Consider the following 57119-nt stretch of genomic DNA (forward strand, 5'->3'; position numbering starts at 1 on the left):
ATGGCGCAGTCCACACCGGACCTGGAAAAGGCCTGGGGTGAGGTCGTCGCAGAACTGCTCGCAGAATCCAATCGCGCAACCTCCGCCGTGCCGACTTTCAATCATCAGCAACGCGCCTATCTTCAGCTCGTGCGCCCTGCGGTGATGATCGACACCTACACGGTCCTTTCCGCCCCCCACGAACACGCCAAAGAGGTCATCGAGAAGGAACTGGGCGAGTACATCACCGCCGCCATCTCCCGACGCACCGGGCATCCCTGCGTGCTCGCGGTGACGGTCGAGGCCCCCCAGCCGGAACCCGAGCCGACACCGACGCCGCCGACCGCTCAGCCGCCCGCACGGCAGTACACGCCTCCGACGCCACCCACCGCCCCGCCGCAGCGACCTCAGCAGACCTCTCTCATGGACGAGAGTTCGTGGTCGCTGTCGCACACCCCCGACGCCGCCGCCCGGCCGACGGCCGCCCCGAGGTCACCCGCCCACCCGATGGATCTCGACGAACTGGCGGCGCAGTACGCCAGCCAGCAGGCAGCCCAGCAGCCGGAATGGCCGGAGCAGGCCCCGGATCCGGAGCACCACCCGCAGCGCCTCCCCCGCGAAAAGCCGGCTCACGATCCGAACCGCGAGACCAGCCTCAATCCGCGCTACACGTTCGAGAATTTCGTCATCGGATCCTCGAACCGTTTCGCCAACGGCGCCGCCGTCGCCGTGGCCGAGAACCCGGCCCGCGCCTACAACCCCCTGTTCATCTGGGGCGGATCGGGCCTGGGCAAGACACACCTCCTGCACGCGACCGGCAATTACGCGAAGGTGCTGCAGCCGGGTCTGCGGGTCAAGTACGTCTCCTCCGAGGAATTCACCAACGATTACATCAACTCGGTGCGTGATGACCGGCAGGAGTCGTTCAAGCGGCGCTACCGAAACCTGGACATCCTCATGGTCGACGACATCCAGTTCCTGCAGGGTAAGGAGGGCACGCAGGAGGAGTTCTTCCACACCTTCAACGCCCTGCAGCAGGCGGACAAGCAGATCATCCTGTCCTCCGACCGCCCGCCGAAGCAGCTGACCACGCTGGAGGATCGCCTCCGCACCCGTTTCGAGGGCGGACTGATCACCGACGTCCAGCCGCCGGATCTCGAGACCCGCATCGCCATCCTGGAAAAGAAGGCCGCCGCCGACGGGACCCATGTCGACCGACCGGTGCTCGAACTCATTGCCTCGCGGTTCGAGTCCTCGATCCGTGAGCTGGAGGGCGCCCTCATCCGCGTGTCCGCATACTCATCCCTGACCAGGGAGCCGATCACGATGGAGATCGCCGAGGTCGCCCTGCGCGACATCCTCCCGGATGACACGGTCGAAATCACCGCGGCCTCGATTAAGGAGGTGGCCAGCGAGTACTTCGACATCTCCATGGACGCCCTCATCGGCACGACCAAGACCCGCTCCGTGGCGCACGCCCGGCAGCTGGCGATGTACCTGTGCCGGGAGCTGACCGATTTATCGCTGCCGAAGATCGGCCAGGAGTTCGGCGGCAAGGACCATACGACGGTGATGTACGCGGACCGGAAGATTCGCAAGGAGATCACGGAAAACCGTGACACCTACGATGAGATTCAGTCCCTGACCCAGCTGATCAAGAACCGTCGCTGACGGCGGGTCACCGACGGCGTTCCCGCCCTCCTGCAACGGAGGGCGGGGACGCCGTCCGGCTTTTCCCGGCCCGCCACACGAAACCCGGGGCGGCGCAGGACTGGGGAGCCCCGGGTTATCCACAGAGTGATCCCCAGCTGTGTAATTACAAACATGTAATTCAATGATGTCCATCACGTCCAAGACATCACCGGCCCGCGCAAAAAGCTGTGGATAACTGCATAATCGCTGTGTATAGGGGGTCCCCAGAAAGTGGAGGAATTGTGGATGGATCCGGCGCTCCCGTAGTTATCCACATTTCCCGGAAGTTATCCACAAGGATCCCACAATCCGGATCACAGACCGACTCGCCGAGTCGACCACGGGAAAGCGCCCTCCATCCACAGGTTCCACAGGACCTACTGTTATTACCAACTTTCTTTCAAAATCCTTTCAAGAGAAAGGGGGCGTGTGGACAAACCCGGCCTCGTCCGGCCCGGGAGCTCCGAATGACAAGAACTCGAAGACGACGGAGCGAGTCGAGTCGGCGAAACGCTTAAGGTAGGTTTTGTAACTATCAAGAAACGCGCGGGTTTCCCGCGCGCTGCAGTTATGCCCCAAGATCGAGGAGTTCACACCCCATGGACCAGCAAGCGTCGAACAACAACGTGTCGTTCCGCGTCGCCAAGGACGACTTCTCCGACGCCGTGGCCTGGGTTGCGCGAAACCTGCCGACCAAGGCGGTCCAGCCGGTCATGCGTGCGATGGTGATCACCGCCGATGAACAGGGCCTGGAACTGGCGGGTTTCGACTACGAAATCTCCACCAAGGTTCGGATTCCGGCCGAGATCGAGTTCGAGGGCACCATCGCCGTCGCGGGCAAGCTGATCTCCGAGATCGTCGGTTCCCTGCCCAACAAGCCGGTCGAGGTCAAGGTCACCGGCACCAAGGTTCTGCTCCAGTGCGGTTCCTCCCGTTTCGAGCTGCCGCTCATCCCCCTCGACGATTACCCGCAGTTCCCGCAGCTGCCGGAGGTCACCGGCACGATCAGCCCCTCGCTGTTCGTGGAGTCGATCACCCAGGTCGCGGCGGCCGCGGGCAAGGATGACACGCTGCCGATGCTCACCGGCATCCACATGGAAATCAACGGGGACAACGTGGTGCTGACCGCCACGGATCGCTTCCGTCTGGCGATGCGCACCCTGGAGTGGGATCCGGCGTCGGAGGGCATCCAGGCCAAGCTGCTCATCCCGGCGAAATCACTGGTCGACAACGCCCGCACCCTGGACACCCACCTCGAGGAGCCGGTGGAGATCAACGTCGGCACCGGCGACCAGGTGGGCGGCGAAGGCCTGTTCGGCCTGCATTCCGGTTCCCGGGAGACCACGACACGCATGCTCGACGCGGAATTCCCGAACGTGCAGCCACTGCTGCCGAAGACGCACACCTCAATGGCGTCCGTCGAGATCGCTCCGCTGCAGGAGGCCCTGCGCCGCGTCAGCCTAGTCACCGAGCGCAACGCACAGATCCGCCTCGAGTTCTCGCACGGCCAGGTCATTCTTTCCGCGGGCGGCACGGAGGATTCGGGCCACGCCGAGGAGACCCTGCCGGCGTCCTTCACGGGGCGGGACAATCTCATCATCGCCTTCAACCCGGGTTACCTGAAGGACGGTCTTGCGGTCGTCGGCACGGACCGCGCGGTCTTCGGATTCACCGAGCCCTCGCGTCCGGCCATTCTCATCCCGGAGCCGGAGAATCTGCCGGAGGCGGACGCCGAGGGCAACTTCCCGACGCCGGACACCGACTTCACCTACCTGCTCATGCCGGTGCGCCTGCCGGGTTAAACAGGATTCTTGTCAGCCATGTAGATCAGGAGGTGAGTCGTGTACATCCGTCAGCTGGATCTGCGTGACTTCCGCTCCTGGCCGGAGCTGAGCCTCGAACTGGAGCCCGGGGTCACGCTGTTCATCGGGCGTAACGGCTACGGGAAAACCAACGTCGTCGAGGCGATCGGGTATTCGGCCCACCTGTCCTCGCACCGCGTCAGCCACGACGCGCCGCTGGTGCGGGCGGACACCGCGAATGCCCGGGTCAGCGTCACCACCGTCAACGCGGGCCGGGAGCTGACGACCCATCTGCTGATCAAGCCGCACGCCGCCAACCAGGCCCAGATCAACCGTACGAAGCTGAAGTCTCCGCGTGAGATTCTCGGTGTGCTGCGCACCGTGCTGTTCGCTCCGGAGGATCTCGCGCTGGTCAAGGGCGAGCCCGCGCATCGCCGCCGCTACCTCGATGATCTCATCGCCACCCGCACGCCCCGGCTGGCCGGGGTGAAGGCGGATTACGACAAGGTGCTCAAACAGCGCAACGCCCTGCTCAAGAACGCGGCGGGCACCCTGCGCCGCGGGTACGAGGATTCCGACGGGGCCTCCGCGCTGTCGACGCTCGACGTGTGGGACGCTCAGCTCGCCGGCCTCGGCGCGCAGCTCACGGTCGCCCGGCTCACTCTCCTCGATGAGCTCGGCCCGCGGATCACCGAGGCTTATCACCGCATCGCCCCGGAGTCCCGCCGGGCGGCGGTGGCCTACACCTCGAGGCTTGACGACGCCGCGCGCTCCCTCGTCGGCGAGGAACCGATCCGCGATGTGGCGGTCTACGAGTCGCTGATGCTCGCTGAGCTGGGCCGGCTCCGTCCGCGCGAGGTGGAGGCGGCCCGTTCGCTGGTCGGCCCGCACCGTGACGATCTGACGCTGACGCTCGGTGATCAGCCGGCCAAGGGCTTTGCCTCGCACGGCGAGAGCTGGTCCTTCGCCCTGGCCCTGCGGCTGGGCGAGTTCTTCCTGTTGCAGGCGGAGGGCACGGATCCGGTGCTCATGCTCGACGACGTCTTCGCGGAGCTGGACGCCAAGCGGCGTCACCAGCTGGTGGAGATCGCCGCGGACGTGGAGCAGGTCATCGTCACCGCGGCAGTCGACGACGATCTTCCCGCCAATCTCGCCGAGCGTCTCACGCGACGTGTCGAGGTGGGCGTGGTGGAAACCGAGCAGGGCAGGGTCTCGAGGGTGAGCCATGAGTGAGACGCCGGAAAACGCCGACCCCCGGGACCCCGCGGAGCTGTCCGGTGATCTGGTGGACGCCATGTTCGCGAAAGTGCGGGCGACCGCCAAGCGACGCAACGGCCGGGTTCCTGACCTGCACAACAAGGGCAACGCGGTCGTGCCCCGCCGCTCCCGGCCGAAGCCGCGGCCGGCCACGCAGGACCCGGACTCAGGCACAGGCACAGGCACAGACGCCACCGTGATTCCGGGTGTGCGGCAGCTGCATGAGCTGGACAAACGGGATCAGCGCAGCGTCGGCAAGCGGGTGTACGGCGCCACGGGGCCCGACGGGCGGCGGGCACGGCGACCCTACGACGTGCCGCGTTTCGGCGCGATCGTGAGCCGGGAGATCGAGCAGCGTGGCTGGGCCGAGGACATGGCCCGCGGCTGGGTGATGAATCACTGGGAGGAGCTGGTCGGCGAGAAAATCGCGCAGCACACCAAGGTGGAGATGATCAAGGACCAGAAAGTGTTCATCACCTGTGATTCGACCGCGTGGGCGACGAATCTCAAATACATGCAAATGACGATTCTGCAGTCGATCGCGGAGCGGATCGGGCCCAACCAGATTGTGGGGCTGAGAATCTTCGGGCCGAAGCCGCCGAGCTGGAAGAAGGGCAAACTCCATGTCAAGGGCCGGGGTCCCAGGGACACGTACGGCTAACGCTCGGCTGACGGAAAGCGGAAAACCGCGACCTGGGAAAATGCCGTATACGGTCGAAAAAGGGGCCTGTGGCGCGCCGAAGCGTCGAATGGGTAGGTGAACCCTTCCGGTGTAGACTGGGGCGGTCTAATTCGTTTATTTGCACAAGATCCCGAGGGAGTGCTGTCCACAGTGGCAAACCAACCCCAATACGATGCCTCATCGATCACCATCCTTGAGGGCCTGGAGGCGGTGCGAAAGCGCCCCGGCATGTACATCGGCTCCACCGGACCGCGCGGTCTGCACCACCTGGTGTGGGAGGTCGTCGACAACTCCGTCGACGAGGCCATGGCCGGCTACGCCGACAAGGTGGAGGTCACCCTCCATGACGACGGTTCCGTCGAGGTCGTCGACAACGGCCGCGGCATCCCGGTGTCCATGCACGCCTCCGGCGCGCCGACCATTCAGGTCGTCATGACCCAGCTGCACGCCGGCGGCAAGTTCGACTCGGATTCTTACGCGGTCTCCGGCGGTCTCCACGGCGTCGGCATTTCCGTGGTGAACGCGCTGTCGACGAAGGTCGAGGCGCACGTCAAGCGTGACGGCAAGCACTGGTACCAGAACTTCGCGGCCTCGATCCCGGATGAGCTGATCGAAGGCGACAACGCCCGTGGCTCCGGTACCGCGATCCGGTTCTGGCCGGACGCCGAGATTTTCGAGACGACCGAATTCAACTGGGACACCATCACCAAGCGTCTGCAGGAGATGGCGTTCCTGAACAAGGGCCTGACCATCAAGGTCAAGGACCAGCGTGTCGTTTCCGAGCAGGAGCTGCAGCTGGAGGCGCTGGCGGAGAGCGGCGACGAGGCCGCGGCCGTCGGCGGTGACTCCTTCGACGATGACGCCATCGAGGCGCCGTCCGAGGAGCAGGCCCCGGCGAAGAAGGTCACCAAGCGCAACCGCGAGGTCACCTTCCACTACCCGGACGGTCTCGTCGACTACGTCAAGCACCTCAACAAGGGCAAGTCCGAGGTTCACCCGTCGATCATCGGGCTCGAGGCTAAGGGCGAGGGTCTGGAGGTGGAGATCGCGATGCAGTGGAACACCTCGTTCAAGGAGTCCGTCCACACTTTCGCCAACACCATCAACACCCACGAGGGCGGCACCCACGAGGAGGGCTTCCGTTCCGCGTTGACCGGGCTGATGAACCGCTACGCCAAGGACAACAAGCTCCTGAAGGAAAAGGATCCCAAGCTCACCGGTGAGGACTGCCGCGAGGGCCTGGCCGCGGTCATTTCGGTGCGTGTCCAGGAGCCGCAGTTCGAGGGCCAGACGAAGACCAAGCTCGGCAACACCGAGGTCAGGGGCTTCGTGCAGAAGGCCGTCTACGAGCACCTCACCTTCTGGTTCGACGCCAACCCGGCGGAGGCCAAGGCTGTGGTCAACAAGGCGGTCGCCTCCTCCCAGGCGCGGGTCGCCGCGCGTAAGGCCCGGGATCTGGTGCGTCGCAAGTCCGCCACCGACATGGGCGGTCTGCCCGGCAAGCTCGCCGACTGCCGCACCAAGGATCCCAAGATGGCCGAGCTCTTCGTGGTGGAGGGCGACTCCGCCGGTGGCTCCGCCAAGCAGGGGCGCGACTCGATGTACCAGGCGATTCTCCCGATTCGAGGCAAGATCCTCAACGTGGAGAAGGCCCGCATGGACAAGGTGCTCAAGAACGCCGAGGTCCAGGCGATCATCACCGCGCTGGGCACCGGCATCCATGAGGAATTCGACATCTCGAAGCTGCGGTACCACAAGTTCGTCCTGATGGCCGACGCCGACGTCGACGGTCAGCACATCGCGACGCTGCTGCTGACGCTGGTGTTCCGTTTCATGCCGCAGCTCATCGAGGAGGGTCACGTCTACCTGGCCAACCCGCCGCTCTACAAGCTCAAGTGGGCCAAGGGCGAGCCCGGTTACGCCTACTCCGATCAGGAGCGCGATCAGCTGCTCCAGGACGGCCTCAACGCCGGCCGCAAGATCAACACCGACGACGGCATCCAGCGCTACAAGGGTCTGGGCGAGATGAACCCGAACGAGCTGTGGGAGACCACCCTCGATCCGGAGACCCGCATCCTGCGCCAGGTCCAGCTCCACGACGCCCAGCGCGCCGATGAGCTCTTCACCATCCTCATGGGTGACGACGTCGCGTCGCGGCGCTCCTTCATCACCCGTAAGGCCAAGGACGTCCGCTTCCTGGACGTGTAGCCCCCGCGCCGCCCGCCGACAATGCTTGGTCGACCAAGCATTGTCGGCGGGCGTAACGTTGTCATTCATGACCGCGCCCCGTCTCATCGTCCCGGACGCCTCCCTCCACGCGTCCTGGGTGGAGTCCTTCGCCGAATGGCCGGATCCGCAGGATCACCACGGCGACGGGCTGCTGCTGGCCGGGGATCTTGACCTGCGCGTCCGGGCGGATTTCTCTGAGTGGGTCCGCCGCCTCATTGAGGATGAGGTCAGGCCGCGTCCGGGGCTCGTCACCGCCACCAACCGCTGGCTTGTCGACGCCTCCGGCTACCTCGGCTCCGGCCAGCTGCGCCACCACCTCGGTACCGATTACCTGCGTGACCGGGGCGGGCACATCGGCTACAGCGTGCGCCCCTCGGCCCGGGGCAACGGCTACGCCCACGTCATTCTCCAGGGCATGCTCCACGAGGGGAGGATCCGCGGCCTGGGTCGGGTGATGGTGTCCTGCCTGGCGGATAACGCCGCCTCGGCGGCCACGATCCGCCGGGCCGGGGGAGTGCTCTGTGATGAGGACGACCAGCCGGGTCTGCTGCGCTTCTGGATCTCGCTGAACTAGCGTCCCGACGCCCGGACTCATACTAAAGTAGGAGGCATGAGTCTGGAGAGAACTCCCGTCGCGTCCGCTGCCATCGCGGGTCTCCTCGCCCTCGGGTTGCCGGTCGCAGCCGGTGCCCAGCAGGCCATCGAGGGCGGTGACAGCCTCCGGGGCGCGGTAGAGCTCGACGCTGGCTCGATGCACGATCCCGAGGTTTACACGGTGCGCCTGCACAATGAGGACCCGATCTTCTTCGACGTCGACATTCCCGAGGGACAGCGGGTCCACGTCGGTTTCCTCATCGATCCGGCAGGTGCGCCGGAGGAGGCCAACGTCATCAGCGACCTCCTGGACACCCAGGGCAACATTTCGTCTTATGTCGAACTCGACGCGGTCAATGACGACACCTCCCAGGGGCTTCGCACCGGGTACCTGCGCAGCGAAATCATGGATCCCGCCAACCGTTCCTGGGGGCGCGACACCGTGCTGCGCGTGCGCGGGACCGGGAGCGATTACCCGGTGCAGATGTCCGTCAGCCTCATTCCCGACCCGGTCGACGGGGGAGGGCTCGCCGAGGTCGACCGCCCGCCACTGCGCTACGCCGAGGACCTGCGTCCGGTGGGGGAGACCGAACCTGTCGTGGCTGCCCCGGGCGCCAGCCTCAGCTCTGCCGGGGACGTGGGCGAAGGAACCACCGTGCAAACCGCCGACCCCGGCAGCACCCGGTATTTCCGGGTGCCGGTCGGCTGGCTGCAGGCGCTCGACGCGAGCGTCCGGATCACCACGCCGGGTGACGGAGTGCTCTCCTGGAAGATGTTCAACTCCGCGCATGAGCCGATGACGCTGGTGGGTGACTGGGAATTCTCCGCTGATCGCACGGATCCGGCGACTTTCGGTCAGCGTGCCCCGCTGCATCACAAGAATGCGGCTGCGAAGAACAAGACCCGCAACACCGGTTTTCTCGGGGACCATGTTTTTCTGGCAGTGACCAACACCTCCTCCGGGGAGGTCGGCTACGTGCTCTCCCTGACGCGGCGCGGGGAGGCCGTGGAGCCGGGCCCCGTCTTTGACGCGCAGGCCGCCGCGGAGCAGGCCCGGTCGGTGGAGGCGGTCGACTACCGCCAGAACCGTGCGCCCGGGTACGAGCAGGGCTGGTGGGCCAACCCGTTGTGGTGGGCGGTGGGGGCGATTCTTGTCGCCGTGATTGTATCTTCGGGGGTAATAATTCGCCGAAGCTGACTTCCGGGCCCCCGGGCCGTGCGATCTGTGCGATAATTTCAGACGTGCGTCTAACGACTAAGGCTATCAATGTCGCGTGAGAATTCCGTGAAATCAATCAGCATCGTTATTCCATGCTTCAACGACGCTGTTTTACTCGAGCGCGCATTGGCCTCCCTGACGCGGCAGAGCGTTCCCGCAGACGAGGTGCTCGTGGTCGACAACAACTCCACGGACAATTCCGTGGAGGTGGCCCGTTCTTTTCCGGGGGTTCAGGTGATCACGGAACCCCGGCAGGGCATCACCCACGCGACCCGGGCGGGCTTCGACGCCGCCACCGGTGAGCTCATCTTCCGCACCGACGCCGACGTGGTCGCCCCGCCGGATTTCCTCGCCCGGCTTCTCGACGCCTGGGACGCCGCCGAGCGGTCCGAAACGGCCGGGGGACGCCGGGTGGTGGCCGTGACCGGGTCCGCCGAGTTCGAGATCGACGGCCTTCCCGGCCGCCTCGCCACGGCCGCCTACCTCGGGGCGTACCGGGCCAGCGTCGGCTCGGCGCTGGGGCATCACCCCTTCTACGGCACCAATCTCAGCCTCCGCTCCGAGTGGTGGCGCGACGTCCGCACGAGGGTCGACTTCGACGACACGCGGGTGCACGACGACATGCACCTGTCTTTCCAGGTCAGTCCAGCTGAGACGGTGTGGTATCAGCGGGATCTGGTGGTTCGCATGGATCCCCGCGCGTTGCGGGGAACCCGCCAGATTCTGCGGCGATTCAGCCGCGGCATGCACACGATGGCCGTCAATTTCCGCACTCAACCGCCGCCTCGCCGTCTGACAGAACGGGGCGTCATCCACCTTCCGAAGAGAGGCCCCCGGTGAAGCAGCTCGACTATCTCGACGACAGGGTCGCTGAATCGATGGCCTACCTGTCCCATTACTTCGACCACGCCATGGAGCGGGCCACCTCGCCGTACCTGGCCACGGCCATCTCCGCCCTCCGCGACGTCGCCCTGGGCGGCAAGCATCTGCGGGCGCGTCTGGTCCACATCGCGGCCGGTGAGGCGACCGGCCCGGAAAACCAGGCGGCGGTCATCTTCGGGGCCGCCGTCGACATGCTCCACGCGTCTTTTCTCATTCACGACGACATCATCGACGAGGATCCGCTGCGCCGCGGTATCCCGGCGGTCCACCATGCGGTCACGGAGAAGACGGGCAGCGCCAGGGTGGGTAACGCTATGGGGATCCTCACCGGCGACCTGGGTCTGATGGTGACCTACCAGCTTCTCTCGGCCTCGCCGCTCGACGACTCCCTCGTACGGCGGGCAACCGGAATGGTGGCGGGCTACGCGGCGCAGACGGTGTCCGGGGAGCTTCTCGACGTCTCCCACCTGGTCAACGAGAACATCGACATCGACAGCGTGAGACTTTCCAACCATCTGAAGACCAGCCTCTACTCCTTCACTGCGCCACTGCATCTGGGATCCGTAGCGGCCCGCCGGGACAATCCGGACACGCTGTCGGCGATGTCGGCGGTCGCCGATCCGCTGGGCCGGGCTTACCAGGCAGCCGACGACATCGCGGGGGCCGTGGCACCGGTCGAGGTCACCGGAAAAATCCAGGGCGGTGACCTGGTCGCCGGCCGAAAGACTCTGCTGACGATGCGGCTGTGCGACCTGTCGCTGGAGGAAGCGGTTGAGCAGGTCACCGCCGAGGGAGACGCCTGGCTGGCTCAGGCACGCGGCGCGGTCGCTTCGCCGCACCTTCCCGAGGTCACCCGGGCGGGACTCCATGACACGATCGACCGAGTCGAGAGGATGCTCCATGCCCACCGTTGATGACCCCTCCTTTCTCAGCCGTTACGACCGCATGGCCGACCGGGCGGCCGCCGGCGTCATCTCCACGTACTCGACCAGCTTCGGCTTGTCGACGAATCTGCTGGCGCCGGGCATGCGGCGCGATATCCGCAACCTCTACGCGATGGTGCGCATCGCCGACGAGATCGTGGACGGCACCGCCGCCGTGGCGGGCGTTGCGGGCGTCGGCACGCTTCTCGACGCCTACGAGGCTCAGGTCCGGGCAGCGCCCCTGACCCGTTTCCACACCGACCCCGTCCTGCACGCCTACGCGAATTCCGCTCGCCGGTGCCACTTCAGGGACGAGCACGTCGAGGCCTTCTTCCGCTCCATGCGGCGCGATCTCGAGCAGTCGACCTATGACGCGGACGCCCTCGAGGACTACATCTACGGCTCCGCCGAGGTCATCGGCCTGCTCTGCCTGTCGGTGTTTCTGTCGGGCCGCGAGGTGGGCGAGACCGCCTACGGGGAGCTGGAGGACGGGGCACGCAGTCTGGGCGCCGCCTTCCAGAAAATCAACTTCCTGCGCGATTTCGCCGAGGACACCGGCACCCTCGGCCGCGCCTACTTCCCGGGCACCGAGGAGGAACTCGACGACCGCACCAAGGACGCCATCATCGCGGACGTCCGGCAGGACCTGGAATCCGCCGCCCGTGTGATCCCTGCGCTGCCCCTCTCCGCGCGCACCGGCGTGCTCGCCGCCGCCAGCCTCTTCGCTGAACTCACGAAACGGCTCGACGCGATCTCCGCCGTCGAGCTGACCCGGCGCCGGGTCAGCGTGCCCGCCCCCCGCAAGACCATCCTCATCGCTCGCGCCGTCGCCACGGCACCGCGCCTGAAAGGCTCCCGATCATGAATAACCCATCCACCGCAATCGTCATCGGCGCCGGCGTCGCCGGGCTGGCCACCGCCGGCCTGCTGGCCCGCCGCGGAATGGAGGTGACGGTCGTGGAGCGCCGGGAGGCCGTGGGAGGCCGCGCCGGTGAGCTGGCCGTCGACGGCTTCCGCTTCGAGACCGGCCCTTCCTGGTACCTCATGCCCGAGGCCTTCGACCACTTCTACGAGCTCATGGGCACCAGCACCGAGGCGGAGCTGGATCTGCAGCTGCTCGACCCCGGTTACCGCGTTTTCCCGGAGGGGCGGGAACCGGTCGACGTTCCTTACGGCGTGGATGCGGCCGCGGAACTGTTCGAGTCCATCGAACCCGGCGCCGGTGCCGCGCTGCGTGAGTACCTGGCCAGCGCCGACGAGGTCTACGGGCTGGCGCTCGACTACTTCCTGTACACGACGTTCTCCTCGCTGTCCTCGTTCACCAACAGGGACGTGCTCACCCGGGCCCGTGAGTTCCTGCGTCTGTTGGTCGAACCGTTAGGACCGTATGTCGGCAGGCGTTTCGACGACACCCGGCTGCGCCAGATCCTCGAGTATCCGGCGGTGTTCCTCTCCTCGCGCCCCTCGAAGGCGCCGAGCATGTACCACCTGATGAGCCACACGGATCTGACCCTCGGGGTGCGCTACCCGCAGGGCGGCTTCACCTCGATCATCGATTCCCTGGCCCGTCTGGCCCGTGAGCACGGCGTCGAGATCATGCTCGACACCGAGGTCACCGCCATCATGACCGGCGGGAAGAAAGCCGCCGCGACCGGCGTGCGGGTCCTGCGCGAGGGCCGGGTTTCCGAGCTGCCCGCGGACATCGTCGTGGCCGCCGGCGATCTCCACCACACCGAGACCTCCCTGCTTCCCGAGAAGCTGCGCACCTATGACGAGAAGTACTTCGCCAAGCGCGACCCGGGGCTGGGCACCGTCCTGGCCCTGCTTGGCGTCGAGGGTGAGCTTCCGGAACTGCTCCACCACAACCTGATGTTCTCGGAGGAGTGGGAGGACGACTTCAACGTCGTCTACGACGGGCCGCAGGCCACCCGTCCGCTCGGCTCCTCGCGCTCGATCTACGTGTGCAAGCCCTCCGCCACCGACGACTCCGTGGCGCCGGCCGGACACGAGAACCTCTTCGTCCTCATCCCGGTGCCGGCCGATGAAGCGCTCGGGCACGGTGACGCCTACCAGGCGTCGGCAAGCCCGCAGGTCAAGGCCATCGTCGACGCCGCCGTCGAGCAGATCGGCGAGTGGGCGGGGGTCGGGGACCTGGCCGACCGCGTCGTCGTGAAGCGGACGCTGGGACCGGCGGATTTCGCCGACCGCTACCACGCCTGGTCCGGCGGCTCGATCGGCCCGGCCCACACCCTCGCCCAGTCGGCTTTCTTCCGCGGGAAGAACGCCTCCGCCAAGGTCGACGGGCTCTACTACGCCGGCGGCACCACCGCTCCCGGCGTCGGCGTGCCGATGTGTCTGATCTCGGCCGAGAACGTCCTCAAGCGTCTGGACGGGGACGCCAGCCCGGGACCCCTGAGGAGTGTTCGTGGGTAGCCTCTACCTGATTGTGCTGCTTGGCACCATCGGCTGCATGGTGCTCTGCGATTGGCGCTGGAATCTGGCGTTCTTCGCGGACTGGCGGCGTGCGACGGTGCTCAGCGTGGTGCTGGTCGTGGCCTTCATGCTGTGGGACGTGCTGGGGATCATCACCGGCACCTTCTACCGCGGGGAGGCCACCTACATGACCGGAATTCTGCTGGGTCCGGAGATGCCCCTCGAGGAGCCGATCTTCCTGTTCTTCCTCTGCTACCTCCTGATCAACCTGACCGCCGGCGCACGCAGGGTGGTTGAGCGATGACCTATCTCCTCATCAGTCTGCCGTTTCTGCTCGTGTCGGTGATTGTCTGGCTGGCCCGGTTCCGGAAGTATCCCCGCCAGGGCGCCGTGACGCTGATCGTGCTCGGCGTCGTGGGTGTGCTGACCATAATCTTCGACAATCTCATGATTCTCTTCGGCAACTTCGCCTACGGGGACGACCAGAACCTCGGCATCTTCATCGGGGTAATGCCAATCGAGGACCTGACTTACCCGCTGTTCGCTTCTTTGATCATCACGTCATTCTGGCCCGGAAAGGATCGAACATGAATCTAGTCAAGGTCGTTCTCGCCTCTTCCCGCCCCATCAGCTGGGTGAACACGGCGTTTCCTTTCGCTGCCGCGTATCTCCTCGCGGGCGGAGGATTCGGCTGGCTTCTGGTCGTCGGCACCATCTTCTTCCTCATCCCCTACAACATCGCGATCTACGGGATCAACGACGTCTTCGACTACGAGTCGGACATCCGTAACCCTCGGAAGGGCGGCGTCGAGGGATCGGTGCTGCACCCGAAGTGGCACAAGCCTGTCCTGTGGGCCTCGGCGGTGACGACGATTCCCTTCCTGGCGGTGCTTCTCTGGGCGGGCACCGCCGAGTCTTCGCTATGGCTCCTACTTGCGATGTTCACGGTCGTCGCTTATTCGCTGAAGGGCCTGCGGTTCAAGGAAAAGCCGGTACTCGACTCCCTCACCTCGTCGGCGCATTTCACGCTCCCGGCGGTCGTGGGCGCCACCATCACCGGGGGACAGGTGGACTGGCGTTTCTGGCTGGCTATTGCGGCGTTCTTCCTCTGGGGCCTGGCGTCCCACGCGCTCGGGGCGGTCCAGGACATCGGCCCCGACCGGGAGGGTGGGTTGACGTCCGTCGCCACTGAGCTCGGCGCCCGCGCGACTACCCGAGCCTGCGTCATCATCTACCTGATCGCGGCTGCGCTGCTATTCCTTCTGCCGTCGCCGGCGTGGATTATCGCGGTGGCCGGAATCGGGTATGCGCTCAACGCGGCCCGTTTCTGGAACGTCACTGACGCCACCGCCAGCGCCACCCGCAGGGCGTGGGGTGTGTTCCTCTGGCTGAACTACTTGGTCGGCGCGATCGTCACCGTCGTGCTCATCTGGGCCATCAGCTGAGTCAGGACATGTGCCGCTGCAGGATACGTGCAAGCTCCGGCACATGAGGGGACATGATCTTGCCTGCGCGACCCCGCAGTGACTGATAGACCTTCTGCAGCGCCGGGACGTTGATCGTCTCGGCGTGCTTGTCCGCGACGCGGAGGATGGCGTCGCTGACTTCGCCGGCCTTCGGATTCAGGTACTGCCCGAAGTCCTCCTGCCCGGATGCGAGGAACTGTTCCCAGTAGGGCTGCATCTCCCCGAGCATCTCCGGAAGCATGCGGTTGATTCCCGAAGGGACGATGCTCGCCTTGACCTTCTTGGCGGCGCCGACACCCCCCTTGAGAGCCATCCCGGTGATGCCTGACTGTTCCGACACCGTGTGCTCGACGAAGGCGGCGAGATCGGCGACGACGGCGGAGCGGCTTTCGCCGACGAGGAGCTGGGAGAGATCAGTCATGGGAAGAGGCCTTTCGACGCTGGTGGTTACGCGTCGACTCTACCGTCGAACCCGGATTCGGGGAGAGGACAACTGTCCTGGACGCCACACCACCGAGTGGTGCGGCGTCCAGGACAGTCCGACGGGTGTTGCGGTTCTTCCGCCATAGCTACGGCTGCATTTCGTCCCAGCGGTCACTACAACCACAACGTTCTCAAACGTAACAGAAGCGAATGTCGCTGGCCAACCGATTGTCGACATCGGCCATCCGCCGGGCGGGTGCGAGGCGGAGGGGACGTGCAAACTAGGCGGAGAGGCTCTCCAGGTTGAAGCTCACCCCGGAAGAGCCGACCAGCTGGGAGGAGCCGATTCCGGTCGCGATCTCCTCAACGAGGTCGGACAGTGGCTGAACATTGTCAATGACCAGCTTGGTCACTGCCGCGATGACTCCAACACCGATGGTCGAGTCGAGTGCGGAGGAGCCGGTGGAAACGCTGTGCAGGGGCGCCGGCTGGTGGATGTACTGGGCGTTAGCGACAGCCGGGGCGGCCAGGGAGGCGGTGGCGACGGCCGCAACCGCGGCGACGGTGAGCTTCTTCATGGTGGGGGTCCTCTCAGGTGGCGGGAACGTGATGCCGTCGACCCTATCGAACTCCCCCGCCACTCTGGTCACTCTGGTTGCGCTCACGACTCAGGCGGTCGCCCAGCGGCGATAGACTCCTGCGGCGATCTCGGAAAAAGCGATATTGCGATCCGTCAGTGGTTCGAGCTTCACGATCGCCTCCCGGAGAGCGGATGAGGCTGAACCGACGCTGTCGTAGACGGGAACGCCCGACACCCGGGCACCCGGCACTGCCGCGCAGGCGACCAGCGCGCCGAAAGAGCGCACCCGCACCCTGGCGATGGGAGTGAACTCATCCGCAATGGCGAGAAGTTGTTCCGGAGACAGGTTTTTCATGATCTCGACCGACGGATACGTGCTTCGACTGCGGCGAAACCGGCGACTTCGTCGCGGGCCAGGGCGGCGATTTCGGCGTCGTCAAGCATGCGGGCGGCCGCCGTGACGATGGCGCGTACCACCGCCTCGTGTTTCGACGAGCCCTGCGCGGCCGCGAGCATGCTCAGCGCGCGGTCCTGCTCCTCTGTGAGCCGGAGTGTCATAGCCATGGGCGTCACGATACCAACCTGCCACCGTGTTTCCGCCGGAAACGGGTGAGCCCCGGCACCGCAGGGTGCCGGGGCGGGCCTCAGATGATCCGTCCTACTGCTCGCGTCGACGCACGAGCATCAGGCCACCGAGGAGTGCCAGGACAAGGCCCAGAACAGCTGCGAGAGCGACCATGGAATCGACGCCAGTGTTGGCCAGCGAACGAACCTCGGTCTTCGGCTGCTTGGCAGGGGTCTGCTTGGCAGGGGTCTGCTTGGCAGGGGCAGTCTTTGCCGGTGCCTGCTGGACCGGTGCCTGCTGGACCGGGACCTGCTTGATCGGGATAGCCTGGGTCGGCAACTCTGTCACTGTTGCCTGCGGGGACGGCTGATCGGCCGGTGCAGAAGGCGTCGGCTGCACGGGCACCGAAGTCTGGGGCGGGGTCTGCTCAGGCTGGCTCGGAACGGCAGTGTCGCCGATGGAGGACCCCGAGGAGCCCGAAGACCCGGAGCTCAGGAACGGAAGCAGGGCGATGATCGGGATAAGCCAGATCGGCCAGCTGGCGGAAGAGCCGTTCCCGGAGCCTGTGCTGGAACCCGGGCTGGTGCTGGTCGTGCTCGGGCTGGTGCTGGTCGTGCTCGGGCTGGTGCTGGTCGTGCTCGGGCTGGTGCTGGTCGTGCTCGGGCTGGTGCTGGTCGTGCTCGGGCTGGTGCTGGTCGTGCTCGGGCTGGTGCTGGTCGTGCTCGGGCTGGTGCTGGTCGTGCTCGGGCTGGTGCTGGTCGTGCTCGGGCTGGTGCTGGTCGTGCTCGGGCTGGTGCTGGTCGTGCTCGGGCTGGTGCTGGTCGTGCTCGGGCTGGTGCTGGTCGTGCTCGGGCTGGTGCTGGTCGTGCTCGGGCTGGTGCTGGTCGTGCTCGGGCTGGTGCTGGTCGTGCTCGGCGGGGTGTAAGGATCATCCTCGGTCATGCAATGGCCCGTGGCCGTGCGATAAGACTGGCCCCCGACGAGAATCGTGCCGCGCAGGATCTGTGCACCGTTGAAGTTCAGTTTGCCGTCATTGTCGCTGTCGTGGGTGAAGCAGTTCTGGTCCCCATCGACGTCAGTGGGCAGGGCATAACCGGAGGGGACCCAGACCGTCTGATTAGCGCCAGGGGTCTCGACAGACTGCTGAATGGGAATGGTGGCAAAACGCCCCCAGGTGCCGTCGTCCGCTTGCTCCCAGTCGCCGTAGGTGACGTCGATGGATTGGCCGTGCGCCAGCGGTTCTATCTGTAGATCCTGGAACGGGTCCGTGATCAGGGCGTCAGTCCCGAAGGTGAAGGTGTCTTCGAGTGCGGGGGCAGCATCGGTGACTGCCTCAGCGGGTGGGGTGCCAATTTCGACCGGCTCCTTCGTGGGCACGGGGTCGCTGACCTCCACTAAAGATTCTTGCCCGGACTCCACGGCTTCCGAGCCCGTGTTTGTCTCGTCGGCGTCCATCTCACTGAGGTTCTGGTAGTTGTCTGGCGGATCTCCGTTCTGGTCACCTTGGGCGAATACCTGGGGAGCCATTATGGCGGAAGTAGTGAGAGCAGTGGCAGCGATGACCGCAGGAAGGCGTTTCTTCCTTAACATGACTAACACCTTTCTTATCGAATGTTAGTGGTTTCTTACGCATTTACTGGCGGTCGGTCGCAGTGTTCTGGCGTTTAGCGGGCGATTGAAGGGGCCAGCTGTACGTAACCTGATGTCTTACGTGTTTAATTCTATATAACTGCGCACGTTTACTATTATAAATTTCGGAAACTCTGTTCTTTATCACACGAAAAGATGGTATTAAATCTTATTTTTGCTCCAGGAAGTTGCTGGCGCGGGAAAGTGGGTTGGTATCAAAGTGATACCGAGCGGGAATGGGAAAAGCCCTCAGATGGCCCGTAAACACAGAAAATCAGGATGAGCCACTAGGATTGGGGGAGTTTCAGCATTCAATAGCGAAGGACCACAATGAGTGACGACCAGCTGCCGGGCTCCGGCATCGGGCCCGACGGACACGGCGGCGACGGGTTCGACCGCATCCTCCCCATAGACATCAATCAGGAGATGCAGACCAGCTACATCGATTACGCCATGAGCGTGATCGTCGGCCGTGCACTTCCTGAGGTGCGCGACGGCATGAAGCCGGTGCACCGCCGCATCATTTACGCGATGTATGACTCCGGTTACCGTCCGGAGCGTTCTTACGTGAAGTCGGCGCGACCGGTGTCAGACACAATGGGTCAGTTCCACCCGCACGGCGATTCCGCCATTTACGACACGCTTGTCCGTCTGGCACAGCCGTGGGTCATGCGCTACCCGCTGATCGACGGCCAGGGCAACTTCGGCTCCCGTGGCAATGACGGCCCGGCCGCCATGCGTTACACGGAGTGCCGTCTCACGCCGATCGCCATGGAGATGGTCCGCGACATCCGTGAGAACGCCGTCGAGTTCTCCCCGAACTACGACGGCAAGACGCAGGAGCCGGACGTGCTTCCTTCCCGCGTCCCGAACCTGCTGATGAACGGCTCCTCCGGCATTGCCGTCGGTATGGCGACGAACATTCCGCCGCACAACCTCACCGAGCTCGCCGACGCCATCTTCTGGATTCTGGAGAACCCGGAGTCCGGTGAGGAGGAGCGTCTCGAGGCCTGCATGAAGTTCGTGAAGGGCCCGGACTTCCCGACCAAGGCCCAGATCGTCGGTACCTCCGGCATCCGCGACACCTACACGACGGGTCGCGGCTCGATCCGCATGCGTGGTGTGGCGGAGATGGAGGAGGAGAAGAACCGCAACCTCATCGTCATCACCGAGCTGCCCTACAACGTCAACCCGGACAACCTGGTCGCCAACATCGCGGACCAGGTCACCAACGGCAAGCTGGCCGGCATCTCCAAGATCGACGACGAGTCCTCCGACCGCATCGGCATGCGCATCGTCATCACGCTCAAGCGTGACGCCGTTCCGCGCGTGGTGCTCAACAACCTGTACAAGCACTCCCAGCTCGAGTCGAACTTCTCGGCCAACATGCTCTCCATCGTCGGCGGCGTCCCGCGCACCCTGCGCCTGGACCAGATGCTGACCTTCTACGTCCGTCACCAGATCGACGTCATCGTCCGCCGCACCCAGTTCCGCCTGGACGAGGCGGAGAAGCGCGCCCACATCCTGCGCGGCCTGGTCAAGGCTCTCGACATGCTCGACGAGGTCATCGCGCTCATCCGCCGTTCCCCGACGGTCGACGAGGCGCGTACCGGCCTGATGGAGCTTCTAGACGTCGATGAGATCCAGGCCGACGCCATCCTTGCGATGCAGCTGCGTCGCCTGGCCGCTCTCGAGCGCCAGAAGATCATTGACGAACTCGCCGAACTCGAGCTCACCATCGCCGACCTCAAGGACATCCTGGGCTCCAAGGAGCGCCAGCGTGAGATCGTCCGCGACGAGCTCAAGGGCATCGTCGACAAGTACGGTGACGAGCGTCTGACCCGGATCGTCCCGGACATGGGCGAGGTCGACGCCGAGGATCTCATCGCCAAGGAGAACGTCGTCGTCACGATCACCTCAACCGGCTACGCCAAGCGCACCAAGGTCGACGCCTACAAGTCGCAGAAGCGCGGCGGCAAGGGTGTCCGTGGCGCGGAACTGAAGGCAGACGACGTGGTCAAGGAGTTCTTCATCTGCTCCACCCACGACTGGATTCTTTTCTTCACCAACTTCGGCCGCGTCTACCGGCTCAAGGCCTACGAGCTGCCCGAGGCGAGCCGCACCGCCCGGGGCCAGCACATGGCCAACCTGCTGGAGCTGCAGCCGGAGGAGCGAGTCCAGCAGGTCATGCAGATTCAGTCCTACGAGGACGCCCCGTACCTGGTGCTGGCGACAAAGCAGGGCCGGGTCAAGAAGTCCCGCCTCACGGACTATGAGTCGGCACGTCGCGCCGGTCTCATCGCCATCAACCTCAACGAGAGTGACCAGCTCATCGGGGCGGTCCTGGTTCAGGAGGGCGAGGACGTCCTGCTGGTCTCCGAGCAGGGCCAGTCCATCCGTTTCGCCGCCGACGACGAACAGCTGCGCCCGATGGGCCGTGCCACCGCCGGCGTCAAGGGCATGCGCTTCAAGGGTGATGACCAGCTCCTGGCGATGACCGTCGCCCAGGACGGCCAGTTCCTTCTGGTCGCTACCTCCCTCGGTTACGGCAAGCGCACCCCGATCGAGGAGTACAACACCCAGGGTCGCGGGGGCATGGGTGTGATGACCTACAAGTACACCCCGAAGCGCGGCAAGATCGTCTCCGCCGTCACCGTGGACGAGGACGACGAGATCCTGTGCCTGACCTCCGCTGGTGGCGTCGTCCGCACCGAGGTCAGCCAGATCCGTCCGTCCTCCCGGGCCACGATGGGCGTCCGCCTGGTCAACCTGGATGAGGGCGTCGAGCTGCTCGCGGTCGACGTCAACGTCGAGGAGGAAGGCGCCGATGAGGCGGAGGCCGTCGCCAAGGGCGAGAAGTCCGCTGAGGAGGCGGGCGTCGGCAAGTCGGGCGTAAAGTCGGACGCACAGTCCGGGCCTGAGACTGGCGCCGAGACCGAATCCGAGCCGGAGGAGTAAGCCATGGCCGCACGAACCGTCACCGTGACGAGAGTGTCCCCATTGTCCGCTTTCAAGGTCGGTGGCTCGCTGGCCCTCGTCGGGCTGGCTGCCTGGCTCATCATGGTCGCGCTGCTGTACGCGGCCATGGGCCAGGCCGGCATCTGGGAGTCGGCGAACTCGCTGATCGGAGGTGTGGGCGGTGAGCGCGGCGTCACCTTCGGTCTGGTCATGTCCGTCGCTGTCCTCATGGGCTCGATCTTCGCCATCCTCCTGGCCATCCTGGCTCCGTTGGCGGCTCTCGTCTACAACGCGGTCCACAAACTGATGGGTGGGCTCGAGGTCGAGCTCCGGGATTAGGCGTGGAAACGTCACCCGGTCCGGCCACAAAAAGTGGCGTGACCGGGTGATTTGTTTAAAGCAAGGCGTTCTGGCTAAAGTTATCGATGTTCCAAGGGCCTATAGCTCAGGCGGTTAGAGCGCTTCGCTGATAACGAAGAGGTCGCAGGTTCGAGTCCTGCTAGGCCCACCAAGGAACGATGGGGCATTAGCTCAATTGGTAGAGCATCTGCTTTGCAAGCAGAAGGTCAGGAGTTCGATTCTCCTATGCTCCACAGTTCGGAACCCGGTCCAAATGGACCGGGTTCCCGTGGTTTCCGGGGTCAACCGCGCGTCGAGAAGCCCAGTCGTTTTCCGAGAACAGCTGGATGAGTCCGACGCCGAGGACGCTGGCGGCGGCGCACAGCCACCAGGAGGAGCCCCAGCCACCGGCCTGGGTGGCGAGCCATGCCAGGATGGCCGGGCCGAAGAATGCGCCGGTGTTCTGCATCTGCTGGAGCACGCCGATGACGGCGGGCGGGGAGCCGCCCGGCGGGGCGATCTCCACGGCGATCCGGTAGATCGCCGTGGGGATGAACGCGCCGGTGAAGGAGAAGAGGCAGACGAGGAGGAACTGAGAAGCGAACGTGCCCGGCAGCTGCGGCCAGTCCAGGGCGTAGAAGGCGAAAGCCGAGAATCCCATGACCGTGAACGCGATGACCACCAGCGGACGCACGCTGAATCCCCGGTGCAGAAGGACGCCGCCATACACCGCGCCGATCGCGTTGACACCGCCGGCGACCGCGGAAAGCACGCCCCCGAGGACGGGATCGATGCCGTAGCCCTCGTAGATGGTCGGCAGGAAGCCGATCACCGCCGACCACTGGATGCTGTAGGAGACGAACACCAGCCCGGCGATCCACGGTTTCCAGCTGGTGGCGGTGAGCCACGCGCGTCGGAAAGCCGCGCCGACGTTGACCTCCGACAGTGGGTCTCGGGGGACGTAGCGGAAGAGCAGGGGAATCCCGAGTGCGGTGAGGGCGGCCATGAAGAGGTACCAGCTCTGCCAGTCGACTGCCTGGAGCAGGAGGGAGCTGGTGAGCAGGGCGAGGAAGGTGGCCGTGCCCATGAAGGCCGTCCAGAAGCCGAGGGCGATGGTCAGTGTCCGGCGGGGCGTGTCGCGGCGGATGAGGGGCGGTGCCATCACGGTGACCAGGATGAATCCGAGCCCCTCGAGGATGCGCGCGGCCATCAGCGCAGCGGCGGTGGGGGAGAAGGCGCTGATAACGGAGCCGACCCCCAGCAGGCCCAGCCCGGTGGACATGGCGCGGCGCAGCCCGATGCGTTCGCCGATGAGGGAGACCGGCAGGCTGCCCACCATGCCGGCGACCTGCACCAGCCCGAGCAGGAGCCCGGCCTGGACGAGATCGATGGAGAGGTCGGCACGCACCTCACCCAGCGCGGTGGGAAGTTTCCATACGTGCATCGCCGCGATGACGCCGCAGGCGACGACCACGATCCAGGAGGCGTTGCCCACCCGTCTGTCAGTAGTCATGTGGCGTGACTCTAGCCAGGCACGGGGGTCCCCGTGACGGGATTGCCCGTCCGGGGGCAGCGGCGGCGGTGCTGCAGAGTGCCTCGGCGCCCGGACAACCCGAGCTCGCGGATCCGGGGATGTAGAATCCGGCACCGCCGTAACCGAATTACAGGGAGGCCTTCTCCGAGGTCGCGGCCTTGACGCGGATGAGGGAGTTCCAGGGGTCGTTGAACTCGAGGGTGCGGCCGTCGTCGCGGGAGGTCACGCCGTGGTCCTTGAGTCGGGCGGCGAGGGCGGCGCGGTCGTCTTCGGTGGGGACGTCGATGTCGACGCGGCCCAGGCCGTAGGAGGCGGCGCGCGGGCCGGCGCCCTGGGACTGGAAGACGTTGAGTCCGAGGTGGTGGTGGTAGCCGCCGGCGGAGACGAAGACGGCGGTGTCGATCTCACCGGTGACCTCGAAGCCGAGGACGCCGGCGTAGAAGTCGCGGGCCGTGCCGACGTCGCCGACCTGCAGGTGGACGTGCCCGAGGGTGGAATCCGCGGTCGTCGTCCGCAGCGGGTTGAGGTTGTCCTGGAGGTAGGCGTTGGGGTCGAAACCCAGGGTGGCGAGGGCGTAGAGCCCGTGCTCGTCGCGTTCCCAGTTCTCCCGCGGGCGGTCACGGTAGAGTTCCACGCCATTGCCTTCGGGGTCGTTGAAGTAGAAGGCCTCGGAAAAGATGTGGTCGCCGACGCCGGTGAAAGAGTGCGGGTAGCGCTGGGCGACGTTGAGGACGGCCGCGGAGAGGTCGGCGGGGGAGTCGTAGAGGATGGCGGTGTGGAAGAGCCCGGCGCCCCGGGGGTTGAAGGGCGGGAGGTTCTCCACCTGGCGGAGTAGGACGGACGGCTGGCTGTTGGTGCCCAGGATGGCGGCGTCGCCGACCTGCTGGAGCACCTCGAGGAGCATGCCCTCGTGGTAGAAGGTGATCATCGCGTCGAGGTCGCGGACGAGGAGTTCGACGGCGCCCATGGTGGTGCCGGCTGCGAGCAGGTCCTCGGCGGGTCGCTTGATCAGGGAGCTGGGGTGGGGGTTCTGTCGGAAATGGGACATGGATTCTCCTCGACTAGTTTGAATTTTAAAGTAATCTGACCATGTCAACCCTCGTCGACAAGCGCTTATTCCACGCAAAGACGCGCACGGAAAACATTCCGTGCGCGTCTGCGGTCTGAACTACTGGTTGTCGCGGGTCTGGTTGTGTGCCTCGCGGTTGACCCGCAGCTGCTCGTCGAGGGAGTCCAGCAGTTCCTCGTCGCGCTCGGCGGCCTCCTCCGGGGACTGTTCGATGTCCTCGGGAGCGTCCGGATCGCGGAGGATCGGCCCGCCGGCGGCCGGCTCACCGGTGGTGGTGCTGTAGACCAGCGTCGACTCCTGCTCGCCGGACTCCTCCTCGACGCGCGGCGGGGTGCTGAGGACCTCGGCCTCGGCCTTCTTGCGGCGGTCGAGGATCGTGTAGACCACGGCCGCGAGTCCGGCGATCAGGGCGGCGAGGGCCGCGCCGACACCGACGGTGCGCAGTCGCTGCCGACGCTTGGCCTGCTTGCCGGTCATGCGGTCGGTGACCTTCTGGGCGGCTTCCTCGGCGCGCTTCTGCACGCGCTTGGAGGTCTTGCTGGCCTTCTTCTGGAAGGGGCGCAGCTGCTTGCCGTATTTCTTGGCCCGCTTCCGGGCCTCGCGAGAGGCCATGGTGGTCAGGTCGTCGGCGCGGTTGGCCAGGGCGCCGATGGTGCCTTCGGCGTCCTGGCGCATGTTGGCCAGTCGCAGGTGGGCGCCCTGGGTGACGGGCCCGGCCTCGAGCAGTCCGCGGCGGACGGCGTCCTTGGCCTGGCCGTCGGCGAGCGTGTTGATGCGGTTGCGCAGGTTCTGGATCTGGAGGGCGGACGCGCGCAGCTCGTCGTAGTCGGAGCGGGCGAGCTCATTGCCGCGCTCCTTGAGCTGGCTGCGCAGGGAGGTGAGTGCGCCGAGCCCCTGGGCGATGAGAGCGTTGCTGTTCATGGAGTGGACTCCTTCACGTTGGTCAGGTGATCTCAAGCGTACCGAGCCGTCCGAATCGGCGCTGTCAGTTGAGTTCTGCATTTAATTTTTATTCAAAGAAGATTTCCGCATTCATACTGCTAGGGAGGCCTATAAATGAGACCATCATTGATTAACACTTTCAAGAATTGAGGCGGGGACATAGATTCCAGTCTCAACGAAATGCAGAGCCCTGCTGACCGTCCATCACCGCAAAGGAACACCGACCATGAGCGCAGCCGCGCAGGTCGCCCCGCGGCAGTCCGCTTCAGCACCTGTGGACTCCACGGAGCAGGCTCTCACCACTCCCTCCTGGGATCGCCTCGCCCTCTCTTTCGAGGTCATCCCTCCCCGCAACGACGCTGACGCAGCACAGCTCGACGATGTTCTCGCAGCTCTTGCCGCCTATCGCCCGGATTACATCGCCGTCACGTCCTCCCACCGCTCCGGCTGGCTGGAGGGGACCACCGCCCTCATCCGCCGCATCGTCGAGAACACCCGCATGATGCCGCTGGCACATCTGGCCGCCACCTCCGGCACCAGGGAGGAGGTCGAGGCCGGCATCCAGGAGCTCATCGACGCTGGCGTCCGTGGCCTGCTCGCCCTGCGTGGTGACCTGCCGGCGGGTGAAACCCGGCTCCCGGACACCCACCTGCAGCACGCCACCGATCTCCAGAAGCTGATCTCGGAGGTCGAGTCCCGGCAGGCCTACCGCTTCGCCGCGGGCCGTCTCTCCGTCGGCGTGGCCTGCTACCCGGCCGGCCACGCGGAGTCCGCCAACTTCGACGAGGACATCGACGTCCTCCTGGCCAAGCAGCGTCTCGGCGCCGACTTCGCCATCACTCAGCTCTTCTTTGACCCGGCCGATTACGCCCGGTTCGTGAGCTTGGCCCGCCTCGCGGGTGTGACCATCCCGCTGATTCCGGGCATCATGCCGATGACCTCCCTCAAGCGCGTCGAGCGCATGGGGCAGCTGTCCGGCCTCGAGGTCCCCGGCCATCTCCGTCAGGCGATGGTCGACGCCGGCCCCGAGGGCGAATACGACGTCGGTATGGGGATGACCGTGCAGCTCGCCAAGCAAGTCCTGGCGGCCGGGGCCGGCGGGCTGCATATCTACACCCACAACAACATCGGCGTCACCGTCGACCTGCTCGACCGCATCACCAACTGACACCCACGCTTGCACCGGGAGCCCCCGCGAATAGCCCACTATTCACCAGGAGTTCTCCACCATGTCTTTTCCGCACGTCACCATCGAGGGTTACCCGCGCGTCGGCGCGAACCGCGAACTGAAGAAGGCCCTCGAGGCCTACTGGGCCGGCAAGATTGACGAAGCCGCCTTCACCTCCACCGCGCACTCCCTGCGCATCGACACCTATCGGCGCCTGCGCGACCTCGGTCTGACCGAGGACTACGCCATCCCGGCCGACGTTGCCTACTACGACCAGGTCCTGGAGACCGCGCTGACCGTCGGCGTGCTGCAGGCCGGCACCCTGGACGAGGAGTTCACCCTCTGCCGCGGCAACGCAGACACCGCCCCGCTCGAGATGACCAAGTGGTTCGACACCAACTACCACTACCTCGTCCCGGAAGTCGCTGACCAGGCTTTCGAGCCGAACCCGGAGCGCATCCTCACCATCGTCCGTGAGGCCGCGGATGCCGACGTCAAGGTCCGCCCCTTCCTCGTCGGCCCGGTTACTCTTCTGGCCCTGGCCAAGGGTGAGAACCCGCTGGCCCGCCTCGATGAGCTCGTCGACGCCTACGCCGCCGTCCTCGCCGCTCTCGCCGCCGACGGCGTCGAGTGGGTCCAGGTCGCCGAGCCGGCCCTCGTCGCGGACCTCGTCCCGGCCGACGCCGAGCTGGCTGCGCTGGCCGGCACCGCGTGGACGAAGCTCCTCAATGTCGACAACCGCCCGAACGTGCTGATCACCACCCCCTACGGTTCCCTGCGCGAGGGTCTGAAGGCGCTCGCCGACGCCCAGCCGGAGGCCCTCCACGTCTCCCTGGCGCCCTCCGTCCTGGCCGAGGACCCGACCTACGTCGACCGCGTTCTCGAGGCCGTCCACCCGGAGACCACCCTGGTGGCGGGCCTGATCGACGGCCACAACGTCTGGGCCGCGAACCTGCGCGAGCGTGCCGAGATCCTGGACAAGTTGCAGGCCGGTCACCCGGACGTCGCGGTCTCCACCTCCGTCTCCCTGCTGCACGTCCCGCACACCGTGACCGCGGAGAGCAACATCCCGGTCGACGTCGCCGGCTGGCTCGCCTTCGCCGACGAGAAGATCACCGAGGCCGTGGCACTGGCCAACCGGGATGAGGACGCCTTCGCCCGCGCCGACCGCGCGGTCCGCACCCGCGCCGAGTCCGAGCGCACCCGTAACGCTGAGGTGGCGGCGCGCGTCGCCAAGCTGCCGGAGGGCCAGGTTCAGCGCGAGCCGCAGTTCGAAGGCCGCAAGGAGGCCCAGGCCGAGCTCGGTCTGCCGAAACTGCCGACCACCACGATCGGTTCTTTCCCGCAGACCCAGGAAATCCGCAAGGCCCGCGCCGACCACCGCGCCGGGACCATCACGGACGCCCAGTACACCGAGGCGATGAAGAACGAGGTCGCTGAGGTCGTCAAGCTGCAGGAGGACCTCGGTCTCGACGTCCTGGTGCACGGTGAGCCGGAGCGCAACGATATGGTCCAGTACTTCTCGGAGCAGATGGACGGCTTCATCTCCACCGACAACGGCTGGGTCCAGTCCTACGGCTCCCGTTGCGTGCGTCCGCCGATCGTCATCGGCGACGTCTCCCGCCCAGAGGCGATGACCGTCGAGTGGGCCAAGTACGCCCAGTCCCTGACCGACAAGCCTGTCAAGGGCATGCTCACCGGCCCGGTCACCATCCTGGCCTGGTCCTTCAAGCGCGACGACGTCCCGGTCTCCGTCTCCGCCGACCAGATCGCGCTGGCTCTCGCCGACGAGGTCGCCGACCTCGAGGAGGCGGGCATCGACATCATCCAGATCGATGAGCCGGCCCTGCGTGAGCTGCTGCCGCTGCGCAAGGACGCCCGTCCGGAGTACCTGGACTGGTCCATCCGCTCCTTCCGTCTGGTCGCCGTCGACGCTGAGCCGACCACCCAGATCCACACCCACCTCTGCTACTCGGAGTTCGGTGAGATCATCGACGCAGTCGCCGCCCTTGACGCCGACGTCACCTCCATCGAGGCCGCGCGTTCCAAGATGGAGCTGCTCACCGACCTCAACGAGGGCTTCCACTCCGACATCGGCCCGGGCGTGTGGGACATCCACTCCCCGCGTGTCCCGTCCGTCGACGAGCTGACCGAGCTGCTCACCGCGGCCCTCAAGCACGTCCCGGCCGAGCGCCTGTGGGTCAACCCTGACTGCGGTCTGAAGACCCGCGGTTACGCGGAGACCAACGAGTCCCTGAAGAACCTGGTCGAGGCCCGCGACAGGGTCGTCGCCTCGCTGTAGACCAGTCAGTGAATGCCCGCCTTCTGGCGGGTATTTCCTGCTTCTCGACGCCTGCTGCCTTGGTCTTTCGTTCCCCACCCCCGTTATGGGGGCCGTGTCGCCATCCCCCTCTAACCTTAACGGCAATAGAACGCATGTTCGTTTCATTGGGGGAATGACAATGACTGCCGTACTGACCGCTGACGCCGACCTGGACCACGCCGCCGACCTGCTCCATGACATCCACACCCTGTCGTCGGACGGGCTGGATCATGAACTGAGCCATTCCCTGGACACCTCCGAGAGGAAGCGCGCACGATTCCTGGTGGCGCTGGGGGAGTTCGAGGCCCGGGATCTCGCAGAGTCCCGCGGCGCCAAGAATTGTGTTTCCTATTTATCCCGCCATCACGGTCAGTCCCACCGCGCGGCCCAGGACTTTCGCACCCAGGCCCGTCGACTGCACCAGTGGCCGCTGGTCGCCATGTACCTCTTAGCCGGCCGGCTCACCTATTCGAAGATGCGGATCGTGCTCCGATATATAACAGAGGAGAACCAGGAGGAGCTTCTCGCCTGGGCGGAGGACATGACCTGCGAGGATCTGCGGTTAAAACTCAGCGGCCAGGACACCGGCGAGGACGATGATTCACAGGAGTACGTCCGTTTCTGGGTGGATCCGGACAGCGGCTGGCTCTCCTTTTCCATGCGACTGAACCCCGGGCACGCAGCCGAGTTCCTGGCAGCCGTCAAAGGAGCGGAGCTGCTCATGCTCCGTGATCTCACCGCCGAGGACGTCCCCGTGGAGCTCAAGGGCCGGGAGCTGCTGGACTTCCTCGACGGCCGACTCGAGCAGGCGCGGGAAGATATTGAGGAGAAGTGTCCGCCGGAGACGGAAACGGAGGAGCGTCCATACCACCGGCCGCTCGGCCGCGACGTCATCCTCGATCCTCTCGATGAGCTCGATGAGGAGTACATCGACTGGGCCGATTACCAGCGCTCCGGGGATTACAGGGACCACCAGACCTGGGCCGATGACGGCGGCCCCGTCCACGAGGAGTCGGTTGATCCGACGACGCCCGAGAGTCCCAGGAACAAGCTTCCCCAGACCCGCTTCGGACCACCGCAATCGAAACTCATGCTCGGCGCATTCATGACCATGCTGCGCTCCTTCCTGTCCCGGCCCAGGTCCGAGATCCGGGCCCCGGGCGCCGAGGTCAGCGTCATCATCGGGGAGGACGGCCAGCCCCGTCTGCCCAGCCAGACCGGCACCACCAGGGAGGACGTCCTGGCGATGGTCATCAACGGGGCGCTGCGGGTCCACATGCAGGACTGGCGTGGCGTGCCCATCGAGATGGGCTCCCTGAAACGCGTCATCTCCACCGCTGTGGAGAAGGTCGTGCTCACCGCATGGAACCACCAGTGCGCCGGCCCCGGCTGCACCCACTCCCGCTTCCTGCAGTTTCACCACATCCACGCCTATTCCGAAGGCGGCCCCACGGATCCCGGCAACCTCCTGCCCTTGTGCAGTTCCTGTCATTCACTGGTTACGCAGGGGCTGATGACCATCCACGTCGATGATTCCGATCCCCGTCTCATCCACTTCCGGCTCCCGGGCGGCCGCTCCTTCACCTCCCGGCAGCGCACGATCCCGCTGGTGAACCCAGACACCACCGTCGCCTATGACGAGGGACCGACGCCGCTGGGCGATGGTCATCTCGCGCCGCCGCGTGACGTCCATGGGCTGGCGTTCGATGACTGAGAATCGCGCACCGCGGTGCGCGCGCCTTGTCCGCTGCTGGCGAACATCGGGGCCTGGGGAAGCGCGAACCGGGGAAAATTATCTAAGCTGGTAAACATGACTCAGAAGACTGCAACTGCAACGATGCACACCAACCACGGTGACATTGTCATCGAACTGTTCGGTAACCACGCGCCGGTCACCGTCGACAACTTCATCGGCCTGGCCACCGGCGAGAAGGCGTACTCCACCACCAACGCCAAGGGCGAGGACCAGGGCCCGTTCTACGATGACGCGATCTTCCACCGCATCATCGACGGCTTCATGATCCAGGGCGGCGACCCGACCGGCACCGGCCGCGGCGGCCCGGGCTACAACTTCGCCGACGAGTTCCACCCGGAGCTTCAGTTCGACCGTCCGTACCTGCTGGCCATGGCCAACGCCGGCCCGGGCACCAACGGTTCCCAGTTCTTCATCACCCTGGTCCCGACCCCGCACCTGAACAACCGCCACACCATTTTCGGTGAGGTCACCGATGAGGCCTCCAAGAAGGTCGTCGACGAGATCGGCAAGGTCGCCACCGACCGTATGGATCGCCCGAACGATCCGGTCGTCATCACCTCCATCGAGCTCTCCTAAGTACACACCGACGGAGACCCACCGCCCGCGCAGCCATCACGGTGCGCGGGCGGCCGCTTTTTCCCGGAGAAAATGAACATGCGCACATTCCTCAATCATGCCCCGGTGACGGCGGCGCTGGCGTCGGTGAGCGTCATCGTGTGGCTCATCACCGCTTTCCAGTCGGGTTCGATGACGAACTCCACGCTGGGTTCCCCGCTTGCCGACGCCATGATGTTCTGGGGCCCCTACGTCATGTCCAGCGATTATGGCGTCCTCCGGGCAATCACGGCGAGTTTCCTCCACCTCGATGCAGCACACGTGACAATGAACATCGTCATGCTCCTGCTGGTCGGCTGGTTCACGGAGCGGCATCTGGGGCATGGGGTGTTCGCGCTGACGTATCTCGCCGGCGGGGTCGCCTCCTACGCCGCGGTGCTGTGGGCCGCCCCGTTGACACCGACCGCGGGCGCATCGGGAGCGTTGTACGCGCTGATGGTCATCCTGGTCGCCGTGCTGGCCAGACAAGGGCAGGATCTGCGTGCTCCGCTGGTACTGGTAGCGGTCAACGTGGGATACACACTTCTCGTGCCGGGGGTCAGCCTGTGGGGACACCTCGGCGGGCTGCTCCTCGGAGTGCTGCTCGCGTGGCCTGTGACGTCCCGCATGCCCATGTTCCGTTGGGCCGCGGCGATCTGCGGCCTCAGTCTCGCTCTTGTCGTGTTCGTCTGGCAGTCCGCGGCTCTCCACATTTAGTTATCCACAGGCCTGACCTGCGATGTCTGGATTATTTCCCGCGTAATCCACATATGCTCCACATGTCGCGTCGCCTGTGATCCATCCACAAAAGTTGTCCACAATGTGGATAAGCACATTCTTGTAATTCATCGAACGTGATATCGAAAATATGGCGTAATCGAGGAATTCGCAGCTCGAAAAGTAACCCCTTTCGAACATGTGGTCCCGTTGTGAAAGTAGTGCACAGGTTTATCCACAGGGTGTGGAGAATGTGGATATGTGGAGGCCCGAAAACATATCCACAGTTTCTTTCACACCCTGTGGATAACTTTCCATCCCCAGGGTGTCCACAACTTGAGTCACGGCCTATGGCCGAGCGGGAAGCGGGCAGGTTTCGCCCATGAACCGGGTGAGGGGGAAAAGTTTTTTCGGAAACATTTTCCAGTCCGAACACAGAGGTGGAGCGGTGTTTTTGCCACTTTTAGGTATGACCATCGGTACTTTTTTGTTGAACTATGACTCCAACTTTGGTTACCGTGGCACCACTCACAGCCCCGTGCGCTGCAGAAAAGATGTGTAGTGCACGGGGAATCGGAAAACCCGGAAAGGACCATCGAGCCACCGCCAGATTCAGGCTGAAGATCAACCAGCGTCGTCCACCCGGACAAGCACCCGGAGTGGGCGGCTCAAAAGGAGACACGTACCCGTGCAGGCGGAAAACAGCCTGGGTCGCAGAAATGCCGTCGAATTTTCACTCCGGCGCGGGAACCTATGAACAACGCAGATTCCGTATCCATGGAAAAATTCGTTGAGCAAGACCGACGAGTTCAGCAGGACGCCTCATTTTTCGGACACCCCCGGGGCCTGCTCACTCTCTTCAACCTCGAGCTGTGGGAGCGATTCTCCTACCTCGGTTTCCAGGCCATCCTCGCCCTGTATTTCAGCGCCGCCGTCGTGGAGGGCGGACTGGGCTACGAACAGTCCACCGCAGCCTCCATCGTGGCCGCGTACGGTGCGCTCGTCTACCTGTTGTCCATCGTCGGCGCCTGGATTGCCGACCGGATGGTCGGCACCCACCGGGCGGTGCTGTGGGGCGCCGTCATCATTGCGGCCGGCCACATATTCATGGGTGTGCCCGGCGAAGCCATGACGTGGATTGGCCTGGGCCTGATCATCGTCGGAACCGGCCTCCTCAAGCCAAACGTCTCCACCAAGGTGGGCGAGCTCTACGCCCCCGGTGACCAGCGTCGGGACGCAGGCTTCTCCATCTATTACGCAGGCATCAACATCGGTGCTTTCCTGGGCCCCCTGGTCGCCGGCTGGCTGGGGCAGAACTACAACTGGCACCTCGGCTTCGGCGCCGCGGCGGTGGGCATGATCCTGGGCGTCATCCAGTACGTGATGGGCGCGCGCCACCTGGGCGGAGCCTCCCGCGACGCCACCATCCGCGGCCGGTTCACGTGGGACGCCACCATGTGGCGGACCCTCGCTCTGGTGGCAGCGGTCGTCGTCGCGGGCGTCGTCTTCGCCACCTCGGGTGACGACGTCCTGGGCGTCGTCATCAACCTGGTCTCGGCTGTCGCCGCGATCGTCCCCGTCGTTTTCCTGGTGTGGATGTACCGATCCACGAAGGTCACCCCGCAGGAGCGGCGCAACATCCTTCCCTACGCCTTCCTCCTGGTCGCGCTGGTGATGTACAACCTGACGTACTTCCAGACCGGAAACACCCTGAACTTCGTCGCGCTGGAGAAGACCGACAACACCATCGGCGGCTTCGAGTACCCCTCCACCTGGTACATCTCGCTGACCGCGATCGTCGAGATCATCATGGGGCCGGTCCTGGCCTGGCTGTGGATCAAGCTGGGTCGCCGTCAACCGCACGTCGCCGCCAAGGTCGGCATCGGCACGGTGCTGGGCGGTTTCGCTTTTGTGCTGATCGCCCTGGGCGGCATGGTCACACCCGGCGGCGCGCTGCTGTCGAGCCTGTGGCTGATCGGTTGCTACATCTTCCTGGGTCTGGGCGATCTCATCCTGCAGACCTCCGGCATGTCCGCGACGACCAAGCTGGCACCGCGGGCTTTCGTCAGTCAGACCATGGCGATGTGGTTCGCCGCGATGGCGTTGTCGCAGGGCATCCAGGCGCAGATCGTGAAGTTCTTCAGCTACGACAACATGGTCGCCTACTACGGGATTCAGGCGATCGTCATCATCGGTTATGGAATTCTGCTGATCGCCCTGACCCCCTGGATGAAACGCCGCATGACCGACGTCGGCTAGGCGCACACCCCCAGCACCAATTCACAGATTAAGGAGCAACACATGAAGTACATCCCGTTGGACGAATTCCCCTACCAGGTCGACGTCGTGGAAGACTGGATCCCGCTGCAGGACGGCACCCGGCTGTGGATGAAGGCGTGGCTGCCGAAGACGGAGGAGAAGGTACCCGCCCTCCTGGAGTATCTGCCCTACCGCTCCAGCGACTGGACCATGCCCCGTGACCACGAACGCCACCCCTACTACGCCGGCCACGGATACGCCTCCATCCGCGTGGACATCCGTGGGCACGGCAACTCCGAAGGAGTCCCCGGAGACGAGTACGACGCCCAAGAACATGCGGACGGGCTCGAGGTCATTGACTGGATTGCCCGCCAGGACTGGTGTGACGGCAACCTCGGTATGTTCGGCATCTCCTGGGGCGGGTTCAACTCGCTGCAGCTGGCCGCCCTCAAGCCGGAGCCGCTGAAGGCCATCGTCACCGTGTGCTCCACCGACGACCGCTACGACAACGACGTCCACTACATGGGCGGTTCGATGCTGGCCATCGACATGCACGCATGGGCCGCGACGATGCTGGCCTTTGAGTCGCGTCCCGTCGACAAGCGCGTCTGGGGCGATGAGTGGCGCCAGCAGTGGGAGCATCGACTCAACCGGCTGCACCCCTACCTGGATGAGTGGATGACCCACCAGACCCGCGACGACTTCTGGAAGCACGGCTCGGTCTGCGAGGACTACGACGCCATCGACGCGGCGGTCCTCGCCGTGGGTGGCTGGTACGACCCCTACCGTGACACCGTGCTGCGTCTGAGCGAGGAGTTGTCCGCGCGAGGCAAGAACGTGCGCGGCGTCATCGGGCCGTGGTCGCACCAGTACCCGGACCGTTCGCTGAAGCCGGGGCCCTTCATCGATTTCCTCGGGGAAACCCTGCGCTGGTGGGATTACTGGCTCAAGGGCAAGGAGACCGGAGTCATGGACGAACCACTGCTGAGAACGTGGATCACGGATTCCGTGCGCCCGTCCTCCCACTACGAGGAGATGCCGGGCCGCTGGGTCGCGGAGGATCGGTGGCCGTCGCCGGCGGTGACGGGCAGGCGCTTCCCGCTTGCCGACGCCCAGGTCACGCCGCTGGCCCGCGAGGGCAGGGTCGTCGTCGACTCGCCACAGGACACCGGCCGGGACGCCGGCCGCTACTTCCCCTACGGAAACGACGCCGACCTGCCGGTCGACCAGCGCAGCGACGACGGGCGCTCCACGACGTTCGACTTCGCCCTCACCGAGGACGTCGAGATCCTCGGCAACGCCTCGGTGACGCTCAATCTGAGCACCGACTCCACCCGGGGTCAGGTCTACGTCCGCCTGTGCGACGTCGCCCCCGACGGATCCTCGACGCTGATCACCCGCGGCAACCTGAATCTCAGTTCCCGGGAGGGACGGGACCGGATCGTCGATTTCCCCGCCGGCGAGTGGGAGACGGTGGAGATTCCGATGACCGGCATCGGCTACCGCGTTCCGGCGGGCCACACGCTGCGCCTGGCCGTGTCGACGGCCTACTGGCCCTGGATCTGGCCGCAGGCGGGCACCAGCGCGGTCAGCATCGACCTGGCCGCCAGCCTGCTCACCGTTCCCGGCCGCGACGATTCCGGCGCTGAGCTCGACCGGACCGTCGCCTTCGCGGAACCGGTGCAGCCGGAGCCGCTGGACGTGAAGTACCCCGCGGAGGCCGCCAACGGCGTGCGCCGCCCCGAGCGGCTGGTGACCACCGACGTGGTCAAGCAGGAGACCATGCTCCAGGTCGATCCGGGCTACGGCGGCACCCGCATCTACCCGGACGGGCTGATCTACGACGAGGAATCCGTCGAGCGGTACTGGATTACGGCGGACGATCCGACGTCGGCGCGCACCGAGGCCGAGTGGAACATCCGGCTGCGCCGACCAGACCTGGACTGGGACACGTCGGTGTCGGCTGTCACGCGCATCACCTGTGACGAGGGCTATTTCTACACCACCTCTACGGTGATCTGCCGTGACGGCGAGGAGGAGTTCTTCACCAAGACGTGGGAGAACACCATCCCGCGGACGGCCTCCTAGGGCGTGTTTGTTAAAAGGCGGGTCCAGGTGACAACGCCTGGCGCCGGTAAACCGTTGGTCGTGTGTCTCGGGGTCTGACCCGAGGCGACGGCGGGTCAGCCGAGGGCAGCCAGCAGATCGGCGCAGGCCTGCTCGCAGCGGCGGCAGGCCTCGGCGCAGATGCGGCAGTGCTCGTGCATCGCGGCGTGATTTTCGCACTCTTCGGCGCAGGTGGCGCACGCGGTCCGGCAGGCCTCGAGCTGGGCCTTGAGAACGGTCCTGTTGCTGCCGGTGCGCCGGCTGAGAAGCGCGGCGGTGGTCGCGCAGATGTCGGCGCAGTCCAGGTCGGTACGGATGCAGTCACGCAGCTCGGCGACCATGTCCTCCGCCAGGCAGGCGTCGGCGCAGGCGGTGCATGTCTGCGCGCAGGCCAGGGCGGCGTCGATGGTGGCGGCGAGCTTCGTGGCGTCCAGGTTATCGCCGGGGTGGGGGTGGGCGGTGATCATCTCGGTGGTGCTCATGGTTCCTCCTGAGATCGCGGTCATCGGGCGTGGCCCCGAGGCTAGTCCTCCTCACCCCGGCCTGCCGCCAGGATCCGCGATCGTCACCGAATCTTTAGGCGCACCGGTCATCGCGGGGCGGCGGCTCCCGATTCCTCCGCGCCGGCGCCCCCGGCCGGTGCCGCTAACGCCAACCCATGGTCATCAGCAGGCCGATGAGGAAGAGGCCGAAGCCGATGGCGTAGTTCCACGGGCCGAGCTCCATCATCACCGGGATGCTCGGACCGGCGAGGTAGTTGATGATGAGCCAGGCCAGCCCCACTATCATGAAGAGGAACATGATGGCGAGGTACCACTTGGGAGTACCGCCGGAGTTGATCTTGACCGGGGTACGGCTGACACCGCTCGTGGTGCCCAGCGGCGCTGTTGAGTTCGAGGTGATTTTTGCCTTGGGCATGTCAGTCCTTACGTGGGGTAACTAATGCTGAACGGTCATCTTATCAGGGGCGGGTCAGGCCGGGCAGTGCGTTTTCGATGCCGGTGGCGACGTCGAACTCCCAGAGCCGGACGTTGATGGTGGCGTCCTTCCGGGCGGGTTCGCCGGCGGTGGGGGAGGAGAAGGAGATGAGTCCGGAGTCGACGAGCGCGGCCGTCGGCGTCGGCTCGCCTTCGACGAGCTGTGCGCGGGTGCCGGTCCAACCGGCCTGGCGTAGGGCGTCGACGGCGGTGTCCGGGGTCATGCGGGTGATGTCGGGCATGTCGAAGAGCATGCCGTTGGAGGTGACCAGGGTGACGGTCGTTCCCTTCGGCACCTGCCCGGCGGGGGAGTCCATACGCAGGACCTCGCCGGCGGGGCGCAGCGAATCCTCCTGCACGATCTGCGCGTTGAGGTCCATGGACGCCAGAGTCTGCTCTGCCTGGGTGACGTTCATTCCGGTCAGGGAGGGCACGTTCACCAGGTCGGGGCCGAGGGAGACGGTGATGGTGACCTCGGAGCCCTTGGCTATCTCCTCCGTGGCCGCGGGCGACTGCGCGGTGATCAGGCCGGCGGCGACGGTGTCCGAGTTCTCCTCCAGCACTTCGGAGCGCAGCCTCAGGCCCGCGGCCTCCAGGGCGGCGGCCGCGTCCTGCGGCCCCATGCCGATGATGTTGGGGACGACCGTCGTTTCGCGGCCGCTCGATACGGTCATGGTGATGGTCGTGCCCTCGCGCAGTTCGGAACCGGCGCGTGGGTTCAGGCTGACGACGTGGCCGACGAGCACGTCCGGGCTCGGCGCCTCCTGCCTGTCGACGACGAACCCCAGACGCTCCAGCTCCGCGGCGGCGTCGTCCTCCCGCCATCCCACGAGGTCGGGGACCGCGATCATGCCCGGCGTCTGCTCGGAGGAGGAGGTCGAGGTGGTCGGGTCGGGGCCGTCACCGGACAGGGAGTTGAGGGCGAACGCGGCGCCACCGCCGATAAGCAGCAGCGCGAGCAGTCCGACGAGCCACCAGTAGCGGTTGTCCTTGTTCTCTTTCCGGGCGTTCTCTTTCCGGGCGACCGGACGGGCCGGCGCCGCGGCGGCCACCGTTGCCGTGCGGGTGGCGTCCGGTTCGCGGTGGCTGGCCTGGTCCTGGTCCTCCGGGAGGGCGACGTGGGAGCGGGCGGCCTGGGTGACCGCTCCCCGGGCGAGCCGACCAAGGTCGGCGCCCATGTCGGCGATGGTCTCGTAGCGATCCGCCGGGTGCTTGGCCATGGCGGTGAGCACGACCGCGTCGATGTTGACGGCCTGCGTCGGGGTGAGGTCCGGATCCACGATCCGTTCCGAGGGCGGCGCCGGATCCTCCTGCACGTGCTGGTAGGCGACAGCGAAGGGGGACTCGCCCTCGAACGGCGGGGTGCCGGTGACGGCCTCGTAGAGCACACAGCCCAGGGCGTAAATGTCGGAGCGGGCGTCGGCGGCCTTGCCCCGTGCCTGCTCGGGCGAGAGGTACTGGGCGGTGCCGATGACGGCGGAGGTCTGCGTCATGGCGGAGGTGGCGTCGTCAAGCGCGCGGGCGATGCCGAAGTCCATGACCTTCACGGTGCCCGTGCTGTTGACCATGATGTTCGCGGGCTTGATGTCGCGGTGGATGATGCCCGCGTCGTGGCTGGCCTGCAGCGCGTCGCACACCGGGATCAACAGGTCGGCGGCCTCCTGCGTGCTCAGCGGGCCGCCGCTGCGGACGATGTCGCGCAGCGTCTGGCCGTAGACGCGCTCCATGACGATGTAGGGGACGCTGATGCCGTCGACGGGCGTTTCCCCGGTGTCGTAGACGGCGACGATGTTGGGGTGGTTCAGCCGGGCGGAGTTCTGGGCTTCCCGGCGGAAGCGCTCGCGGAACGTGTCGTCGCGGGCCATGTCCAGTTTGAGCATCTTGACGGCCACGTCGCGGCCGAGCAACGTGTCGTCGGCGGCGTAGACGTCGCTCATGCCGCCGCTGCCGATGCTCTCACCGAGTCGGTAACGATCACCCAAGAGATTCATTGGGACCTCCCTGATCCGTGGCCACGGGCGTCGCCGGGGCGGAGACGCTCGGCGGCGAGGCCTGCGAATCCGGTGTGTTCTGCGGGGACTGTTGGGTCGCCGCGGGTGGTGTGTTCTGCGGGGACTGCTGGGTTTCCTCGACCGGGGTCTCCGGCGTCGGCTGCTCCGGCTGCGTCGTCGGAACCGTCGGCTCCGGCGCCGGGGGCGGGGAGTAGACGGTGGTCACCTGCGGGGGCGCGGGCTGGACGGGTTCCGGGGCCTCCTGGGTGGAGGTGACCCACTCGGTGACGACCTCGGGCTCGGCGGTCGTCGTCGGCGTCGTCGGGGTGGTCGAACCGCCGAACACGCCCGTCGACGCCGCCCACACCGCCGCCGCGATGGCGCCGGCGAGCAGGAGGGCGATGACCAGGCCGGCGGCGATGCCGCCGCCGCTGCGCTGCTTACGCACCGCCGGGATGACCTTGGGCGTCGGGGTGCGCGGACCCCGGGACTCGGTGGCCGGGTGCGTGGTCGTCGGCTTCGCGACGGAACCGAGCATCGCCGTCGACGCGGTGGGGGAGGGCTCACGGGCCACCTGCTGCATTGCGGCGCTCGCGGGCTGCGGCGGCCGCTGGCCGAGGCGGACGGCGGAGACGGCCAGGGCCATCTCGTTGCCGTCGGCGAAGCGGGTCGCGGGGTCCTTGCGCAGCGAGATGCCGATCAGTTCGCGCGCCGGGGCGCTGACCGAGGTCGGCAGCGGCGGCGGGGCGTCGTTGACGTGGGACAGGGCGACGGAGATACCGGTGTCGCCGGTGAAGGGCCGGGACCCGGCGAGCATCTCGTAGCCGACCACGCCCAGGGAGTAGACGTCGGAGGCGGCGCCGACCTCCAGCCCCTGGGCCTGCTCCGGGGAGACGTACTGCGCGGTGCCGACGACCATGCCGGTGCGGGTCAGCGGCACCGCCTCCGCGGCCTTGGCGATGCCGAAGTCGGTGATCTTCACCTGCCCGTTCTGCGTCACCAGGAGGTTGCCGGGTTTGACGTCGCGGTGGATCAGGCCCTCGCGGTGCAGGACCGAGAGACCGTGGGCCGCCTGCTCCAGCACGTCGAGGGCGAGGTCCTCGCGCAGCTGGCCCTCGCGGGCCAGCAGGTCGGCCAGGGACTCGCCGCGGACGTACTCCATGACGATGAAGCAGGTGGTGTGGCCGGCCTCCTCGGCGGCCTCGCGGTAGTCGTAGGTGGCGACCACGTTGTCGGAGTGGATGCCCTCCGCGGCGACGGCCTCGTTGCGGAAGCGGCCCAGGAATTCCTCGTTGTTGGTGAACTCCGGGCGCAGCACCTTGATGGCGACTTCCCGCTCGTGGCGGACGTCGTCGGCGAGCCAGACGGTGGACATGCCGCCGTGGCCGATGATCCACTGCAGGCGGTAGTCCTCACCGATCAGGTTCTGGAGTTGGTCGCGGGTGTGCACTAGGCATCGCCTCGCGGGGCGGCGTTGAGGATCGCGCGGCCGACCGGCGCGGCGACCTGGCCGCCGGTGGCGCTGGAGCCGTAGCCGCCGCCGTACTTGACGACGACCGCGACGGCCACGTCGTTGGCCGGGTCGTAGGCGACGTACCAGGTGTGCGGGGCGGCGTCCTCGCCGTGCTCGGCGGTGCCGGTCTTGGAGGCGAAGCCGTTGCCGTCGTAGCCGGAGGTGTTGCGCTCGGAGGCGAGCATGAGGTCCTCAAGGGTGCTCGCCTGCTCCGGGGTCACGGCCTGGGTGATCTCGCGCGGCTCGGTGGTGTCCAGGACCTCGAGATCGGGCGCGGTGATCTGGTCGACGACGTAGGGCTCCATGCGGCGGCCGTCGTTGGCGACGGTCGCGGCCATGACGGCGGCCTGCAGCGCGGACATGGTGACGTCGCGCTGGCCGATGGAGGACTGGCCGACGGCCGCGGCGTCCGGCAGCTCACCGAGGGAGCCCGGGGAGGTCGGCAGGCCGAGATCGTAGGTCTCGCCGACGCCGAACGCGGAGGCGTAGCGGCGCAGGCTGTCCGCCCCGGCGTCGATGCCCATCTCCACGAACGCCGTGTTGCAGGAAAGCTTGAACGCGGTCTCGAGGGTGACGGACTCGGAGCCGCCGCAGGTCTGCCCGGCGTAGTTGGTCAGCTCGGTGTTCGTGCCGGGCAGGGTGATCGAGGCCTGGCCGGTGACCGTCGTGTCCGGGGTGTAGCCGGCGTCGAGGCCGGCGGCGGTGGTGATGATCTTGAAGATGGAACCCGGCGGCAGCGTCTCCTGCGTGGCCGTGTTGATCAGCGGCTGGCCCGGATCGTTGTTGATCGCGGCCCAGGTCTCGTCGGCGGTCGCCGGGTTGACGACGTCGTTCGGGTTGTAGGACGGGGTCGAGGCCATCGCGAGGATTTCACCCGTCGAGGGGCGCAGCGCCACCGCGGCGCCGTCGTAGCCGTTGTTGGCCAGCTGGTTGTAGGCGACCTCCTGCATCCCCGTGTCGATGGTCAGCTCGAGGTTGGCCCCGCGCTTCGTCTTGCCGGTGAGGTCGTCGAGCCAGCGCGACGCGGCGACCTCGGAGTCCTGCCCCGAGAGCACGGCGTTGTAGCCGGACTCGAGGCCGGCCGCGCCGAAACGGTCGGAGAGGTAGCCCACCACCGGGCTGAAGGACACCGGCATGGTGGGGTAGGAGCGCTGGTACAGGCCTTCCTCATCCGGGCTTGACGACGCCAGCACCTGGCCGTCGGCCGAGATCTGGCCGCGCGCGATCTCCTTCGACTCGTAGAAGCCGCGCGGGTTGTAGGGGTTCTGCGCCAGCCGCTCCTCGCTGAATCCCTGGATGACCGTGAGGTACACCAGCAGGACGAAGACCAGCAGGAGCGCGAAGATGGAACTGTGGCGGATCGTCTTGTTCATTAACGATCACCTCCCTGGAGCTGGTTCTGGGCCGGCAGCATGCCGGTCATCGGTGCGCCGTCCGCCTGGCGGACCGGGCGGGCGGTGGACTCGGACGCCTCGAGGGTGTCCGGCCGCCGTGCCCCGTGGGAGATGCGCAGCAGCACGCCCAGCAGGATGTAGTTCGCCATCAGGGCCGAACCGCCGGCGGACATGAAGGGGGTGGTCAGGCCGGTCATCGGCAGCAGCGTGGTGACGCCGCCGGTGACGACGAAGACCTGGATGGCCATGAGCAGCGCCAGGCCGGCGGCCAGCAGTTTGCCGTAGGAGTCGCGGACGGTCAGGGCGACGCGGAAGCCGCGGGTCACGAAGATCGCGAAGAGGACCAGGACCGCGGCCAGGCCGATGAGGCCGAGCTCCTCGCCGACGGCGGAGAGGATGAAGTCGGAGTGGGCGACCGGCACGAACTCCGGGTGGCCCTGGCCCAGGCCGGTGCCGGTGAGGCCGCCCCAGGACAGGCCGAAGAGCGACTGCGCTGGCTGCGAGGAGATGTCCATGTTGCCGATCGGGTCGGCGGACAGGGCCACCCGCTGCTGGATCTTGCCGGAGACCAGGTAGACGGCGGTGCCGCCGAGGGCCACGAGGATGACGCCGATCAGCAGCCAGGACAGGCGGCCGGTGGCCATGTAGAGCATGCCCAGGACCGTGGCGAAGAGCAGCAGCGCCGGCCCGAAGTCGTTGGAGACCGCCATGATCATTAGGGCGATCGCCCACACCACCATGATCGGGGCGAGGTCGCGCAGGCGTGGCAGGCTCAGGCCGAGGACGCGGTAGCCGGCGACGGTGAACAGCGCGCGCTTCTGGGTGAGCAGCTGCGCGAAGAACATGATGAGCAGAATCTTCGCGAACTCGCCCGGCTGCACCGAGAAGGGGCCGATGCTGATCCAGATGCGGGCGTCGGCGAAGTCGGGGTTGGTCTGCGGCCACACCAGCGGCAGCGCCAGCAGGATCAGGCCCAGCACCCCGAGAAGGTAGGAGTACCTGGTCAGGACCCGGTGATCGCGCAGCACGAACAGCACGATCACCATGAGCACGATGCCCACCAGGGTCCACATCACCTGGCGGTTGGCCAGGGTGTTGCCCAGCGCGATGTCGAGGCGGTAGATCATCACCAGCCCGATCGCGTTGAGCAGCGCCGCCACCGGCAGCAGGATCTGGTCGGCGTGCGGCGCGGCGAAGGCCACGACCACGTGCGCGATGGCGAAGACCCCGATGAATCCGCCGATCAGCCAGAGGATCTCACTGGTCAGGGCGTTGCCCTGGGAGAGCTCCAGCGAGATCAGCATCATCGCCAGCAGGCCCGCCGCCAGCAGCAGCAGGAAAAATTCTGTGCGTCGTCCAAGTAGTTGCTTCATTTACGCCACCTCCCGGCAGTTCACGCCTGGTTGGTTGAGATCGCCACTGGCGGGCTGATCGGTGTTGCCGTCGGATTCACGGGTCAGACAGACCGGCAGGGCCTGATCGGCCAGCCGCCGCAGCTGCTGGGTCACCTCGTCGTAGGAGCCGCCCTCGAGGCTGTTCACGGACGCGCGGACCGACTCGGGGATGTCCTGCAGGCCGAAGATCGCGCAGCGTGACGACGCCCGACCGTCGTCCGGATTCACGTCCACGAAGCGCAGCCCGCCCTCCTTGTTGATGCACGCCTGCTGCAGCGGGTCGTTGAGATCCCGGCCGAACACCGAGAAGTCCACGCCCTGATGAATGACGAAGTTCTGCTGCTCGTCGACGGCCAGGTAGTAGTTCGCGTCAATCTTCTCCGACGCCCACCAGGTGCCGCCACCGAGGGCGACCAGCAGCACCAGCACCAGGCTCAGCGTGAGCCACCGGCCCCGGCCGCCGGTGGATCTGGGACCCTCCTCGTCGGCGTCCTCCGCCACGGCGGGGGCGTCGACGGCGGCTGTGGTTGGGGTTGGGGCCGGGGCCGGGGTCGGCTCCCCGCCCTGGTTCGGCGGAATCACCTGCGGGCGGCGCGACCAGGCGGCCGCCCGACCGGCGGCGGTGTCCGGGTGGGAGTGCTCGGGGTGGTCGCCGGCCAGGGCGCCGCCGAGAATCGGCGTCGAGGGCAGCGCCGCCCGGGACTTCTCGTCCAGGTGCGCGTCCTCGAGAACGTCCGCCACCACGACAGTGACGTTGTCCGGGCCGCCCGAACGCAGCGCAAGGTCGACCAGCCGCTTCGCCGCGGTGGCCGGGGTGCCGGCGCGCAGCGCGTCGGTGATCGTCGACGCCGTCACCGGATCGGAGAGACCGTCCGAGCACAGCAGCAGGCGGTCGCCCGGCCGGGCGTCGAGCGTCCGCAGCGAGGGCTCCACCGGCTGGCCGGTGTAGGCCTTGAGGATGAGCGACTTGCGCGGGTGCGAGGAGACGTCCTCGGGATCGAGCTTGCCCTCGTTGACCAGCGATTGGACGAAGGTGTCGTCCACCGTCAACTGCTCCAGGACGCCGTCGCGCAGGCGGTAGCCGCGGGAGTCGCCGGCGTGGATGAGGGCGATCTCGCGGCCGTCGAAAAGCATGCCCGTGAGCGTGGTGCCCATGCCGTCGGTCTCGGGGCGGCGCAGGACCGTCTCCGCGATCTCGACGTTGGCGTCCTCGGCGTAGGCGCCGAGCAGGGCCAGCTTGTCGGCCTCCGCGAACTCCGCCGGGAACTCACCGACCTTCGAATCAAGGCGCGCCATGTGGTTGACCATCAGCTGCGAGGCGACCTCGCCCGCCGCGTGGCCGCCCATGCCGTCGGCGATGACCAGCAGATGGGGACCGGCGTAGGCGGAGTCCTCGTTGTTGTCGCGGACCAGACCGCGATCCGAGGCGATCGTGTACACGAGGCGAAGCGTCATGGCACCAGCCTCACCGTCGTGCGACCCATCCGGACGTCGACGCCGGCACGGACCCGCTCCGGCTGGTCGATGCGGTAGCCGGCCAGGAACGTGCCGTTGCGCGACTCCAGATCCTCGACGAACCACTCCGAGCCGCGACGGAAAAGCCGGGCGTGACGGGAGGAGGAGTAGTCGTCGCCCAGCACGAAGTCGCAGTCCTGGTGACGGCCGATGACGATCTCCTCGGCCGAGGAGATGTCCATGTACGAACCCTTGAGCGGGCCGTCGACGACCGTCATGCGGGTCGGTTTCTCGCGCGTCAGCGGCGCCGCCGGGGCAGCGGGGGCGGCCGGACTGGGCGTGGCCTTGCCGCCGGCGCGCCGGGCGCCGGCCGCGCTGTTGGCGTCCCGGCGCATCGCGTTGAGAGCCAGAACGATGAAGAGCCACAGAACGACCAGCAGGCCGATCCGCAGCGCGGTGAGAACGAACGCGTCCATCAGAACTCCTATTCCGGCTTAACCGCGCCGCGGGTGGTTGATACGGACCTCGATCGTCGAATGGCCCATCGTGATCACGTCACCGTCACCCAGCAGCCAGTTGTCGATCGGCGTCTCGTTGACCGTCGTTCCGTTCGTCGACTCCAGATCCACCAGCACGGCATCATTACCGTCCCAGGTGATCTCCGCATGCTCACGGGACACGCCCGTGTCCGGCAGCCGGAAGTCGGCGTCGTTGCTGCGACCGATGATGTTCGATCCCTCACGCACCTGGTAGGTCCGCGACGACCCGTCCTGCAGCAGCAGATTGACCACCGACTCCAGGGAAGTCGGGTTGATGTTCTCGGTCACGTCATTCTCCTTGGGAAGGGATCGGCTCGGAGCGCTCCCGGAGCGGGAGCTTTCGTCATGGGGGAGTGCGGCCGCGGGGTGCTCGATGGCGTCATAACCACTGGCCACCTCCGGATCCGCGGAAGCATAGGACGACACCCGCAGCTGACCCGTGCGCAGACCAGTCTCCTCAGCGATACGGACCACCGGCGGCGCCAGCAGATCCCATCCCTGATTACGGGCGTAGCGGGTCAACTGATCGGCGAAACTCTCCGGAAGATGCAGATCCTGCGAGAGGTTCTCCAGATCCTTCGACGAGACGCCGACGGCGAACACGTTCGGGGCGACCAGACGGTCATCCTCGGTGGACGTGAGATTGTCCTGGGCCTCCTGCTTGAGGAGCTCCTCAATCTCGGCCGGAACGACCTTGCCACCGAAGACCCACGCAAAGGCATTGTCGAGGCCACGCTGAAGCGCACTATCGAACTTTGCCAACTGAAGCATGACGGACATCGCGAGCTCCGACCCCTCTCCTACGTTCTCCTGTGTGCGGGTGTTGCTGATCAAACGGTGTGGCCCTCACGGCACCTGGCGATTCAATGCACGCTGAATTACGCGCGCCAGGACACCGGGCACACCAGTGCGCTCAGTATAGGGCCCCGTCCGGACATACCTATAGCCATCGCGCAGGCGCGCTGCCGGAGTTCCGCTGTGGTTATTGGCGTGGAAATCGCCGTGAACTGGCGATTTGTGTTCTTTCTGAACCGTGGGTTATCTTTATGAAGTCGCCCAGCCCGGGTGGCGGAATTGGCAGACGCGCTGGCTTCAGGTGCCAGTGTTCGCAAGAACGTGGGGGTTCAAGTCCCCCCCCGGGCACAGTGTGAAGTCTCACGACATCGTTCCGTACGGTGTCGTGGGATTTTCTATTTTCCGGGGTTCTTTGGCGGGGCCTGGCAGGGGTTGTGGGGCGCTGCTTGCCGACGCCACGCGTGATCGGCTGGAGCCGGTGGTGTTCCCCGGGGTGGCTGTGGCCCGGAAGCGATCGGCCCGATGCGGAACAGCATGAGGGGTCTCGGCCGTCATGGAGGCCTCCTGCGCCCGCAGGCAGGGTCTTCCGCGTGCTTCAGTCGGGCCGTGCGCCGTCGGTCGGTAGCCGGCTGACGTCGTGGCCGTCACGGAACGGTGTCTGGAGACATCGGTTTTCCGGCCCCGGGGCACACCGCGGCCGTCGTCCCGGTGGCGGAACCGACGCGTCCTGCTGTCGGCGCTGCTCACCGCCGCGGGGGCGGAACGATCTCGTGAGACAGGCGGAACTATGTCGTGGAACCAGACACCCCCCAGGCACAGTGAGCGGTTCTTGAACCGCAATCACCGGAGGTCACAAACTCGAAAGAGGGTGTGACCTCCGGTTTTGTGTGTTTTTCGGGGGAGGTGGGGGTGGATTGTGCGGGCGGGGACTTGTGTGGGGGAGAGTTCTGGTTTTATGAATCACTTCTTGATGCGAGTGATTGGGACTTGCTGTCAGGTTGTAGTGCTTCGGATAAATTCATAATTTCCAACGCTACGAAGCGATGGATTGAGCTATTCCGTCCCGCAGGACTCCCGATTCACAAATGGTTTAGTATCGCAAGCTATTAGGGGGCATCGCCGCATGAGGATTTACGCCAGTGTGCCAAAGATTGCAAGGTTGATTGGTTCGTCGTCCTGTCGAGGAGTTCAGCTTCTTGAACAATAAGAGGAATTTCGTAGTGGAGATAGCCAAGGCCATGAGTCCAGAAACGCTTCAAGCTGCTCTGAAACCAGAAGATTCAAGTGCGCTCGCGACTTTCCTTCGAGAATTCTACTTAGTAACTCTGGATGACTCCGGCCGAGCCATCATTAACACGATAAGCCTCGCATTCTTAGGCGTCTTGATTTTGAGGTCGGCCTATTCGCTCATCAAAACCGACTGGCCGGAGACTTACACGGATACTGAAACTCGAGCGCAAGAGCATATACGTGCTAATCCGATACGCACGTATGTCATTTTCCGAGGTGGCCCGGTTTTTCTCGTGTCGGTATTCATTTCTGTGTGCGTTGATCGGGCAGGGGGAGATCCTTGGTGGGGGCTCTGGTTGATGATTGGTACTTATCTCGTATGGACTACCGGTAAAGCCTGCTTTGAAGTTGTTCGGAAGCCTCGGCATCCGAACTGGACGATGCTCTTGATATACCACCTGTTGAGCGTGATAGTCGTCCTTGCCTCGGGGGTGACCGCGGTCGCCATCCGCAGCCTATTTGCCCCAATAGTGCCAGATAGTCGCGAACTTCTGATTTCGATTTGGGCCGGTATTTTTGCCGCACTTTTAGCAGGTGTCACTCGCCAAATACTCGCACCGCAGCGACTCGAAGGGCACCAAGTGGTCGTAGCTCTACGAAAAGATATTGGTACAGAGGCATGGTCATATATTAGGGCAAGCACGGCGAGTGACCAGCTGATGCAAAACTTCGTGTTGGCCCATGTGCTGGCGGAAGCCCAGCAACGTCCGAGGTGGTTTCGGCGACTTGAACGTTTCGGAGGAAGAATCTGGGGATCAGGGACTTACGGAGTGGCACAGGTTGCTGCCGATAGGCCAATATCAGATAAAGAATCTATTGATCTACTAGTGGAGCGATTGGATAACGAGTGGGTTAGGTACTCAATTGAGTCAGGTGCTTATTCACGAGAATTTAATGACGTCTGCCTCGAGCTCAACAACGATGCTGTCCATGCGAGTCGAGTTCAGTCCTTCTATTCGACGATCGCGGAAATGCGCGAAACGGGAACTCTTCCCTGTTGACAAGTTTGAGAAGAGCCTCGAATCACCGGATCACTGTTAGAGACTGCTCAGGGCGACCAAATTCAGTTCACCAGCTCTCAAAAATGTCACGTTGGGTTCCGGCTAATCTCGTATTTTGGTTCGCCCCGAGTTTAATGGAGGGTAGGAAATTGGAAAAGGAACCCCTCACATGCCCGTCAAGTACACCGACGAACTCAAGCAGCGTGCTGTAGAGCTCGTCACCCACGCCCAGGCCGATCCCGACACCGCCCGCGGCGCGGTCACCCGCATCGCCGCAGAACTCGGCGTGAGCGCTGCGGGAGTCGGGTCTGTGTTGGAGCCGGGTCTCGGGGTGTAGTCGGGGCGTTCGCCGGGCGCTCCCGCCGTAGTCGGCGGAGTCATGATCTTCCTGTCCGCCTCGGTGGATGCGTTGGACAGCTGACCCGCCCGGATCGTCCTAGACTGCGGTCATGTCATCTCTCAGACCGGTGCCACCGCCCGCGCCCCCGGCCCGTCCCGCGCGGGTCACCGCCGCGGTCGGTACCGCCTGGGCGGTGCTGGTGCTGGGTGTCGTCCCGTTGCTGATCCTGTCGTTCGAGGCCGCCGGCGGGGTCGGTGACCCGGGGGCGGGCTGGCTTCTCTTCGGGATGATGATGCTCTCGGTCCTGCTGTGCCTCCTCGTCGCCCCCGTGGCGGCCGGACTGGCGCTGTTCAGCGCGGTGACGCTGCCCCGGGAGCGGCTGTCCCTCGCGGTGGTGGGGATTGCCATGATCGGCGTCTTTGCCGCGTGCCTGCTCTTCCTCGAGGACGGCGCGGGAGCCGGACTCGGGGTGGGGGCAGCGCTCGTGGCGGGCACGGCCCTGGTCGGCCGAGCCAAGGGAGCGGCCGCCGGCCCGCCCGCTCAGATGCAGTAGTTGCCCGGCGGGTAGTCGGACTCATCCTCCGGCCCGGGGTGGGTGTCCTGCGAGACGCGCTTGTTGATGGCGAAGGCCCCTGGAAATCAGTCTCCTGGCAAACCGGAGGTCAAAACGAACAGTTGATCTTGGGTCCCCTGCCGCGACAGGGAAAAGGGCTTGGACTGCGAAATCTTCCCGAAAAATCCAGCCGGTGCTGGGGAAAATTGGTGAGCGGCGGAAGTTTATTTTCTCCGTGGGTTCCCCTCAGACCGAATATATGACACACTGGGTGGCGGTCGCGGTTTCTGTGTGCAGTGTTTATGCGCTCGCAAGAGATGTACAACGCGAGGGCTCGGTTTTCTTCATCCACGCATTAACCGCGGAGGTTATAGGTCGCCGAGAATTTCAAACGACCCGTACGCCAGTGAATCATGCTGACGGACGTAGCATCACCTCATCAGGAATTAGGTATTAAAATGGCACAGGGAACTGTGAAGTGGTTCAACGGCGAGAAGGGCTTCGGTTTCATCGAGCCTTCCGACGGATCCGCTGACGTCTTCGTCCACTACTCCGAGATCCAGGGTGGCGGCTTCCGCAACCTGGACGAGGGCCAGAAGGTCGAGTTCGAGACCGGCATGGGCGCCAAGGGCCCCCAGGCTCAGCAGGTTCGCGCCATCTAGGCCGACTGCTCGTTGAAGAACAACCGCCTCACCTTCGGGTGCGGCGGTTTTCTCGTTTCCCGGGTTTCACCTGGTCCGGCATTCCGCACGAAGGCGACCGGCGGCAAACATCCCTACGCTGGGCCCTGTCCCTGAAACACCCCAACGAACGGAGACAATCCATGACCCGCATCGCCATCGTCGTCGGAAGCACCCGCCCCAACCGAGTCGGCCGCCAGGTCGGGGAGTGGGTGAACGAGAACGCCCAGAAGCACGCGGGCGCGGAGTTCGAACTGATTGACCTCGTCGACCAGAACCTGCCGTTGCTCGATGAACCCAATCCCCCGATGATGCGTCAGTACGAGAAGGAGCACACCAAAGCGTGGTCCGAGAAAATCGCCTCCTATGACGGCTTCATCTTCGTGACCCCCGAGTACAACCACTCCGTGCCGGGCGCGATGAAGAACGCGGTCGACTACCTCTACTACGAGTGGAACAACAAGTCGATCGGCTTCGTCAGCTACGGCACCGCCGGCGGCACCCGCTCCGTGGAAGCCTGGCGTCTGATCGCCGCCGAGCTGCAGATGACGGACGTTCGCGCGCAGGTGTTCCTCTCCTTCGCCACCGACTTCGCCGACATGAGTACCTTCCGGCCGACCGAGGAGTCCACTGGCGCGCTGGGCGATGTGTTCGACCAGGTCATCGCCTGGGCGGATGCCTTGAAGCCGTTGCGCGGTTAAACGTCGGTATCGACGGGGCCGGGCGTCCGGCCCCTTTTTCTGCGCGCACCAGCGCGGTGAGCGGGTGTCTCAGCGCCCGGTTTTATCGGCCACGCGCACCACTGTCGTTCCCCGCGGTATGTCGCCGCGGACTCGGGTGCGTCCCGCGAAATGCGAGTAGACTCGGGAACCCCACACGGAAGAACAGATGAAAGGACGTGAACGCGGTATGAGCAACACCCCGACCAATCCTGACAAGAATCCGTTTGAAGACCAGAACCTTACCCCGGGACAGGAGGAGGACCAGCTGGAGCCGGACGCCGACACCAAGCCCGGCACCGACGGCGTGCTCGATGAGGACGAACTGGTGGACGAGCAGGGCGAGGAATCCTTCCCCGCCAGCGATCCGCCGGCCTTCTACTGACCTCCGGAGTTCCCTTCCGTCGCCCGTACTGGACATCCAGTACGGGCGTTTTCCTTTTCCTTGTCTGCAGGTGCTGAAACGATGCCGGGTTTCTGAGTCGACCGGACCCCGGGGCGGTGTCCCCTCGGCGACACCGCCTCCGCACACACGCCCACGCCGTTGCGCGCTGCACCCACACCTCTGTAATCCGCCCAGCCTCTGTTTCCAATCGTGAATACGCTTGGGGTATCCACCTTTTCCTGCCGGAAGAAATTCGAGGAACCCCATGAAAAAGATCGACGCCTACGTCGTTGAAGCCATCGACGCCCCCTTCGTCCGTGAGGAACTGACCCTCGACGCCCCAGGTCCCGGCGAAGTCCTGGTCAAGGTCGTCGCCACGGGCGTCTGCCACACCGACCTCAACACCCAGTCCGGTGACATGCCCCTGCCGCTGCCGGGCGTGCTCGGTCACGAGGGTTCGGGCGTCGTCGAGGCGGTCGGGGAGGGCGTCACCGCCGTCGAGCCCGGTGACCACGTCGTCATGGGCTGGCCCTACTGCGGTACCTGCCGCAATTGCGTCCGCGGCCAGCACCGCTACTGCCTCAACATCGGCGCCGAACTGCTGGCGGGAGTGCGCCTCCACGGGCCCGACGCGGGGGAGTCGGCCTACACCCGCGCCGACGGGACGACGCTCTCCGGCCACTTCTTCGGCCAGTCCTCCTTCGCCACCTACTCCCTGACCCGCGAGAACGCCCTGGTTAAGGTGGACAAGGACATCGACCTGGAGCTGCTCGGCCCGCTGGCCTGCGGGATCACCACTGGCGCCGGCGCGGTCTTCAACACCGCCACCCCCGCGCCGGGCGAGTCGATCGTCATCATCGGCGCCGGCGCGGTCGGCCTGGGCGCCGTCATGGCCGCCCAGAACACCCCGGCCACCACCATCATCGCCATGGACCTGCAGGACTCGCGCCTCGAACTGGCCGCCGAACTCGGCGCGACCCACACCGTCAACACGCGCGAGAACGACATCGTCGACGCGGTCACCGGCATCCTGGGTGGCCCCGCCGACTACGTCATCGACTGCACCGGCAGCATCCGCGTCATCGAGCGCGCCGCCGACGCCGTCGGCATGCTCGGCACCCTGATCCTCGTCGGCGGCGCCCCGGCCGAGGCCCGCTTCTCCCTCGACCACCTCCGCGCCCTGTGGGGCAAGAACGTCGTCGGCACCCTCGGCGGCGGCTCCACCAGCAACGAGCTGATCCCGGCGCTCATCGGCCTGTACAGGCAGGGGCGATTCCCCTTCGACAGGCTGGTGACGACCTACGGTTTCGACGAGTTGGAAAAGGCCATCGAGGACGCCGGTTCGGGCGAGACCATCAAGGCCGTGCTGCGCGTCGCGGAGTAGGGGAACCGGATCTGAACGCTCGGCGGGTGGACGGGCCGCTGCCCGAATGTGTGGCGACGCTGGATGAACCCGGCGTCGACAAGCACAGCTCGGGACCCCCGAAATGACGAAATCCCACGACAAGGTGCGAAACGATGTCGTGGGACTTCACCCGGGGGGCTGCCGGTGGGCTCACCAGCTGTTTCGGGACGCTGCCCCGGCGATGCTCACTCGGGTGTTACTTGACCAGGCCGAAGCCGCCGGTCCAGCCGATCTTCTCGGAGGCCGCGAGGGTCAGCTGCAAGAAGCCGACGGCCTCCAGCTCGTGGGCGCGCTTGAGGGATCCTGCGTCGAGGGCGTCGAGTCCGCCGGCGGTGACGTCGTCGATGAGCGTCTTCTTGGCGGCCTCGTCGTCGCCGGCGACGAGCACGGTGGTGGTCAGGTCGCCGACCTTGCCGGAGGACAGGGTGGCCGCGAAGGTGGTGTTGAAGGCCTTGAGAACCTTGGACTCCGGGAGCTTGGCCTGGATTTCGGCGGCGGCGGAGGAGCCGGCGGGAACGACCAGCTCGTCGAAGGTCTCGAAGTTCAGCGGGTTGGTGATGTCGATGACGATCTTGCCGGCCAGGGCCTCACGGTGGGTGGCGATGATCTCGTCGACGGCCGGGTAGGGCACGGCGAGGATGACGACGTCGCCCTCGATGGTGGCGGTGGGCGCCTCCTCGGCGGAGACGGCGACGGTCGTGGCTCCACCCTTGGTGAGCACGCCTGAAATCGCGGTGCCCATGCTGCCGGTGCCGCCGAAGATCGTGTAGGTGGTCATGGTGTTGTTCTCCTTGTGGGTGGTGCGCTGTTCGGGGGTCATTGCTTTGTTGGTGGGGCGGCCGAAGAGCCGCCGGATGAGGTCCTGGATCATGAAGTGAACCTTAGGCCCTTTTAGTTGAAGGTTCAACGATCATTTGCGGGGTATTGCCTGTGAATCACCAAAGGTGGCCTGGGCGCCCGTTCCGCACCGGCAGCCGCGGACATGGCTGAGGGTCAGGTGCGCGTCGCCTTCAGGTGCTGAACCGGCCCTGTCCCTGCGCCGAAGCCGGGAAATTTGACGCCACCGGACGTGTTTTTGGCCGCCCCGGACATGTCCCGCCCGGCCCCTGTCCTTCCTCATGTGATCGCGGATACATTCCTGCCAACGGCAATCACCCGCGCACCACAGGAAAGAGAGACACCATCATGCAGTTCCACGTTTCGGGCTACAGCTCCCAGGATCCGATGACCCTTCCGGCCGCCGGCACCGGCCTCAACCGGCCGGTGGACCTGCCGGAACTCATCGACGTCCTCATCGTCGGTTGCGGACCCGCCGGCACCACCGCCGCCGCCCAGCTCTCCCGCTTCCCGAACATCACCACCCGCATCGTCGAGCGCCGCGGCCACCGCCTGGAGCTGGCCAACGCCGACGGCGTCCACTCCCGCACCGTGGAGACCATGGCCACCTTCGGCGCCGCCCACGAGCTGCTCGCCGAGGGCCACGAGATCACCGACATGGCCTTCTGGAAGCCGGACCCGGCCAACCCCTCGCGGATCATCCGCGACAACAGCACCCGCGAGCTGTCCAGGGACATCAGCGAGTTCCCGCAGCTGCTGCTGACCCAGGTGCGCCTGATCGACCACATGAACCGCTTCATGAGGAACGCGCCGACCCGCCTGGAGCCGGACTACGGCTACGAATTCCTCGACCTGCAGGTCTCGGGGAACTCCGACCATGAGGACTACCCGGTCACCGTCCAGCTGCTCAGGACCCACGGGGACGGCAGCACCGAGGAGGTCACCGTCCGCGCCAAGTACGTCGTCGGCGCCGACGGCGCCCGCTCCCAGGTGCGCAAGTCGCTGGGTTACCGCCTCCAGGGCAAGCAGGCCAACCACGCCTGGGGCGTCATGGACGTCTACGCCGACACCGACTTCCCGGACGTGCGCAAGAAGTGCACCATCAAGTCCGAGACCGGCCGCACCATCCTGCTCATCCCGCGGGAGGGAGGCTTCCTCTTCCGCCTCTACGTCGACCTGGGCGAGGTCGACGAGAACGCCGCCACCTCGGTGCGCGACACCCCGCTGCAGGAGGTCATCGACACCGCCAACCAGATCCTCAACCCCTTCACCGTCACCGTGAAGGACGTCGTGTGGAACTCGATCTACGAGGTCGGCCACCGACTCGCCGACCACTTCGACGACCGCGTCTCCGAGAAGAGCACCGGGGAGCACCCGCGCGTGTTCATCGTCGGCGACGCCTGCCACACCCACAGCGCCAAGGCCGGCCAGGGGATGAACGTCTCCATCCAGGACGGCTTCAACCTGGGCTGGAAGCTCGGCCACGTCGCCAGCGGCAACAGCCCCCGCGAGCTGCTCACCACCTACGCCGAGGAAAGGGAGGAGATCGCCCGCCGTCTCATCGCCTTCGACAAGGAGTGGTCCGCCCTCATGGCCAGGCCCGCCCACGAGCAGGGCAGCGCAACCGAGGTCGAGGAGTTCTACCAGTCCACCTCCGAGTTCAACGCCGGCTACATGACCCAGTACGAGCCCTCCATGATCACCGTCGACACCGGCCGCCAGGACCTGGCCACCGGCTACCCGCTGGGCAAACGCTTCAAGTCCGCCCGCGTCGGCCGCGTCTGCGACCTCGTGGAGCTGCACATCGGACACCAGGCGGTCTCCGACGGACGCTTCCGCGCCTACGTCTTCGCCGACGCCGCCGCGCCGGGAGCGCAGGATTCCGCGGTCCGGCGCTGGGCACGGTGGGCTGAGGGCGCGCTCGACCCGACGTTCATCGACGCGAAGGTGACCTACCAGCAGCCCTACACCGACTTCGACATGCTCGACGTGCCGGCCGCCTTCAAGCCGCGGGTCGGCGACCTCAACCTCATGGACGTCGAGAACGCCTTCGGCGTGCTGGCCGGTGAGGACATCTTCGACCAGCGCGGCATCTCCCGCGACGGCGCCGTCGTACTCGTGCGCCCGGACCAGTACGTCGCCGGCGTCTTCGAACTCTCCGACACCGAGGGCCTGGAAGAGTTCCTCACCGGCATCTTCCCCGCCATGTCGGCTCCGGCACCCAGCGACCTGCAGGAGCTGCTTGTCGACGCCCGCAAGTAAGCAGAGGTCACCTGCGTAACAGGCGGTAGAGGCCGCCGACCGCGAACACCGCCACCCCGGCGAGCACCGCGGTCGGCGGCAGCGTCATGACCAGCACCGCACATCCGACGGCGCCGACAACCTGCAACCACTTCGGGAAACGTCGGTGCGCGCGGTCCTGCCGCAACGCCGAGAGATTGGCGATCAGATAGTAGAGCAGCACCCCGAAGGAGGAGAAGCCGATCGCCCCGCGCAGATCCACCGTCAACACCAGGGCGATGACGAGGACGGCCAGGGTGATCTCCGCGCGGTGCGGGACGCTGAACCGGGGATGCACGGCGGCCAACCAGTGGGGCAGATCCTTCTCCCGGGCCATCGCCAGACTGGTCCGGCCGACGCCGGCGATGAGCGCCAGCAGCGCCCCGAGCGAGGACACCGCCGCGCCGATCCGCACGACCGGCTCGGCCCAGCTGCCGGGTCCCACCGCCGCCGCCAACGGCTGCGGGGTCTGCGCCAGCTCCTCCGCGCCGAGCACGGCCAGCAGCGTCACCGCGATGAGCGCGTAGATGAGGACCACGATGCCCAGCGCGGTCGGGATGGCCCTGGGAATGACACGTCCCGGGTCCCTGACCTCCTCGCCCAGTGTGGCGATACGGGCGTAGCCGGCGAAGGCGAAGAAGAGCAGCCCGGCCGACTGCAGGACGCCGAGCGCCCCACCGTGGCCCCCCGCGACGGGATTCACCCGCCCCCACTGCGGATCCCCGCCGACCAGGGCAGCGACGACGGCAAGGGCCAGCGCCAGGAGCACCACCGCCACGATGACGCGGGTCAGCTGCGCGGTCCGGGTGATGCCGCGGTAGTTGACCGCGGTCAGGGCGATGACGGCGGTGACCGCCACGGGTTTCTCCCATCCCGCCGGCGCGGCGTAGGCGGCGAATGTCAGGGCCATCGCCGCGCAGCTCGCCGTCTTGCCGATCACGAAACCCCAGCCCGCCAGAAAACCCCACCAGGGGCCGAGCTCCGCCCGCCCGTAGACGTAGGTCCCGCCCGAGGTCGGGTACTGCGCCGCCAGCTGTGCAGAGGAGGTGGCGTTGGCGTAGGCCACCGCGGCCGCCACCAGCAGTCCGATGAGCAGGCCCGCACCGGCGGCCTGGGCGGCGGGCGTGAACGCCGCGAAGACGCCCGCGCCGATCATCGACCCGAGCCCGACGAGAACGACGTCGGTGGCGGTGAGTCGCCGGGCGAGCGCAGGTTCCTGGGCCATGGGTCCAGTATCGCGCGGTGGGCGGGGGTTGGGAAGCCTACGTCAGCTGCAGCGTCGTCACGCAGGTGGCGCCGTCGTCCTCTGTGGAGAAGTCGGCCGTCGCGGTCCTGCCCTCGTGGTCGACCTCGATGGTGCCGGTGGCGCCCTTCGGCACCCAGAAGCCGACGAAGCCGTTGTCGTAGGTGGTGACCTCCTCGTCGAGGATCGCCTCGCCCGCGTCATCGCG

The 57119-nt window shown here is 65.9% G+C and carries 52 protein-coding genes and 3 tRNA genes (1 of these 55 running past the window's edge); 35 read left to right on the top strand and 20 right to left on the bottom strand.

Annotated features, from left to right (window positions below; genetic code table 11):
* The 14 genes from dnaA (at position 1) to CGUA_RS00070 (ending at position 15137) form a co-directional block, all read left to right on the top strand.
* Complete coding sequence (dnaA, locus tag CGUA_RS00005; RefSeq protein WP_290196436.1) at positions 1-1650, top strand: chromosomal replication initiator protein DnaA; 1650 nt, start codon at positions 1-3, stop codon at positions 1648-1650.
* 620 nt (positions 1651-2270) lie between these two features.
* Positions 2271-3473: a DNA polymerase III subunit beta gene (gene dnaN, locus CGUA_RS00010; RefSeq protein WP_290196438.1), complete on the top strand. Its 1203-nt coding sequence runs from the start codon at positions 2271-2273 to the stop codon at positions 3471-3473.
* A gap of 39 nt (positions 3474-3512) precedes the next feature.
* Entirely contained in the window at positions 3513-4706 is a 1194-nt protein-coding gene (recF, locus tag CGUA_RS00015) for a DNA replication/repair protein RecF (protein WP_290196440.1), read from the top strand.
* Complete coding sequence (locus tag CGUA_RS00020; protein WP_374725055.1) at positions 4699-5391, top strand: DciA family protein; 693 nt, start codon at positions 4699-4701, stop codon at positions 5389-5391. Before recF ends, CGUA_RS00020 begins: the two co-directional genes overlap by 8 nt.
* 171 nt (positions 5392-5562) lie before the next feature.
* A complete protein-coding gene (gene gyrB / locus CGUA_RS00025) occupies positions 5563-7620 on the top strand; it encodes a DNA topoisomerase (ATP-hydrolyzing) subunit B (protein WP_290196442.1) in 2058 nt (685 codons plus the stop codon).
* A gap of 67 nt (positions 7621-7687) precedes the next feature.
* On the top strand, positions 7688-8215 hold the full coding sequence (locus CGUA_RS00030) for a GNAT family N-acetyltransferase (RefSeq protein WP_290196444.1): 528 nt from the start codon (positions 7688-7690) through the stop codon (positions 8213-8215).
* A gap of 36 nt (positions 8216-8251) precedes the next feature.
* Entirely contained in the window at positions 8252-9433 is a 1182-nt protein-coding gene (locus CGUA_RS00035; protein ID WP_290196446.1) for a hypothetical protein, read from the top strand.
* An 87-nt stretch (positions 9434-9520) separates the two neighbouring features.
* Positions 9521-10294, top strand: a complete 774-nt coding sequence (locus tag CGUA_RS00040) for a glycosyltransferase family 2 protein (protein WP_290196448.1) — start codon at positions 9521-9523, stop codon at positions 10292-10294.
* On the top strand, positions 10291-11250 hold the full coding sequence (locus CGUA_RS00045; RefSeq protein ID WP_290196450.1) for a polyprenyl synthetase family protein: 960 nt from the start codon (positions 10291-10293) through the stop codon (positions 11248-11250). The genes CGUA_RS00040 and CGUA_RS00045 overlap by 4 nt, the downstream gene beginning before the upstream one ends.
* The gene (locus CGUA_RS00050) at positions 11237-12124 is read left to right on the top strand and encodes a phytoene/squalene synthase family protein (protein ID WP_290196452.1); all 888 of its coding nucleotides are present in this window, start codon (positions 11237-11239) and stop codon (positions 12122-12124) included. The genes CGUA_RS00045 and CGUA_RS00050 overlap by 14 nt, the downstream gene beginning before the upstream one ends.
* Complete coding sequence (gene crtI, locus CGUA_RS00055; protein WP_290196453.1) at positions 12121-13692, top strand: phytoene desaturase family protein; 1572 nt, start codon at positions 12121-12123, stop codon at positions 13690-13692. Before CGUA_RS00050 ends, crtI begins: the two co-directional genes overlap by 4 nt.
* A complete protein-coding gene (locus CGUA_RS00060) occupies positions 13685-13996 on the top strand; it encodes a lycopene cyclase domain-containing protein (RefSeq protein ID WP_290196455.1) in 312 nt (103 codons plus the stop codon). The genes crtI and CGUA_RS00060 overlap by 8 nt, the downstream gene beginning before the upstream one ends.
* Positions 13993-14283 (top strand): lycopene cyclase domain-containing protein, encoded by a 291-nt coding sequence (locus tag CGUA_RS00065; RefSeq protein ID WP_290196457.1) that lies wholly within the window; start codon positions 13993-13995, stop codon positions 14281-14283. The genes CGUA_RS00060 and CGUA_RS00065 overlap by 4 nt, the downstream gene beginning before the upstream one ends.
* Positions 14280-15137 carry a prenyltransferase gene (locus CGUA_RS00070; protein ID WP_290196459.1) on the top strand — a complete coding sequence of 286 codons (858 nt, stop codon included), beginning with the start codon at positions 14280-14282 and terminating at the stop codon, positions 15135-15137. Before CGUA_RS00065 ends, CGUA_RS00070 begins: the two co-directional genes overlap by 4 nt.
* Before the next feature lies 1 nt (position 15138).
* Here CGUA_RS00070 and CGUA_RS00075 read toward each other — a convergent pair whose 3' ends face one another.
* From CGUA_RS00075 to CGUA_RS00095, 5 genes are all read right to left on the bottom strand, one after another.
* Positions 15139-15579, bottom strand: coding sequence for a DUF6918 family protein (locus CGUA_RS00075; protein WP_290196462.1), 441 nt, complete (start codon positions 15577-15579; stop codon positions 15139-15141).
* Positions 15580-15862: 283 nt separating this feature from the next.
* Positions 15863-16159, bottom strand: coding sequence for a hypothetical protein (locus tag CGUA_RS00080; protein WP_290196463.1), 297 nt, complete (start codon positions 16157-16159; stop codon positions 15863-15865).
* Between the two features lie 90 nt (positions 16160-16249).
* Positions 16250-16516 carry a TetR family transcriptional regulator gene (locus CGUA_RS00085; RefSeq protein ID WP_290196465.1) on the bottom strand — a complete coding sequence of 89 codons (267 nt, stop codon included), beginning with the start codon at positions 16514-16516 and terminating at the stop codon, positions 16250-16252.
* Positions 16513-16725, bottom strand: coding sequence for a CopG family transcriptional regulator (locus tag CGUA_RS00090; protein WP_290196467.1), 213 nt, complete (start codon positions 16723-16725; stop codon positions 16513-16515). Before CGUA_RS00090 ends, CGUA_RS00085 begins: the two co-directional genes overlap by 4 nt.
* A gap of 94 nt (positions 16726-16819) precedes the next feature.
* The gene (locus CGUA_RS00095; protein WP_290196469.1) at positions 16820-17065 is read right to left on the bottom strand and encodes an LPXTG cell wall anchor domain-containing protein; all 246 of its coding nucleotides are present in this window, start codon (positions 17063-17065) and stop codon (positions 16820-16822) included.
* A 109-nt stretch (positions 17066-17174) separates the two neighbouring features.
* Here CGUA_RS00095 and CGUA_RS00100 point away from each other — a divergent pair, with 109 nt between their 5' ends.
* The 5 genes from CGUA_RS00100 to CGUA_RS00120 all read left to right on the top strand — a co-directional run bounded on the left by CGUA_RS00100 (position 17175) and on the right by CGUA_RS00120 (position 21906).
* The gene (locus CGUA_RS00100; protein WP_290196472.1) at positions 17175-17651 is read left to right on the top strand and encodes a hypothetical protein; all 477 of its coding nucleotides are present in this window, start codon (positions 17175-17177) and stop codon (positions 17649-17651) included.
* 1034 nt (positions 17652-18685) lie between these two features.
* The gene (gyrA, locus tag CGUA_RS00105; RefSeq protein ID WP_290196474.1) at positions 18686-21313 is read left to right on the top strand and encodes a DNA gyrase subunit A; all 2628 of its coding nucleotides are present in this window, start codon (positions 18686-18688) and stop codon (positions 21311-21313) included.
* Between the two features lie 3 nt (positions 21314-21316).
* Positions 21317-21652: a DUF3566 domain-containing protein gene (locus tag CGUA_RS00110; RefSeq protein WP_290196476.1), complete on the top strand. Its 336-nt coding sequence runs from the start codon at positions 21317-21319 to the stop codon at positions 21650-21652.
* 95 nt (positions 21653-21747) lie between these two features.
* A tRNA-Ile gene (locus CGUA_RS00115) sits at positions 21748-21824 on the top strand.
* A gap of 9 nt (positions 21825-21833) precedes the next feature.
* Positions 21834-21906, top strand: a tRNA-Ala gene (locus CGUA_RS00120).
* On the opposite strand, the gene CGUA_RS00125 is transcribed toward CGUA_RS00120, so the two are convergent.
* The 3 genes from CGUA_RS00125 to CGUA_RS00135 all read right to left on the bottom strand — a co-directional run bounded on the left by CGUA_RS00125 (position 21897) and on the right by CGUA_RS00135 (position 25176).
* Positions 21897-23165: an MFS transporter gene (locus CGUA_RS00125; RefSeq protein ID WP_290196478.1), complete on the bottom strand. Its 1269-nt coding sequence runs from the start codon at positions 23163-23165 to the stop codon at positions 21897-21899. The two genes, CGUA_RS00120 and CGUA_RS00125, sit on opposite strands and share 10 nt — an antisense overlap.
* 148 nt (positions 23166-23313) lie before the next feature.
* Positions 23314-24234 carry a VOC family protein gene (locus CGUA_RS00130; protein WP_290196480.1) on the bottom strand — a complete coding sequence of 307 codons (921 nt, stop codon included), beginning with the start codon at positions 24232-24234 and terminating at the stop codon, positions 23314-23316.
* A 120-nt stretch (positions 24235-24354) separates the two neighbouring features.
* Positions 24355-25176 (bottom strand): hypothetical protein, encoded by an 822-nt coding sequence (locus CGUA_RS00135; RefSeq protein ID WP_290196482.1) that lies wholly within the window; start codon positions 25174-25176, stop codon positions 24355-24357.
* A 247-nt stretch (positions 25177-25423) separates the two neighbouring features.
* On the opposite strand from CGUA_RS00135, the gene CGUA_RS00140 reads away from it, so the two are divergent.
* The 7 genes from CGUA_RS00140 (at position 25424) to CGUA_RS00170 (ending at position 36102) form a co-directional block, all read left to right on the top strand.
* Positions 25424-26365 carry a methylenetetrahydrofolate reductase gene (locus CGUA_RS00140; RefSeq protein ID WP_290196484.1) on the top strand — a complete coding sequence of 314 codons (942 nt, stop codon included), beginning with the start codon at positions 25424-25426 and terminating at the stop codon, positions 26363-26365.
* A 61-nt stretch (positions 26366-26426) separates the two neighbouring features.
* Positions 26427-28667, top strand: a complete 2241-nt coding sequence (metE, locus tag CGUA_RS00145; protein WP_290196486.1) for a 5-methyltetrahydropteroyltriglutamate--homocysteine S-methyltransferase — start codon at positions 26427-26429, stop codon at positions 28665-28667.
* 160 nt (positions 28668-28827) lie between these two features.
* A complete protein-coding gene (locus tag CGUA_RS00150; RefSeq protein ID WP_290196488.1) occupies positions 28828-30402 on the top strand; it encodes an HNH endonuclease signature motif containing protein in 1575 nt (524 codons plus the stop codon).
* Positions 30403-30498: 96 nt separating this feature from the next.
* Positions 30499-31020: a peptidylprolyl isomerase gene (locus CGUA_RS00155; RefSeq protein ID WP_290196490.1), complete on the top strand. Its 522-nt coding sequence runs from the start codon at positions 30499-30501 to the stop codon at positions 31018-31020.
* A 78-nt stretch (positions 31021-31098) separates the two neighbouring features.
* Positions 31099-31755: a rhomboid family intramembrane serine protease gene (locus tag CGUA_RS00160; RefSeq protein WP_290196492.1), complete on the top strand. Its 657-nt coding sequence runs from the start codon at positions 31099-31101 to the stop codon at positions 31753-31755.
* A gap of 777 nt (positions 31756-32532) precedes the next feature.
* Positions 32533-34014: a peptide MFS transporter gene (locus tag CGUA_RS00165; RefSeq protein WP_290196494.1), complete on the top strand. Its 1482-nt coding sequence runs from the start codon at positions 32533-32535 to the stop codon at positions 34012-34014.
* 42 nt (positions 34015-34056) lie between these two features.
* The gene (locus CGUA_RS00170) at positions 34057-36102 is read left to right on the top strand and encodes a CocE/NonD family hydrolase (protein ID WP_290196497.1); all 2046 of its coding nucleotides are present in this window, start codon (positions 34057-34059) and stop codon (positions 36100-36102) included.
* 95 nt (positions 36103-36197) lie between these two features.
* Here the strand turns inward: CGUA_RS00170 and CGUA_RS00175 are convergent, their stop codons facing one another.
* The 9 genes from CGUA_RS00175 to CGUA_RS00215 all read right to left on the bottom strand — a co-directional run bounded on the left by CGUA_RS00175 (position 36198) and on the right by CGUA_RS00215 (position 46163).
* Complete coding sequence (locus CGUA_RS00175) at positions 36198-36602, bottom strand: four-helix bundle copper-binding protein (RefSeq protein WP_290196499.1); 405 nt, start codon at positions 36600-36602, stop codon at positions 36198-36200.
* Positions 36603-36765: 163 nt separating this feature from the next.
* The gene (crgA, locus tag CGUA_RS00180) at positions 36766-37038 is read right to left on the bottom strand and encodes a cell division protein CrgA (RefSeq protein ID WP_290196501.1); all 273 of its coding nucleotides are present in this window, start codon (positions 37036-37038) and stop codon (positions 36766-36768) included.
* 43 nt (positions 37039-37081) lie between these two features.
* Positions 37082-39088 carry a Stk1 family PASTA domain-containing Ser/Thr kinase gene (gene pknB / locus CGUA_RS00185; RefSeq protein ID WP_290196502.1) on the bottom strand — a complete coding sequence of 669 codons (2007 nt, stop codon included), beginning with the start codon at positions 39086-39088 and terminating at the stop codon, positions 37082-37084.
* Positions 39072-40538 (bottom strand): serine/threonine-protein kinase, encoded by a 1467-nt coding sequence (locus CGUA_RS00190; protein ID WP_290196504.1) that lies wholly within the window; start codon positions 40536-40538, stop codon positions 39072-39074. Before CGUA_RS00190 ends, pknB begins: the two co-directional genes overlap by 17 nt.
* Positions 40538-41974, bottom strand: a complete 1437-nt coding sequence (locus CGUA_RS00195; protein ID WP_290196506.1) for a penicillin-binding transpeptidase domain-containing protein — start codon at positions 41972-41974, stop codon at positions 40538-40540. The genes CGUA_RS00190 and CGUA_RS00195 overlap by 1 nt, the downstream gene beginning before the upstream one ends.
* Positions 41974-43368, bottom strand: coding sequence for an FtsW/RodA/SpoVE family cell cycle protein (locus CGUA_RS00200; RefSeq protein ID WP_290196508.1), 1395 nt, complete (start codon positions 43366-43368; stop codon positions 41974-41976). The genes CGUA_RS00195 and CGUA_RS00200 overlap by 1 nt, the downstream gene beginning before the upstream one ends.
* Positions 43369-44844 (bottom strand): PP2C family protein-serine/threonine phosphatase, encoded by a 1476-nt coding sequence (locus CGUA_RS00205; protein ID WP_290196510.1) that lies wholly within the window; start codon positions 44842-44844, stop codon positions 43369-43371.
* Positions 44841-45320 carry an FHA domain-containing protein FhaB/FipA gene (locus tag CGUA_RS00210; protein ID WP_290196513.1) on the bottom strand — a complete coding sequence of 160 codons (480 nt, stop codon included), beginning with the start codon at positions 45318-45320 and terminating at the stop codon, positions 44841-44843. Before CGUA_RS00210 ends, CGUA_RS00205 begins: the two co-directional genes overlap by 4 nt.
* A gap of 18 nt (positions 45321-45338) precedes the next feature.
* Positions 45339-46163 carry an FHA domain-containing protein gene (locus CGUA_RS00215; protein WP_290196515.1) on the bottom strand — a complete coding sequence of 275 codons (825 nt, stop codon included), beginning with the start codon at positions 46161-46163 and terminating at the stop codon, positions 45339-45341.
* A 279-nt stretch (positions 46164-46442) separates the two neighbouring features.
* Between CGUA_RS00215 and CGUA_RS00220 the strand changes: the two genes are divergently transcribed.
* The 8 genes from CGUA_RS00220 to CGUA_RS00255 all read left to right on the top strand — a co-directional run bounded on the left by CGUA_RS00220 (position 46443) and on the right by CGUA_RS00255 (position 52530).
* A tRNA-Leu gene (locus CGUA_RS00220) sits at positions 46443-46526 on the top strand.
* A gap of 872 nt (positions 46527-47398) precedes the next feature.
* The gene (locus CGUA_RS00225) at positions 47399-48469 is read left to right on the top strand and encodes a hypothetical protein (RefSeq protein ID WP_290196518.1); all 1071 of its coding nucleotides are present in this window, start codon (positions 47399-47401) and stop codon (positions 48467-48469) included.
* A gap of 169 nt (positions 48470-48638) precedes the next feature.
* Positions 48639-48806 (top strand): hypothetical protein, encoded by a 168-nt coding sequence (locus tag CGUA_RS00230; RefSeq protein ID WP_290196520.1) that lies wholly within the window; start codon positions 48639-48641, stop codon positions 48804-48806.
* Positions 48807-48918: 112 nt separating this feature from the next.
* The gene (locus CGUA_RS00235; RefSeq protein WP_290196522.1) at positions 48919-49362 is read left to right on the top strand and encodes a hypothetical protein; all 444 of its coding nucleotides are present in this window, start codon (positions 48919-48921) and stop codon (positions 49360-49362) included.
* A gap of 458 nt (positions 49363-49820) precedes the next feature.
* Complete coding sequence (locus CGUA_RS00240; protein ID WP_290196524.1) at positions 49821-50024, top strand: cold-shock protein; 204 nt, start codon at positions 49821-49823, stop codon at positions 50022-50024.
* 161 nt (positions 50025-50185) lie between these two features.
* Complete coding sequence (locus CGUA_RS00245) at positions 50186-50743, top strand: NADPH-dependent FMN reductase (protein ID WP_290196526.1); 558 nt, start codon at positions 50186-50188, stop codon at positions 50741-50743.
* 208 nt (positions 50744-50951) lie between these two features.
* Entirely contained in the window at positions 50952-51146 is a 195-nt protein-coding gene (locus CGUA_RS00250; RefSeq protein ID WP_290196528.1) for a hypothetical protein, read from the top strand.
* A 265-nt stretch (positions 51147-51411) separates the two neighbouring features.
* Positions 51412-52530, top strand: coding sequence for an NAD(P)-dependent alcohol dehydrogenase (locus CGUA_RS00255; protein WP_290196530.1), 1119 nt, complete (start codon positions 51412-51414; stop codon positions 52528-52530).
* Between the two features lie 217 nt (positions 52531-52747).
* On the opposite strand, the gene CGUA_RS00260 is transcribed toward CGUA_RS00255, so the two are convergent.
* Positions 52748-53329 (bottom strand): NADPH-dependent F420 reductase, encoded by a 582-nt coding sequence (locus tag CGUA_RS00260; RefSeq protein ID WP_290198406.1) that lies wholly within the window; start codon positions 53327-53329, stop codon positions 52748-52750.
* A 407-nt stretch (positions 53330-53736) separates the two neighbouring features.
* Between CGUA_RS00260 and CGUA_RS00265 the strand changes: the two genes are divergently transcribed.
* Positions 53737-55650 carry an FAD-dependent monooxygenase gene (locus tag CGUA_RS00265; RefSeq protein ID WP_290196532.1) on the top strand — a complete coding sequence of 638 codons (1914 nt, stop codon included), beginning with the start codon at positions 53737-53739 and terminating at the stop codon, positions 55648-55650.
* Between the two features lie 7 nt (positions 55651-55657).
* Here the strand turns inward: CGUA_RS00265 and CGUA_RS00270 are convergent, their stop codons facing one another.
* Entirely contained in the window at positions 55658-56893 is a 1236-nt protein-coding gene (locus CGUA_RS00270) for an APC family permease (protein ID WP_290196534.1), read from the bottom strand.
* 37 nt (positions 56894-56930) lie between these two features.
* On the bottom strand, positions 56931-57119 hold the final stretch of the coding sequence (locus tag CGUA_RS00275) for a CueP family metal-binding protein (RefSeq protein WP_290196536.1). Its footprint extends 381 nt past the window's final position; only the last 189 of its 570 coding nucleotides appear in the window; its start codon lies beyond the right edge, outside the window; it ends in the stop codon at positions 56931-56933.

Origin of the sequence: Corynebacterium guangdongense, assembly GCF_030408915.1 — a bacterium.
Classification (GTDB): domain Bacteria; phylum Actinomycetota; class Actinomycetes; order Mycobacteriales; family Mycobacteriaceae; genus Corynebacterium; species Corynebacterium guangdongense.

Excerpts from the sequence above, each read along its gene's own strand:
- CGUA_RS00070 (WP_290196459.1), top strand. The coding sequence starts at position 14,280 with ATGAATCTAGTCAAGGTCGTTCTCGCCTCTTCCCGCCCCATCAGCTGG.
- dnaA (WP_290196436.1), top strand. The coding sequence starts at position 1 with ATGGCGCAGTCCACACCGGACCTGGAAAAGGCCTGGGGTGAGGTCGTC.
- CGUA_RS00245 (WP_290196526.1), top strand. The coding sequence starts at position 50,186 with ATGACCCGCATCGCCATCGTCGTCGGAAGCACCCGCCCCAACCGAGTC.
- CGUA_RS00205 (WP_290196510.1), bottom strand. The coding sequence starts at position 44,844 with ATGACGCTTCGCCTCGTGTACACGATCGCCTCGGATCGCGGTCTGGTC.
- CGUA_RS00200 (WP_290196508.1), bottom strand. The coding sequence starts at position 43,368 with ATGAAGCAACTACTTGGACGACGCACAGAATTTTTCCTGCTGCTGCTG.
- CGUA_RS00155 (WP_290196490.1), top strand. The coding sequence starts at position 30,499 with ATGACTCAGAAGACTGCAACTGCAACGATGCACACCAACCACGGTGAC.
- CGUA_RS00085 (WP_290196465.1), bottom strand. The coding sequence starts at position 16,516 with ATGAAAAACCTGTCTCCGGAACAACTTCTCGCCATTGCGGATGAGTTC.
- CGUA_RS00035 (WP_290196446.1), top strand. The coding sequence starts at position 8,252 with ATGAGTCTGGAGAGAACTCCCGTCGCGTCCGCTGCCATCGCGGGTCTC.
- CGUA_RS00195 (WP_290196506.1), bottom strand. The coding sequence starts at position 41,974 with ATGAACAAGACGATCCGCCACAGTTCCATCTTCGCGCTCCTGCTGGTC.
- CGUA_RS00065 (WP_290196457.1), top strand. The coding sequence starts at position 13,993 with ATGACCTATCTCCTCATCAGTCTGCCGTTTCTGCTCGTGTCGGTGATT.
- CGUA_RS00255 (WP_290196530.1), top strand. The coding sequence starts at position 51,412 with ATGAAAAAGATCGACGCCTACGTCGTTGAAGCCATCGACGCCCCCTTC.
- gyrA (WP_290196474.1), top strand. The coding sequence starts at position 18,686 with ATGAGTGACGACCAGCTGCCGGGCTCCGGCATCGGGCCCGACGGACAC.
- crgA (WP_290196501.1), bottom strand. The coding sequence starts at position 37,038 with ATGCCCAAGGCAAAAATCACCTCGAACTCAACAGCGCCGCTGGGCACC.
- CGUA_RS00210 (WP_290196513.1), bottom strand. The coding sequence starts at position 45,320 with ATGGACGCGTTCGTTCTCACCGCGCTGCGGATCGGCCTGCTGGTCGTT.
- CGUA_RS00110 (WP_290196476.1), top strand. The coding sequence starts at position 21,317 with ATGGCCGCACGAACCGTCACCGTGACGAGAGTGTCCCCATTGTCCGCT.
- CGUA_RS00130 (WP_290196480.1), bottom strand. The coding sequence starts at position 24,234 with ATGTCCCATTTCCGACAGAACCCCCACCCCAGCTCCCTGATCAAGCGA.
- pknB (WP_290196502.1), bottom strand. The coding sequence starts at position 39,088 with ATGAATCTCTTGGGTGATCGTTACCGACTCGGTGAGAGCATCGGCAGC.
- CGUA_RS00160 (WP_290196492.1), top strand. The coding sequence starts at position 31,099 with ATGCGCACATTCCTCAATCATGCCCCGGTGACGGCGGCGCTGGCGTCG.
- CGUA_RS00090 (WP_290196467.1), bottom strand. The coding sequence starts at position 16,725 with ATGGCTATGACACTCCGGCTCACAGAGGAGCAGGACCGCGCGCTGAGC.
- CGUA_RS00020 (WP_374725055.1), top strand. The coding sequence starts at position 4,699 with ATGAGTGAGACGCCGGAAAACGCCGACCCCCGGGACCCCGCGGAGCTG.
- CGUA_RS00165 (WP_290196494.1), top strand. The coding sequence starts at position 32,533 with ATGGAAAAATTCGTTGAGCAAGACCGACGAGTTCAGCAGGACGCCTCA.
- dnaN (WP_290196438.1), top strand. The coding sequence starts at position 2,271 with ATGGACCAGCAAGCGTCGAACAACAACGTGTCGTTCCGCGTCGCCAAG.
- CGUA_RS00175 (WP_290196499.1), bottom strand. The coding sequence starts at position 36,602 with ATGAGCACCACCGAGATGATCACCGCCCACCCCCACCCCGGCGATAAC.
- CGUA_RS00265 (WP_290196532.1), top strand. The coding sequence starts at position 53,737 with ATGCAGTTCCACGTTTCGGGCTACAGCTCCCAGGATCCGATGACCCTT.
- CGUA_RS00075 (WP_290196462.1), bottom strand. The coding sequence starts at position 15,579 with ATGACTGATCTCTCCCAGCTCCTCGTCGGCGAAAGCCGCTCCGCCGTC.
- CGUA_RS00215 (WP_290196515.1), bottom strand. The coding sequence starts at position 46,163 with ATGTCCGTCATGCTTCAGTTGGCAAAGTTCGATAGTGCGCTTCAGCGT.
- crtI (WP_290196453.1), top strand. The coding sequence starts at position 12,121 with ATGAATAACCCATCCACCGCAATCGTCATCGGCGCCGGCGTCGCCGGG.
- metE (WP_290196486.1), top strand. The coding sequence starts at position 26,427 with ATGTCTTTTCCGCACGTCACCATCGAGGGTTACCCGCGCGTCGGCGCG.
- CGUA_RS00260 (WP_290198406.1), bottom strand. The coding sequence starts at position 53,329 with ATGACCACCTACACGATCTTCGGCGGCACCGGCAGCATGGGCACCGCG.
- CGUA_RS00240 (WP_290196524.1), top strand. The coding sequence starts at position 49,821 with ATGGCACAGGGAACTGTGAAGTGGTTCAACGGCGAGAAGGGCTTCGGT.
- CGUA_RS00080 (WP_290196463.1), bottom strand. The coding sequence starts at position 16,159 with ATGAAGAAGCTCACCGTCGCCGCGGTTGCGGCCGTCGCCACCGCCTCC.
- CGUA_RS00270 (WP_290196534.1), bottom strand. The coding sequence starts at position 56,893 with ATGGCCCAGGAACCTGCGCTCGCCCGGCGACTCACCGCCACCGACGTC.
- CGUA_RS00030 (WP_290196444.1), top strand. The coding sequence starts at position 7,688 with ATGACCGCGCCCCGTCTCATCGTCCCGGACGCCTCCCTCCACGCGTCC.
- CGUA_RS00250 (WP_290196528.1), top strand. The coding sequence starts at position 50,952 with ATGAGCAACACCCCGACCAATCCTGACAAGAATCCGTTTGAAGACCAG.
- CGUA_RS00140 (WP_290196484.1), top strand. The coding sequence starts at position 25,424 with ATGAGCGCAGCCGCGCAGGTCGCCCCGCGGCAGTCCGCTTCAGCACCT.
- CGUA_RS00235 (WP_290196522.1), top strand. The coding sequence starts at position 48,919 with ATGTCATCTCTCAGACCGGTGCCACCGCCCGCGCCCCCGGCCCGTCCC.
- CGUA_RS00135 (WP_290196482.1), bottom strand. The coding sequence starts at position 25,176 with ATGAACAGCAACGCTCTCATCGCCCAGGGGCTCGGCGCACTCACCTCC.
- CGUA_RS00125 (WP_290196478.1), bottom strand. The coding sequence starts at position 23,165 with ATGACTACTGACAGACGGGTGGGCAACGCCTCCTGGATCGTGGTCGTC.
- CGUA_RS00170 (WP_290196497.1), top strand. The coding sequence starts at position 34,057 with ATGAAGTACATCCCGTTGGACGAATTCCCCTACCAGGTCGACGTCGTG.
- CGUA_RS00050 (WP_290196452.1), top strand. The coding sequence starts at position 11,237 with ATGCCCACCGTTGATGACCCCTCCTTTCTCAGCCGTTACGACCGCATG.
- CGUA_RS00150 (WP_290196488.1), top strand. The coding sequence starts at position 28,828 with ATGACTGCCGTACTGACCGCTGACGCCGACCTGGACCACGCCGCCGAC.
- CGUA_RS00230 (WP_290196520.1), top strand. The coding sequence starts at position 48,639 with ATGCCCGTCAAGTACACCGACGAACTCAAGCAGCGTGCTGTAGAGCTC.